General features: G+C 64.6%; 49 protein-coding genes and 5 tRNA genes (2 of these 54 cut by a window edge). 27 read left to right on the forward strand and 27 right to left on the reverse strand.

What is annotated here, in order from left to right; all coding sequences use genetic code 11:
• The 5 genes in view from KNN17_RS03085 to KNN17_RS03105 are tightly spaced (each overlapping or abutting the next) and all read right to left on the reverse strand, a layout consistent with a single transcriptional unit that may run on beyond the window.
• Nucleotides 1-315, reverse strand: partial view of a hypothetical protein gene (locus KNN17_RS03085; protein ID WP_241707441.1) — the start only. Its footprint begins 1581 nt before the window's first position; only the first 315 of its 1896 coding nucleotides appear in the window; its start codon is at nucleotides 313-315; its stop codon lies off the left edge, out of view.
• Nucleotides 315-2462 (reverse strand): glycosyltransferase, encoded by a 2148-nt coding sequence (locus KNN17_RS03090; protein WP_241707442.1) that lies wholly within the window; start codon nucleotides 2460-2462, stop codon nucleotides 315-317. The genes KNN17_RS03085 and KNN17_RS03090 overlap by 1 nt, the downstream gene beginning before the upstream one ends.
• Complete coding sequence (locus KNN17_RS03095; RefSeq protein WP_241707443.1) at nucleotides 2459-3547, reverse strand: hypothetical protein; 1089 nt, start codon at nucleotides 3545-3547, stop codon at nucleotides 2459-2461. The genes KNN17_RS03090 and KNN17_RS03095 overlap by 4 nt, the downstream gene beginning before the upstream one ends.
• On the reverse strand, nucleotides 3540-4574 hold the full coding sequence (locus tag KNN17_RS03100) for a glycosyltransferase family 2 protein (RefSeq protein WP_241707444.1): 1035 nt from the start codon (nucleotides 4572-4574) through the stop codon (nucleotides 3540-3542). The genes KNN17_RS03095 and KNN17_RS03100 overlap by 8 nt, the downstream gene beginning before the upstream one ends.
• Nucleotides 4574-5440, reverse strand: a complete 867-nt coding sequence (locus KNN17_RS03105; RefSeq protein WP_241707445.1) for a glycosyltransferase family 2 protein — start codon at nucleotides 5438-5440, stop codon at nucleotides 4574-4576. The genes KNN17_RS03100 and KNN17_RS03105 overlap by 1 nt, the downstream gene beginning before the upstream one ends.
• Nucleotides 5441-5848: 408 nt before the next feature.
• On the opposite strand from KNN17_RS03105, the gene KNN17_RS03110 reads away from it, so the two are divergent.
• A complete protein-coding gene (locus KNN17_RS03110) occupies nucleotides 5849-6655 on the forward strand; it encodes an AfsR/SARP family transcriptional regulator (RefSeq protein ID WP_241707446.1) in 807 nt (268 codons plus the stop codon).
• Between the two features lie 39 nt (nucleotides 6656-6694).
• On the opposite strand, the gene KNN17_RS03115 is transcribed toward KNN17_RS03110, so the two are convergent.
• Nucleotides 6695-7348, reverse strand: coding sequence for a phosphoribosyltransferase (locus tag KNN17_RS03115; protein ID WP_241707447.1), 654 nt, complete (start codon nucleotides 7346-7348; stop codon nucleotides 6695-6697).
• A gap of 46 nt (nucleotides 7349-7394) precedes the next feature.
• On the opposite strand from KNN17_RS03115, the gene KNN17_RS03120 reads away from it, so the two are divergent.
• Nucleotides 7395-7844 (forward strand): MarR family transcriptional regulator, encoded by a 450-nt coding sequence (locus KNN17_RS03120; protein ID WP_241707448.1) that lies wholly within the window; start codon nucleotides 7395-7397, stop codon nucleotides 7842-7844.
• Nucleotides 7845-7875: 31 nt separating this feature from the next.
• Here KNN17_RS03120 and KNN17_RS03125 read toward each other — a convergent pair whose 3' ends face one another.
• The 5 genes from KNN17_RS03125 to KNN17_RS03145 all read right to left on the reverse strand — a co-directional run bounded on the left by KNN17_RS03125 (nucleotide 7876) and on the right by KNN17_RS03145 (nucleotide 12663).
• The gene (locus KNN17_RS03125) at nucleotides 7876-8706 is read right to left on the reverse strand and encodes an alpha/beta fold hydrolase (protein WP_241707449.1); all 831 of its coding nucleotides are present in this window, start codon (nucleotides 8704-8706) and stop codon (nucleotides 7876-7878) included.
• 4 nt (nucleotides 8707-8710) lie between these two features.
• Nucleotides 8711-9040, reverse strand: coding sequence for a biotin/lipoyl-containing protein (locus KNN17_RS03130; RefSeq protein ID WP_078108520.1), 330 nt, complete (start codon nucleotides 9038-9040; stop codon nucleotides 8711-8713).
• On the reverse strand, nucleotides 9033-10067 hold the full coding sequence (locus KNN17_RS03135; RefSeq protein ID WP_241707450.1) for an alpha-ketoacid dehydrogenase subunit beta: 1035 nt from the start codon (nucleotides 10065-10067) through the stop codon (nucleotides 9033-9035). Before KNN17_RS03135 ends, KNN17_RS03130 begins: the two co-directional genes overlap by 8 nt.
• Complete coding sequence (locus KNN17_RS03140; RefSeq protein WP_241707527.1) at nucleotides 10060-11097, reverse strand: thiamine pyrophosphate-dependent enzyme; 1038 nt, start codon at nucleotides 11095-11097, stop codon at nucleotides 10060-10062. Before KNN17_RS03140 ends, KNN17_RS03135 begins: the two co-directional genes overlap by 8 nt.
• Before the next feature lie 183 nt (nucleotides 11098-11280).
• A complete protein-coding gene (locus KNN17_RS03145) occupies nucleotides 11281-12663 on the reverse strand; it encodes an amino acid permease (protein ID WP_241707451.1) in 1383 nt (460 codons plus the stop codon).
• 176 nt (nucleotides 12664-12839) lie between these two features.
• Between KNN17_RS03145 and KNN17_RS03150 the strand changes: the two genes are divergently transcribed.
• From KNN17_RS03150 to KNN17_RS03175, 6 genes are all read left to right on the forward strand, one after another.
• Nucleotides 12840-13319: an Lrp/AsnC family transcriptional regulator gene (locus tag KNN17_RS03150; protein WP_241707452.1), complete on the forward strand. Its 480-nt coding sequence runs from the start codon at nucleotides 12840-12842 to the stop codon at nucleotides 13317-13319.
• Nucleotides 13320-13420: 101 nt separating this feature from the next.
• Nucleotides 13421-14131, forward strand: a complete 711-nt coding sequence (locus KNN17_RS03155) for an NUDIX hydrolase (RefSeq protein WP_241707528.1) — start codon at nucleotides 13421-13423, stop codon at nucleotides 14129-14131.
• The gene (nadA, locus tag KNN17_RS03160) at nucleotides 14128-15435 is read left to right on the forward strand and encodes a quinolinate synthase NadA (protein ID WP_241707453.1); all 1308 of its coding nucleotides are present in this window, start codon (nucleotides 14128-14130) and stop codon (nucleotides 15433-15435) included. Before KNN17_RS03155 ends, nadA begins: the two co-directional genes overlap by 4 nt.
• Before the next feature lie 37 nt (nucleotides 15436-15472).
• The gene (nadB, locus tag KNN17_RS03165; RefSeq protein WP_241707454.1) at nucleotides 15473-17275 is read left to right on the forward strand and encodes an L-aspartate oxidase; all 1803 of its coding nucleotides are present in this window, start codon (nucleotides 15473-15475) and stop codon (nucleotides 17273-17275) included.
• Nucleotides 17268-18164: a carboxylating nicotinate-nucleotide diphosphorylase gene (gene nadC / locus KNN17_RS03170; RefSeq protein WP_241707455.1), complete on the forward strand. Its 897-nt coding sequence runs from the start codon at nucleotides 17268-17270 to the stop codon at nucleotides 18162-18164. Before nadB ends, nadC begins: the two co-directional genes overlap by 8 nt.
• A 4-nt stretch (nucleotides 18165-18168) precedes the next feature.
• Complete coding sequence (locus tag KNN17_RS03175) at nucleotides 18169-19326, forward strand: cysteine desulfurase family protein (RefSeq protein WP_241707456.1); 1158 nt, start codon at nucleotides 18169-18171, stop codon at nucleotides 19324-19326.
• Nucleotides 19327-19404: 78 nt separating this feature from the next.
• Here KNN17_RS03175 and KNN17_RS03180 read toward each other — a convergent pair whose 3' ends face one another.
• The 3 genes from KNN17_RS03180 to KNN17_RS03190 are packed head-to-tail and all read right to left on the reverse strand — an operon-like array spanning nucleotide 19405 to nucleotide 21473.
• A complete protein-coding gene (locus KNN17_RS03180) occupies nucleotides 19405-19896 on the reverse strand; it encodes a GtrA family protein (protein ID WP_241707457.1) in 492 nt (163 codons plus the stop codon).
• 18 nt (nucleotides 19897-19914) lie between these two features.
• Entirely contained in the window at nucleotides 19915-20763 is an 849-nt protein-coding gene (locus KNN17_RS03185) for a fumarylacetoacetate hydrolase family protein (protein ID WP_241707458.1), read from the reverse strand.
• 41 nt (nucleotides 20764-20804) lie between these two features.
• Complete coding sequence (locus KNN17_RS03190; RefSeq protein ID WP_241707459.1) at nucleotides 20805-21473, reverse strand: DUF1684 domain-containing protein; 669 nt, start codon at nucleotides 21471-21473, stop codon at nucleotides 20805-20807.
• Between the two features lie 123 nt (nucleotides 21474-21596).
• On the opposite strand from KNN17_RS03190, the gene KNN17_RS03195 reads away from it, so the two are divergent.
• On the forward strand, nucleotides 21597-22412 hold the full coding sequence (locus KNN17_RS03195; protein WP_241707460.1) for a hypothetical protein: 816 nt from the start codon (nucleotides 21597-21599) through the stop codon (nucleotides 22410-22412).
• Nucleotides 22413-22490: 78 nt separating this feature from the next.
• Nucleotides 22491-23297, forward strand: a complete 807-nt coding sequence (locus KNN17_RS03200) for a transglutaminase-like domain-containing protein (protein ID WP_241707461.1) — start codon at nucleotides 22491-22493, stop codon at nucleotides 23295-23297.
• Between the two features lie 11 nt (nucleotides 23298-23308).
• On the opposite strand, the gene KNN17_RS03205 is transcribed toward KNN17_RS03200, so the two are convergent.
• The 7 genes from KNN17_RS03205 to bcp all read right to left on the reverse strand — a co-directional run bounded on the left by KNN17_RS03205 (nucleotide 23309) and on the right by bcp (nucleotide 32372).
• Complete coding sequence (locus KNN17_RS03205) at nucleotides 23309-23773, reverse strand: MarR family winged helix-turn-helix transcriptional regulator (RefSeq protein ID WP_241707462.1); 465 nt, start codon at nucleotides 23771-23773, stop codon at nucleotides 23309-23311.
• A complete protein-coding gene (locus tag KNN17_RS03210; protein WP_241707463.1) occupies nucleotides 23770-24891 on the reverse strand; it encodes an LLM class flavin-dependent oxidoreductase in 1122 nt (373 codons plus the stop codon). The genes KNN17_RS03205 and KNN17_RS03210 overlap by 4 nt, the downstream gene beginning before the upstream one ends.
• A 126-nt stretch (nucleotides 24892-25017) precedes the next feature.
• Nucleotides 25018-28239 (reverse strand): efflux RND transporter permease subunit, encoded by a 3222-nt coding sequence (locus KNN17_RS03215; protein ID WP_241707464.1) that lies wholly within the window; start codon nucleotides 28237-28239, stop codon nucleotides 25018-25020.
• A 64-nt stretch (nucleotides 28240-28303) separates the two neighbouring features.
• Nucleotides 28304-29809 (reverse strand): malate:quinone oxidoreductase, encoded by a 1506-nt coding sequence (locus KNN17_RS03220; protein ID WP_078108570.1) that lies wholly within the window; start codon nucleotides 29807-29809, stop codon nucleotides 28304-28306.
• A gap of 79 nt (nucleotides 29810-29888) precedes the next feature.
• Nucleotides 29889-31556 (reverse strand): ABC transporter substrate-binding protein, encoded by a 1668-nt coding sequence (locus KNN17_RS03225; RefSeq protein WP_241707465.1) that lies wholly within the window; start codon nucleotides 31554-31556, stop codon nucleotides 29889-29891.
• A gap of 133 nt (nucleotides 31557-31689) precedes the next feature.
• Nucleotides 31690-31771 (reverse strand) — tRNA-Leu (locus KNN17_RS03230).
• A gap of 127 nt (nucleotides 31772-31898) precedes the next feature.
• Complete coding sequence (bcp, locus tag KNN17_RS03235) at nucleotides 31899-32372, reverse strand: thioredoxin-dependent thiol peroxidase (protein ID WP_241707466.1); 474 nt, start codon at nucleotides 32370-32372, stop codon at nucleotides 31899-31901.
• A gap of 112 nt (nucleotides 32373-32484) precedes the next feature.
• Here bcp and KNN17_RS03240 point away from each other — a divergent pair, with 112 nt between their 5' ends.
• On the forward strand, nucleotides 32485-32973 hold the full coding sequence (locus tag KNN17_RS03240; protein WP_241707467.1) for a MarR family winged helix-turn-helix transcriptional regulator: 489 nt from the start codon (nucleotides 32485-32487) through the stop codon (nucleotides 32971-32973).
• 89 nt (nucleotides 32974-33062) lie between these two features.
• On the opposite strand, the gene KNN17_RS03245 is transcribed toward KNN17_RS03240, so the two are convergent.
• The 3 genes from KNN17_RS03245 to KNN17_RS03255 all read right to left on the reverse strand — a co-directional run bounded on the left by KNN17_RS03245 (nucleotide 33063) and on the right by KNN17_RS03255 (nucleotide 34501).
• A tRNA-Lys gene (locus KNN17_RS03245) sits at nucleotides 33063-33138 on the reverse strand.
• A 70-nt stretch (nucleotides 33139-33208) separates the two neighbouring features.
• A tRNA-Lys gene (locus KNN17_RS03250) sits at nucleotides 33209-33284 on the reverse strand.
• Between the two features lie 152 nt (nucleotides 33285-33436).
• Nucleotides 33437-34501: a sunset domain-containing protein gene (locus KNN17_RS03255; protein ID WP_241707468.1), complete on the reverse strand. Its 1065-nt coding sequence runs from the start codon at nucleotides 34499-34501 to the stop codon at nucleotides 33437-33439.
• Nucleotides 34502-34789: 288 nt separating this feature from the next.
• On the opposite strand from KNN17_RS03255, the gene ilvD reads away from it, so the two are divergent.
• From ilvD to KNN17_RS03305, 10 genes are all read left to right on the forward strand, one after another.
• Entirely contained in the window at nucleotides 34790-36511 is a 1722-nt protein-coding gene (gene ilvD, locus KNN17_RS03260) for a dihydroxy-acid dehydratase (RefSeq protein WP_241707469.1), read from the forward strand.
• Between the two features lie 408 nt (nucleotides 36512-36919).
• Nucleotides 36920-38821: an acetolactate synthase large subunit gene (locus KNN17_RS03265; protein WP_241707470.1), complete on the forward strand. Its 1902-nt coding sequence runs from the start codon at nucleotides 36920-36922 to the stop codon at nucleotides 38819-38821.
• 2 nt (nucleotides 38822-38823) lie between these two features.
• Nucleotides 38824-39336 carry an acetolactate synthase small subunit gene (gene ilvN / locus KNN17_RS03270; protein WP_028264679.1) on the forward strand — a complete coding sequence of 171 codons (513 nt, stop codon included), beginning with the start codon at nucleotides 38824-38826 and terminating at the stop codon, nucleotides 39334-39336.
• Nucleotides 39337-39418: 82 nt separating this feature from the next.
• Nucleotides 39419-40444: a ketol-acid reductoisomerase gene (gene ilvC / locus KNN17_RS03275; protein ID WP_078108575.1), complete on the forward strand. Its 1026-nt coding sequence runs from the start codon at nucleotides 39419-39421 to the stop codon at nucleotides 40442-40444.
• Between the two features lie 184 nt (nucleotides 40445-40628).
• The gene (gene serA, locus KNN17_RS03280; protein WP_241707471.1) at nucleotides 40629-42224 is read left to right on the forward strand and encodes a phosphoglycerate dehydrogenase; all 1596 of its coding nucleotides are present in this window, start codon (nucleotides 40629-40631) and stop codon (nucleotides 42222-42224) included.
• Nucleotides 42225-42434: 210 nt separating this feature from the next.
• Nucleotides 42435-45239 (forward strand): ABC transporter permease, encoded by a 2805-nt coding sequence (locus KNN17_RS03285; protein ID WP_241707472.1) that lies wholly within the window; start codon nucleotides 42435-42437, stop codon nucleotides 45237-45239.
• Nucleotides 45236-45991 carry an ABC transporter ATP-binding protein gene (locus KNN17_RS03290; protein ID WP_078108578.1) on the forward strand — a complete coding sequence of 252 codons (756 nt, stop codon included), beginning with the start codon at nucleotides 45236-45238 and terminating at the stop codon, nucleotides 45989-45991. Before KNN17_RS03285 ends, KNN17_RS03290 begins: the two co-directional genes overlap by 4 nt.
• A gap of 76 nt (nucleotides 45992-46067) precedes the next feature.
• Nucleotides 46068-47627: a methionine--tRNA ligase gene (gene metG / locus KNN17_RS03295; protein ID WP_241707473.1), complete on the forward strand. Its 1560-nt coding sequence runs from the start codon at nucleotides 46068-46070 to the stop codon at nucleotides 47625-47627.
• 278 nt (nucleotides 47628-47905) lie between these two features.
• Nucleotides 47906-48970, forward strand: a complete 1065-nt coding sequence (locus KNN17_RS03300) for a 3-isopropylmalate dehydrogenase (protein ID WP_372489618.1) — start codon at nucleotides 47906-47908, stop codon at nucleotides 48968-48970.
• Between the two features lie 135 nt (nucleotides 48971-49105).
• Nucleotides 49106-50218 carry a branched-chain amino acid aminotransferase gene (locus KNN17_RS03305; protein ID WP_241707474.1) on the forward strand — a complete coding sequence of 371 codons (1113 nt, stop codon included), beginning with the start codon at nucleotides 49106-49108 and terminating at the stop codon, nucleotides 50216-50218.
• Nucleotides 50219-50277: 59 nt separating this feature from the next.
• Here the strand turns inward: KNN17_RS03305 and KNN17_RS03310 are convergent, their stop codons facing one another.
• A complete protein-coding gene (locus tag KNN17_RS03310) occupies nucleotides 50278-50871 on the reverse strand; it encodes an SGNH/GDSL hydrolase family protein (protein WP_241707475.1) in 594 nt (197 codons plus the stop codon).
• A gap of 279 nt (nucleotides 50872-51150) precedes the next feature.
• Here KNN17_RS03310 and KNN17_RS03315 point away from each other — a divergent pair, with 279 nt between their 5' ends.
• From KNN17_RS03315 to KNN17_RS03330, 4 genes are all read left to right on the forward strand, one after another.
• A complete protein-coding gene (locus KNN17_RS03315; protein ID WP_241707476.1) occupies nucleotides 51151-51933 on the forward strand; it encodes an MBL fold metallo-hydrolase in 783 nt (260 codons plus the stop codon).
• Nucleotides 51934-51989: 56 nt separating this feature from the next.
• Nucleotides 51990-52766, forward strand: a complete 777-nt coding sequence (locus KNN17_RS03320; RefSeq protein ID WP_241707477.1) for a fumarylacetoacetate hydrolase family protein — start codon at nucleotides 51990-51992, stop codon at nucleotides 52764-52766.
• Nucleotides 52767-52851: 85 nt separating this feature from the next.
• Nucleotides 52852-54366, forward strand: a complete 1515-nt coding sequence (gltX, locus tag KNN17_RS03325) for a glutamate--tRNA ligase (RefSeq protein WP_078108585.1) — start codon at nucleotides 52852-52854, stop codon at nucleotides 54364-54366.
• Between the two features lie 12 nt (nucleotides 54367-54378).
• The gene (locus KNN17_RS03330) at nucleotides 54379-55092 is read left to right on the forward strand and encodes an HAD family hydrolase (protein ID WP_241707478.1); all 714 of its coding nucleotides are present in this window, start codon (nucleotides 54379-54381) and stop codon (nucleotides 55090-55092) included.
• 8 nt (nucleotides 55093-55100) lie between these two features.
• On the opposite strand, the gene KNN17_RS03335 is transcribed toward KNN17_RS03330, so the two are convergent.
• Nucleotides 55101-56564, reverse strand: a complete 1464-nt coding sequence (locus tag KNN17_RS03335; RefSeq protein WP_241707479.1) for a hypothetical protein — start codon at nucleotides 56562-56564, stop codon at nucleotides 55101-55103.
• 331 nt (nucleotides 56565-56895) lie between these two features.
• Here KNN17_RS03335 and KNN17_RS03340 point away from each other — a divergent pair.
• Both KNN17_RS03340 and KNN17_RS03345 read left to right on the forward strand, forming a co-directional pair.
• Nucleotides 56896-56967 (forward strand) — tRNA-Gln (locus KNN17_RS03340).
• A 140-nt stretch (nucleotides 56968-57107) separates the two neighbouring features.
• A tRNA-Glu gene (locus tag KNN17_RS03345) sits at nucleotides 57108-57183 on the forward strand.
• Nucleotides 57184-57377: 194 nt separating this feature from the next.
• On the opposite strand, the gene KNN17_RS03350 is transcribed toward KNN17_RS03345, so the two are convergent.
• Nucleotides 57378-57538, reverse strand: partial view of a DUF1697 domain-containing protein gene (locus KNN17_RS03350; RefSeq protein WP_241707480.1) — the final stretch only. The gene runs 403 nt beyond the window's last position; only the last 161 of its 564 coding nucleotides appear in the window; its start codon lies beyond the right edge, outside the window; the stop codon is at nucleotides 57378-57380.

The following is a 57538-nucleotide window of genomic DNA, read 5'->3' on the forward strand; positions in this document are numbered from 1 at the left end:
AACCTTGAGGCCGAGGGAACCGACGAACCCGGCGAGGCTCAGGCCCAGGGCAAAAAAATAGCTGGGAGGCAGGACCTGGATCAGGCCGGCACCGCCAATGTCCTGGGCGTTTACTGTTTTGAGCGCCCACACCCCCAGGATCAAGGCAGTTGCCGCCATCACCGCGAGGGCACCCGGAATCCGCGGGTCACCGCGCTCGGCCCGATGTTGGGCGGGATGCAGGCGCTTCGGGCCGGAGGCGACGAGGGGCAACGTCCCGACGTCGGATCGGTGCAAGCGGGTGGAGGAGACACTCCAAGGGGCTTGTACGGCCATTACGGTGCCGGTACTCCGTGCGCAGGCGACCCGGAAGTGCGCCCGATATTCCGTCTGGTCCAGGCGGTTCCGTGGCCCCGTGAGAAACGGTGCAAGCGGCCGCCGGCGACCACGGCTGCTCCCAGTTGGGAGACCAACCAGAGCACGGACACTCCCGTGAGGCCAAAGTGCTGGGCGACTGCGGGAGCAGGTGCCACCGCGAGGACGCACGCGGCAATCGCGACCACCGTGGCTTCAGCCAAACGCCCGGTGGAACGGCACACCCCGTAATAGACCTGTGTGACGCAAGTGAACATCAGCGCCGGGACCAGGAACGGCAGCAGCACCCACGCCGAGGCGTAGCCGGACCCCAACAACGGCAGCAGCAGGGAGCCGGCCGCCAGCAGCAACACCCCGGCAAGCCCGGTGAGGAAGAGGCTCATCTGCAAAGCCCTCCGGACCAGGCCTGGAGGTGAAGGAACGCGAGGATCGGACGTGTCGGCAGCAATAGCGGTCTGGAGTGAATAGCCAGCCGATTGGGGCACGAAAAAGATCGCTGAAGCCAGCATCCAGACGACGTACCAGGCTGCTGCGGCCGAGGTATTCAGCGCCGCCGCAACGACGAGCGGGAGAACGTAGCCCGGCGCGCGGTCGGCAAGCATCAGCGCGTGCTGGCGAAGGCCCGGACCCCAGACTTTCACCACTTCGCGCCAGTTCGCTTGCGTCCACTCCAGGGCGGTATCTGTGCGTCCGAGCTGGCGCAGGCCGAGGAGCACGCTCGCCAAGGCACCCATGGCCACGGCAACGACGATGGCGGAAGGATCCCGGTAGCCGGCGAACAGGCAGACGGCGAGGGTGCCAAGCTGGAACAGGGCCTGCACGAGACTGCGCGTCAACGCGCGATCCGCCCGCGCCTGGGCGACGGCGATGTGGTCAAACTGGTATGCGACGGCGGCGAGGAGCGCCGCGGCGAAGAAGGCGGCGCTCATCACGGGGTTCGTCCACGCGGTGCCGACGCCGGATCTCTGGAAAGAGGTTACGACGAGCAAGCCGGTGGCCATGAGGAGCGACGAAAAGCTCACGGCGGCGACGCTTGCCGGAATCAGGGCCCGGCCCTGGTCGGCTTGGGCGGGAAGCACGGACAGCGTGGCCGGGCCGACGCCGAGCATGCCCAGTTGCACGGTCAGCATGGTGGCTGCGACCACAGCCGAGGCCAGCCCCAGGCGGTCGGCAGGAATCACGACGGCGGCGAGGGCCCAGAACAGCAGCCCGGCCGCCATTGGCGCAATGCGGGCCGCCGCGAGCCACACGGCGTTCCCGCCGAGGGACAGTCCGTGCCTGGGGAGTCGCAGCAAGGTGCTGCCAAAAGCCCCGTAGTTGTAGAGGACGAAGCCGGCCCAATAGGGGAGGTATCGGGGAGCGGTGGCCAAGGAGAGAAGGACCCCGCGGGCCGTCGCGAGCAGGGGCAGGAATACCAGCCAGGCGGCGCGGCGCGGGTGCTTGTGCATCGTGCGCGCCAAACCGGCGCCGTCCTGAAGCCATTGGTCGCGGGCGTATTCGAAGCTGTCAGCGAACCGGTGCCTGACGAAGGTGGTGGGCGAGACGCCGAGGCGGTATCCACCGGCCTCGAGCCGGATCCGGAGTTCTATGTCTTCGCCGGACCGGAAGCTTTCATCGAATCCGGCGTCCAGCAGCACGCTGCGGCGCATGAGGGTGGCGCTGACGCCGAACCAGGAGCGGACCCTGCTGTGGTTATGGTGCCAGGCGAGGGCGGCACCCCAGTAGCCCGCGCCGTCGGGCTCGCTCACCAGTCCGAATTGCAAGCCGTCGAAGCCGCCCGCCTGGAACTCCTTCATCAGGTTCTCCAGAACGCCAGGGGGCACGATGACGTCGGCGTCGATGAGAGCGACAAGGTCGGCGTGCGCGGCCCTGGCACCGAGCATCCGCGCCGCCGGGAGTCCGCGCCCCTCGTCGGAGATGACGCGTGCCCCGTACGAACGGGCTATCTGCACGGTGGCGTCATGCGAACATCCGTCGATGACGATGACCTCGCGGGGGTTCTGGTCAAAGACGGACTCCAGGCATTCGGCGAGCCAGTTGGCGGCGTTACGGGCCGGGATCACCACAGACACGTCCAGGACGCTGCCGGCGTCCTCGTTCCTGCTCACGGCCCGCCATCCACCAAGGAGGTGACCGTGCCCGCGACATAGTCCGAGGTCTGGTCCGCGGACCACGCCACCGGAAGGCGCAGCACGAAGCACGGAACGTCACCCAGCGCCCTGGTGACTACGGAGGTTTTCGCGGAGAAGTGCTCGCCCAATGGCACGAGGCCAGTGGCCCCCAGGGCCTCGATGAGTCGCCGGGAAACCAAAGGCAATTCCGAATGGAAGTTGCCGACAATGCGGGCCGCCATCCAGGCCTCTGTGCGGCGTTCCAACCTGGCTTCCGCTCCGTCGAAACGTTCGAGGAAGACGGCGATCCGCGCAGGCGCCCGGGGAGCGATCTTCCCTGCGCCGAATACCTGTTCCGGGTGGACCATCCTGTGCTCGGGCGACCACCGCCGGGTGAACGCGGCAGTGCGTGGATAACGGACGATGACAGGGTGTACAGCGGTGGCCACACCGCTGATCGTCGACGTCAACCAGCCGGGCGCGAGCGGCTTGCGGACTCCCTGGAACAAGTCCGGATAGATTGGCCGGTGGTGGGGTTTGATGAACATCGGTTTCGCGTAGGACAGGAGCGTCCCCTCCGCAGTGATGAATCCCCAGTCATCGGCCATGAAGCCGACCTCCGGCATGGCCAGGAGTTTCGCGACTGTACTTGTCTTCCCGACCCCGCCCCATGCGGGCATCAGGATGCCCGCGCCCCGATAGTTCACCATCGCCGCGTGGACCATCGCGGTATCCTGCCGGATGCACAAGTGGTCCAACAACGGCACGACTGCCGTGAGGAGCTCGCCCGCCCCTTCGATCACGAATCCGTTGTCGGTCCGGGTCACCTGGACCCGGTCCTCCGGGAGGAACAAAGAATCGTCTGTATACCGGTAGGCGTCTTCGGCATGGGATTGCGAGGGAACCGGACTGACGCCGCCGCTGATGTCCAATTGCAGGGGGGACGTCGAAGGGCCCAGGAACGGGGCCAGCATGTCACGTAGCTGCGCCTCGCCTGGGGTGCCCTGGGCGACCCTGATGGCGACGCGTCCGTGGACGTCAAAGACAACTGCCGGTGACGAGGCAATCTGCTGGTTAATCACTGGGCCTGCCTCCACTGGTGTCGCGAATAAGCCGGTACAAAACGGAGCCGGACACCCGCACTTGGGGCGATGACGTTTCCCACAGGCTCTGCAGATAGCCGATCGCGGTGACAGCCAGAACCGCCACAATCACTCCGGCCCTGGCCAGCCCTCCCATGTCGCCGTCGCGCGTGCACGAGCGTAGTCCGGCAAGGACAGCTCGCGGCAGCACCCGGCGGACGTATCGGCGTTCCGGTCCAAGGATTTCGCCACGGCCGAGGAGCCGTGTCACCTGGGCCTTCGAAACACCTTCAGACCAGGCTCTCGCCAGCATGTAGCGCAGGGTGCCACGCGCAGCCGGCACATGGTGGCGGACCACGGCCGCCGGCTCGTAAACCACCCGGGTTCCCGGGGCGCCGATGGACGCCCGCAGGCACAATTCGGTTTCCTCGCATCCAAGCGGGCGGCCGCCTTGCCGGCCAAGGGACGCATTGAACCCGCCGACGCGCTCAAAGACATCGCAGCGGAAGGACATGTTCGCCCCGATCACGTTACGAACCTGCGCCGCGACCCTGGGCAAGCCCTTATAGGTACACCCGACAATCCAATCCAGCTCTTCGGGAAAGTGCGCCGGCCTGCCTGATTCCCACACGGGTTCAACCCGGCCACCGACCGCCAACACGTCCGGATCGTCATAGAACAGGACAAGCCGGGCCAGCCAGTCCGGGGCGGCTTCGGCGTCGTCGTCGAGGAAGGCCACAATGTCACCGGTCGCCGCCTTCACCCCGGTGTTGCGGGCGCCGGAAAGACCCCGCGGCCCGGAGTTCTCCACCACTTCGACTCCAAGAAGCGCGCCCGTCAGCCGCCGGTACAGTCCCAATCGCCGGTACAGGTCCTCGTTGTGGTCGACGACGACGACAACCTGTTCCGGCCGGAACGTTTGGGACTGGACCGAGGCGATCCCGCGGAGCAACAACTCCCACCGGGCTTCGGTGAAGCAACAGATCACCACGCTGACGCTTGGCCAGCCGGCGGCGCTCCCGGGCATCAGCCGTCCGCCAGCATCGCCAGGACCGTTTTCGGGTCGGTGGGAACATGGGGGAGCCTCATGTCCGGGTACCGGTACTTGACGCGCCGGAGCGCCTCCGGCCGTACCCCCGCCGTCGGCGCGTCCCAACCGACGCACTCACGGGTCAGTGTGCGCAGGACCCGCCAGCCGTCCCGGAAGGTCTGCAGATGTGAATTGCCCGAAATGCGGGACAACTCGTGGCTTGGCACCTCAGCGATCCGAAGCCCGGCCCGCGCCGCGCGGGACACCAACTCCGTCTCGATTTCGAAACCGTCGGACTTCAGTTCCAGGACCTCAAGGCACTCCCTGCGGAAAGCGATGTATCCGTAGCAAAGATCCGAGAAGTTACAGTGCAAGGCTTTGTTCGCGAGCCCCGTGAGCGCCCGGTTGCCCAGGTTGCGCAAACGCGTCAAGTCATCGGATCCGCCGCCGGTGACGTAACGGGAGCCCTTGACGAAGTCGTGGTCGTGCTGCAGGGGCGAAACGAACCAACCGATCTCCCTCGGATCCATGCTGCCGTCTGCGTCGAGCATGACGATGATGTCCCCGGTAGCGGCGGCGAACCCTGCCCGCATGGCGGCGCCCTTGCCGGCATGCAGCTCGTTCACTACGACGACGTCGAAGCGGAGCGCGCGAGCCACATCCACAGTAAGGTCCTCGGACCGACCGTCCACGATGATGACTTCGTCCACGTACGACGGCATCCGTCTGAGCACCCACGGCAGATTGAATGCCTCGTTCAAAGTGGGAATCACCACGCTGATCGAAGCCGCCGGGAGCGAAGTCCCTTGGGCCGAAGCGATTGGTGCCCTGCCGCTGGAAGGCTCCAATTGTCCAATGGACATCGCCTTCACCCCCGTCCGTTCAGCTGCACGAATGTAGAACACCTGCTGGGAAGCACCCGGGGGCCGCTTGTGCACGGTCGCCGGAAAAGGGGGCCTGGATTGTTCATGGCCGCACCTCGATTTCGCTCGCCGTTTACATGCGCCAGGTCAGGAGCATGTTCGGATGAGCATGGGACCGAACCCGTTACAGCACCGTTACACGCAGGCGTGGCTTTGCCGCGGTCGCTTCGGTCAGGTGCCTTCCGACGTCAGCGGGGACAAAATTCCATTACGAGTAAGTAGGGCATTCGTTAGGGATCCTTGATTCAAGTAGCGGCCACTCGTGACCGGGCCCGTGAACGCTGACTAGTGTCTGACGACGTACCGTTTTGCCCACCAGGAATCCGACGTTCGATTGGGGTACGAGACGTGGTTTCATCACCAGACCCTCAGTGGTCCTTGACCTTGCTCAATGGTTGGACCCTGAGCAGGGATGGCCGGCGCCAGAAAGTAGCGCACCGGCAGCAACGCCTTATCACCGCGCTGGCCCTCCTCGGCGAGCGGCCGCGCACGTTCCTCTCCGGGCTTCTCTGGCCCGATTCATCCGATGCCCAGGCTGCGGTCGGCCTCAGGGTGAGTATCTGGCACATCAACCACGAGCTCCCCGGCTTGCTTGATGCCGACGGAACCACGGAAGTCTCGGTGGCTCTCAGCGAGCAGGTTCTCGTTGATATCACCGAACTCGAGCGCGAGCTTCACGCCCCGGCGTCTGAGCTGACCGATTCGTATCACAGGTGGGAACGGCTGCGGACGGCGGAGCTGCTTCCGGGATGGTACGAGGACTGGATCCTGGCCGAACAGGAACGCTTCCGCGCAGTGCGGACCGCAGCCCTCGACTCCATCGCCGCGTTCCATCTCAGCCAGGGAAACGCCGAGGAAAGCAAGGCCGCCACCACTGTGGCAATCTCCCTTGAACCATTCCGGGAGTCCTCGTACCAGTTGTTGATCCAGGCACACCTCGCCACCGGCGACCTTGTCTCGGCCCTTCGCACCTACAAGAGCTATTCTGCGGAGCTGAGGCAGGAATTCGGGGTGGGCCCGTCCCCGTCCCTCGCCAAGCTCATCCGCCATGCCGTCGGGGCGAGCGGCCGTCAAAACGCCGTCGGAGGCTTCCCGTTTACCCAGGCATTGCCCTCGAGCCACAACGTGATGACGAACCGGCGGCCGACGGCGTAGTCAGGTCGGTCGTCGAACGCCTGTGTCCATCGGTTGGAACTACCCCGCCCGCTCCAAAAGCCGCACGGCGTCGTCGTCGGTCAATTGCTCGAAGTGCTCGTAGAACGCGCCGACGGCGTGGAACTTGCCCGGCGTGTGCACGCACATCATGAAATCGCACACCCTGCTGATGGACGCCTGGGCTTCGAGGGATGACACCGGAACGGCGGCAACCACAGTCGCCGCCCCTCCCGCGCGCACGGCCTCGACGGCGGCGCGCATCGTGGCGCCCGTCGCGAGTCCGTCATCGACAAGGACCACAGTCTTGCCCGAGAGATCGAAGTTGATGCCGGGGTAGGTCTTCACACGCCGGAGGAGTTCTCCGCGCTCGCGTGCCTCCACCGCGTCCAGCGACGCCTGGGTGATTCCGTGACGCAACATGCGTTCCGCAAGGGGCCGGTTGAGGATGCGCACGATCCTGCCGTTGGACCACGCGAGCGCGCCGAACGCTGTTTCTTCACGCCCCGGGATGCCGAGCTTGCGCACCAGGACGGCGCCGTACGGCTGGTGGAGCTCGACGGCGGCAGCGGCCGCCACCGGGATCCCGCCGCGGGCGAGGCCCAACAGGACGGTGTCCGGCCGTTGCCGGAGCTGCGGAAGCCCCGCTGCCACGCGGCGTCCGGCGTCCGCGCGGTCCTTGAAGCGCATGCCCATTCGTCCCACTTCCACGTCATCCAGCGCTGAATCAAGCCTACCTTTCTTGCCGGGACCGCTCGGCGCTGCCACGATGGGCCATGTGAACAAGCCGATCGGTTACTGGACCAAACGCCTGGATGCCGCATTGGAGGCGCATTTGGACAGCACCTTGGCGAGGTTGAAACTCAGCCGGAGGCAGTGGCAGACCCTCAATGTCCTGGCAGAGGCGCCACTCAGCCCCCAGGACCTTGACGGAACACTCAACCCCTTCTGGGGCGGCGACACGCGGCGTCGCGAAAATGAACTCGCCGCGATGGTGGGCCGCGGCATGATCATCATGGTGGACAGCCGCATCAGCCTCAGCGAACTGGGCCACGCGAAGCACGCGGAAGCGCAAAGATTCGTAGAAGAGGCGCGCCAGGACCTCTCGATGGGGATCGGTATCGACGAATACGCCATGGCCGTCAGCGTGCTGGAGCGCATGACGCTCAATGCGGAGCGGCTGGCGGGCTAGTCAGCCGCTCCGCATCTACGTAGACGCCTACCTAGACACCGAGGAACGCGACCGCGGCGTCCTTGAACACGCGGCTCGTCACGGCGTTGCTGTGGTTCCGCCCCGGGACAAGCAGTTGTTCAACCATGCCGCCGGCGCGGGCAGCGATGGACGCGAGTTCCGGCATCGTGACGGCGCGTTCGTCCTTATCGCCGGCCACCAGGAGCATCGGCATGTGGGGGACGGCTTCGGCCGGATCGAACGGTTCACCCTTGATCGCTTCGATGAGCGACAAGAGCGCAAAAAGATCGTTGCTCGGCAAGAGTTGCGCCATCTTCAGCAACCCTGCCGTGGACTCGTCTTCAATGGGTGTGCCGTCCGCGAGATAGCGCTGGGCCGCCGCGAGATCGAAGGACGCCAGCGGGTCTTCCTTGTTCGGGCCGCCCAACACCAGCCGGTGCACGAGTTCGGGCTGGGTCGCCCCGAATTCCCAGGCGAGCCGGGAGCCCAAGGAATAGCCGATCACGTCGAGCCCGCTGGCAGGGTCACCGGCGCGCACGGGGCGCGCACCGGCGTCGGCAACTATCTGGAGCAGGTCCGCGCGGATCCGGCTCGGGGAGTAGGAGTCCAGGTCCTCGGGCGAACTGCTCTGGCCGTGCCCGGGAAGGTCCACCGTGATGACCCGCCGGCCGGCGGACTTGAGGGTGGAGATCCAGCCCGTGTCGCCCCAATTGAGCTTGGTCGAAGAGGAGAAACCGTGCAACAGCAGGACAGGGCGCAACCCGGTGTCGGTGCCTTCGGCAGGCTCATGGACTTCCACGAACAGGTGCGGGTCTGTCCCTTCCACCGTGTGGATGTGCTCTTCCGTGTGCCTGCCGCTCATGGTGTCAGTCCTCATCAAGTACGGCGCTCAGGCGGACCCGGCGCTTCGGTGCGTCATCCTGGGGAACGGTGCCCACGATGCCGGCAGTATTGTCCGGCACCTCGAACACCACCAGCGGCTCGCCGACGTTGATGGTCTCGCCCGGCGCGCCGTGGATACGGATCACTTTACCCGCCTGCGGGCTCGGCAACTCGAGGGCGGATTTGCTCGTTTCCAGTTCCACGAGCGGCTGGTTCCGTTCCACCTGGTCGCCGGGGGAGACGAGCCAGTCCAGCACGGTGGCTTCGATGAGCCCTTCGCCAAGATCGGGCAGGGGGAAGCTGATTTCAGCCACGTCGATACTCCAGTACTCGTTGGATCCCCAGGAGGATACGGTCAATGTTCGGAATGTATTCGTCCTCCAGGTCGCCGGAGGGATACGGCACGTCAAAGCCGGTGACGCGTTCGACGGGCGCCTTGAGCGTGTCGAAGCAGCTTTGCGTGATCAGCTGGGCCACTTCGGCTCCCAGTCCGGACGTCAGCGGAGCTTCGTGCACGACGACGGCGCGCCGCGTCTTTCCGACGGACGTCGCCAGGGCTTCGGCGTCGATCGGCTTGAGCCAGCGCAAATCGAGGACCTCGACGTCGATTCCGTCCTCCGCGGCGAGTTCGGCAACCTGCAGGCACCGGGCAACCATGGCACCCCAGGCCACGAGCGTCAGGTGGCGGCCGGGCCGGACTACGCGGGCGCCGGTGAGGGTACCGCCGTCGGAGGTGCCGACGTCGCCCTTTTGCCAGTACCGGGACTTCGGTTCCATGAAGATCACCGGGTCAGGCCGCGAGGCCGCGTACTTGAGCAGGTGATAGGCATCGTGCGGGTCCGACGGTGAGACCACCTTGAGGCCCGGAACGTGCGCGAAGAGTGCCTCAAGGCTTTCCCCGTGGTGTTCGGGGGCGCGGATGCCGCCGAAACTGGGCACACGGAGCGTGATGGGCATCGGCAAGGTGCCGCGGCTGCGGTAGTTCATCCGGGCGATCTGGCACACGATCTGGTTGATGGCGGGATACGCGAAGCCGTCGAACTGAACCTCCGGGATCGGGTGGAAGCCGGCCATGGCCAGGCCCACGGACATGCCCAGGATGCCCGATTCCGCAAGCGGCGTGTCAAAGACCCGGGATCCGCCGTGCTTGGCCTGCAGCCCGTCGGTGATGCGGAAGACTCCGCCCAATTGGCCGCAGTCCTCGCCGAAGACCACCGTTTTGGGATCGTTCGAGAGGATCTCGTCCAACGCGCGATTGAGCGCCTGTTGCATGGAAAGCTTGACGGATTGGGTCTCGGTAGCCGCCGCGGCTTCAAGGATGGCGGTGGTGCTCTCAGACATGTTCGGACTCCTCGCGCCAACGGGTGGCCTGGTTTTCAAGGGCGGGGGTGGTTTCCTGGAAGACGAAATCGAACATCTCGTTGCCAGGCCGGGGGCCAAGCGCTTCGATTCCGGCACGGATCGCTTCTTCCTCTGCCCGGGCGGCCTGGTGGGCGGCGGTGAGGAATGCCTCGTCGGCTACGCCCTCTGCGAGCAAGCGCTCGCGGAGGCGTTCCAGAGGGTCCGTGCCGGCGTCGATGCGCTCGTCGTCGAGGCTGCGGTACCGGCCGGGGTCGTCGGCGGTTGAATGCGGCCCGCGGCGGTAGGTCATGGCCTCGACTACCACCGGACCGTTTCCTGCGCGGCAGTGGGCGAAGGCGTTGCGGGTGGCCTCATGGACGGCGACCACATCGTTGCCGTCCACTTGGATGCCCGGGATCCCGTAGCCCGCGGCGCGTGCAGCCACCGAGCCGCCGGCAACTTGCCGTTCGGTGGGCACGGATATCGCCCAGCCGTTGTTCTGGATGAAGAAGACAACCGGTGCCTTCATCACGGCGGCAAAGTTCATGGCCTCATGGACGTCGCCTTGGGAGGACGCGCCGTCGCCGAAGTAGCTGAGGGCCACTCCGTCTTCCCCGCTGAGGGTCTGGCCGTGGGCCCAGCCGACGGCGTGGAGCACTGATCCTGCCACCACGGCCTGGATGGGCGCGAGGCGGCTGGCAACGGGATCGTACATGCCGCCGTGCCACGTTGCCTTGTGGGTGGACATGTACGCCACCATGTCCACGCCCATGGTCCGGGCGACGCCCATCTCGCGGTACGTCGGAAAGGCGAAGTCACGCGCAGTGTCGAGGGCATAGGCGCTGCCGACCTGGGCGGCTTCCTGGCCGAGTTCCGGAGCGTAGCCGGGGATGATTCCCTGCCGCTGCCAGGCGACGGCGGAAGTATCGAGGTATCGAACGGCAGCCATCAGGGAATAGAGCTCCCTGAGCTGTCCGGGGGACAGGGGCGCGGCGTCGGCTGCGGCCACGACGGGAAGAAGTGAGTCCATGGACGTGACCGTAGTCACTGTTTTGATCGTAGGCAATCCGCCTAATCAGCCCTAGTCAAACTGCCATGAACTGCCAGCGGTTCTGCAGGAACGCTTTACAGTTTGTGCACCTCCCAAGTAACTCGCAGTTGTTGTCGTTATGAGGGCTCAGAACGACAACAACTGCGAGTCAGTTGGGTTTGCTTAGGCGTTTCGGGCGGACTTCACCTTTGCGCCGATCCTGCAAGCCACGGCGATGCATGCGATCAACAGGAACGTGCCGATCAGCTGGCCCGCGCTCTCGGCATTCGAGAAGCCCACCGCGAAGATCAGGGCAAGCAGTGCCAGTCCGAAGACCGTGAGGAAAGGGAAGCCCTTCATGCGAAGCGGCAGTTCGGTTCCTTCGCGGTCGGCGCGTCGGCGCAGGATGAATTGGGACACGAGTGCCGTACCCCACACCACGAGGCAGGTGGAGCCTACGAGGTTGAGCAAGGCAGGAAGCACGTGCTCGGGGAAGAGCAGTTCCAGGATGGTGGCGATGAAGCCGAAAGCAACGGAAACCCCGACGGCGGCCATGGGCACCTGGGCGCCGCGCAGCCGCGACAGGAAAGCCGGCGCTTCGCCGCGTTCAGACAGGGAGAAGACCATGCGCGAGGCACCGTAAAGGTTGGCGTTCAGCGCTGAAAGCAGGGCCACGACGGCAACGAGGGTGATGGCCGCGCCGGCTCCCGGGATGCCGGCAAGGTTCAGGACACCGGCGAACGGTGATTTCAAGCCCTCGGAATCGGAGGGCAGCACTGCTGCAATGACGAAGACCGAACCGATGTAGAAAACCAGGATGCGCCACACCACCGTGCGGATGGCTTTGCCCACGCTGTGTGCGGGGTCCTGCGTCTCCGCAGCAGCCACGCTCACGATTTCGGTGCCGCCGAAGGCGAAAATCACGACAAAGAGGGCCGCCGCAATTCCGGACCAGCCGGACGGTGCGAAGTTGCCGGTCAGGTTTCCGAGGCCGGGGGAAGCTACGCCGGGCAGCCAGCCGAACAGCAATGCCGCGCCGATGACGAGGAAGGCAACAATGGCTGCGACCTTCAGGATGGCGAACCAGAATTCGAACTCACCGAAGTTCCGGACCCCGGCGAGGTTGATCGCGGTAAAGGCCACCATGAACACCAAGGCCAGCGCCCATACAGGAATGACCGGCCAGACGGAGAACAACAGCCCTGCTGCGCCGAGCGCCTCTGCGGCGATGACCACCACCAGCTGCAGCCACCACAGCCAGCCGACCGTGGATCCGGCCGTCTTGCCCATGGCCTTTTCCGCGTAGACCGAGAAGGCGCCGCTGTTGGGGTTGGCGGCCGCCATCTCGCCCAGCGCCCACATCACCACGATGATCAGGGTCCCCGCCACAAGGTAGGAGATGAGTACAGCCGGGCCGGCCGCGTGGATTCCGGCACCCGAGCCGAGGAAGAGTCCCGCGCCGATGGCGCTGCCCAGGCCCATCATGGTGAGCTGGCGCGGCTTCATCGAGTGGCCAAGGCCTTGCGAAGGAATGGAGGGTCGAACAGCGGTGGACTTCGTTGTCATTCGTGTTTGCCTTCTTGTGGATGGTTTGTCAGCTGGTCCTCGTAGGACTTATCGAATTTACCGCTTCCGAAGGAAAGTGGCGAAAAACACTCATGAGAGGATGGTTACAAGCTGGTGCAACATCTGGGCATGGAGTGCCGATTTGTATAGCTCATGGGCGGAAGTGGGAAAAACTGATGGTTGTCGACGAGCTGGATGCCAAGATTGTCCGATTTTTCACCGACTCCCCGCGGGCGTCCGTCCTCGAGGCATCCAGGGTCTTGAAGGTCGCGCGCGCCACGGTCCAGTCCCGGCTGGACCGGATGGCCGAGCGCGGGGTGGTGGCGCCCTGGGTTCCGCAGCCAGATCCCGCCGGCTTCGGCTATCCCGTGGTCGCCTTCTGCTCGCTGACCATCAACCAGGACCGCGGGCACGATGCCGTCGTCGAAGCTCTGGCCGCTATTCCCGAGCTCATTGAGGTGCACACAGTCTCCGGTAGTTCGGATCTCATGGTGCGGGTGGTGGGTAAGTCGAACTCGGACCTGCAGCGCGTCCTGGACAAACTCATCGCCACGAAGACCGTGCTCCGTTCGTCCTCGGTGATTGTGCTGAATACCCATTTCCAAGGCCGCACTTTGCCCCTCCTGGAAGCTGCGGCCAAAGAGAATGCGGGCTGAAACATTTGGACACTGTGCGCCGGCAGTCGTACCATTAGTTCTAGTCATTTTGACTATAACTAGTTTTCTCGTCCCTACAGCAAAGAAGCGGGGTGAATACCGTGTACGCCACCTCCGCCAATGTCGCAGAGCGCAGGCTCGCGCCGCCGTCGTTGGCCATATCGACGGTGATCTTCGCCCTCCGCCCGAGTGAAAGCTCCGGCCGGCCCACGCTGTGGCTGCCGCTGGTGCGCCGCATCCGCGAACCGTTCAAAGACATGTGGGCACTGCCCGGCGGCCCCCTGCAGCACGACGAATCCCTCCAGGATGCCGCGTCCCGGAACCTGCGCGAGACCACCGGGCTGGCTCCCCAATACCTCGAGCAGCTCTACGCCTTCGGCGGCCTGCACCGCTCACCGGCGCAAAGGGTCGTCTCAATCGTCTACTGGGCCCTCGTGCAGCCCACGGAAGCCGCCCTGGCCGACGAATCCGAGAACGTCCGTTGGTTCCGGGCAGACCGGCTCGCGGAATTGGCCTTCGATCACAACGCGATCGTGGACTACGCCCTGTGGCGGCTGCGCAACAAGATGGCCTACGGGTCCATCGCCTATCACTTGCTGGGAGAATTCTTCACCCTGGCACAGGTCCGCGAAGTCTACGAGGCTGTCCTGGACCGTCAGCTGGATCCGGCAAACTTCCGCCGGCAAATCAAGGGAGCACCGGAAATCGAGGAAACCGGTGAATACCTCCAAGGCGGAAAACACCGCCCGCCCCGCCTCTACCGCTTCACCGGCACGCCCGGACTCGGGCCAGACAACAGGAGTACACCATGAGCAGCGTCAACACGGCTATCCAGCTGATCACGCGGGAAGAAGCCGAAAGCGGCCGTTCCGCGGCCGGCTCGACGTGCAGCCCCGCTCTGGCCAAGGGCCCGTGGGAGTACGACCTCGCTGAAGCCCTCGCCGGCATCCCGGCTTACGGTCCCGGCGCGTCCAGCTCCGATGACGCCCCGGAGGCCACGCCCCGCCAAGGCCAGTTGCCCGAAGAGTACAAGTTGGCCAGCGACGCCGAGCTCGACGCCCGGATCCGCGCCGCCAAGGAGACGCTGGGGGACCGGGCGGTCATCCTGGGCCACTTCTACCAGCGCGACGAAGTTGTGCAGTACGCGGATTTCGTGGGCGACTCCTTCCAGCTCGCCAACGCTGCCCTGACCAGGCCCGACGCCGAGGCCATCATCTTCTGCGGCGTGCACTTCATGGCCGAGACTGCGGACATCCTGTCCAGCGAGGACCAGGCCGTGATCCTGCCGAACCTGGCCGCCGGCTGCTCCATGGCGGACATGGCCGACGAGGACTCGGTGGAGGAATGCTGGGAACAGCTTGAGGAGCTCTTCGGGACCGCCCCCGATTCCGAAGGCCGTGCCCCGGTCATCCCGGTTACCTACATGAACTCCTCGGCCGCATTGAAGGCCTTCTGCGGCCGCAACGGCGGCATCGTCTGCACGTCCTCCAATGCCAAGACGGTCCTCGAATGGGCCTTCGAACGAGGCCAGCGGGTCCTCTTCTTCCCTGACCAGCACCTGGGCCGCAACACCGCCAAGGCCCTCGGAGTGCCCCTGGAGCAGATGCCCATGTGGAACCCGCGCAAGGAGTTCGGCGGAAACGACGAGCAAACCCTGCTGGATTCCCGCGTCATCCTCTGGCACGGCTTCTGCTCCGTCCACAAGCGCTTCAACGTGGGCCAGATCGAGAAGGCGCGCGCCGAATTCCCGGGCGTGAACGTCATTGTGCACCCCGAGTGCCCCATGGAGGTTGTCGACGCGGCCGACGGTGCAGGCTCCACCGACTTCATCAAGAAGGCCATCGCCGCCGCAACCGAGCCCACCACCTTCGCGATCGGTACCGAGATCAACATGGTGAACCGCCTGGCCGCGGAGAACCCGCAGCACACCATCTTCTGCCTCGACCCGGTGATCTGCCCTTGCTCCACGATGTACCGCATCCACCCCGGCTACCTCGCCTGGGTACTCGAGGAACTGGTGGAAGGCCGCGTGGTCAACCGCATCACGGTAGACGACTCCGTCAAGGACAACGCCAAGATCGCCCTCGAACGCATGCTCGCAGCACGGCCGCTCTAGGCCACACCCCGTACCAACCAGTCGAATCGAGCCTCACATGACTGCAGAACGCATTTCCGGCGCTCCGGCGCGGCGGCTCGTCGTCGTCGGAAGCGGCATCGCCGGCCTTTACTCCGCGCTGCTGGCCGCCGAGGCCGGTGCGGACGTCGTCCTGCTCAGCAAGGGGGCGCTTGCGGACAGCAACACCTTCTTTGCCCAAGGCGGGATTTCGGCTGTGCTGGACGAGCCTGCCCCCGGCGATACCGTCGCCGCGCACATCGCGGACACCCTCAAAGCCGGCGCGGGCCACTGCAACCAGGAGGCCGTGCGGGTGCTGTGCACCGAAGCGCGCCTCGACATCATGGGGCTCGAGCGTTTCGGTGTCCGTTTCGACGCGGACGACGACGGCGATCCCGCCTTGGGACTCGAAGCCGCCCACTCCGCGCCAAGGATCCTGCACACCGGCGGAGACGCCACCGGTGCCGGGGTCGCGAACGCGCTCATCCTGGCGGTCCTTGACGCGCAGGACGCCGGGAAAATCCAGGTGCTCGGACATGCCCAAGCTACTTCCCTGATCCAGTCCGAGGGGCGTGTGACAGGCGTCGAATTTTTGCGCAACGGCCGCCTTGGTATCGTATCCGGTGATGCCGTGCTGCTCGCCACCGGCGGGGCGGGGCAGCTGTTCGCCCAGACCACCAATCCCTCGGTCGCAACGGCCGACGGACTCGCGCTCGCATGGCGGGCAGGCGCCGAACTCGCAGACCTCGAGTTCTTCCAGTTCCACCCCACGAGCATGGTCCTCTCCGCTGCCGGAGGACTAGCTCCCCTCGGCGCAGATCCGCTCCTCATTTCCGAAGCGGTCCGCGGCGAAGGCGCCATCCTGGTGGACGCGAACGGCGAGCGATTCATGCCTGTCTACCACCCTGACGCCGAACTGGCGCCGCGCGACGTCGTCTCCCGCAGCATCGCCCTTCACCTCGCTTCCCTTGGTGATCCCAATGGCCACGTCTTCCTTGACGCCCGGGTCGTGGAAGCGAACAAGGGGGAGGGCTTCCTTGGGAAGCGCTTCCCCACGCTCAGCGCACGGACCCGTGAGGCCGGCCTCGACTGGACCCTCGAGCCCGTTCCGGTTGCCCCTGCCGCCCACTACTGGATGGGAGGAGTAGTCACCGATCTTTTCGGCCGTACTTCCGTTCCTGGGCTGCTTGCGGCCGGTGAAGTAGCGTGTACCGGGGTCCAAGGCGCGAACCGTTTGGCCAGCAACTCCTTGCTCGAAGGGCTGGTGTTCGGGCGGCGGGCTGTTGAGGGGTTTCTCGGCGAGGTGTCGCCCAAAGGCGCCCGATCGCAAAACGGCATTCCTCGGCGTGCTAATCCCCACGATCTCCCTAGCCTCGCAAGCTCGGCCAGGGAACCCGGATCGTGTGGGCCCACGGCCGCGGGCGGCCTCGCTTTTACGCACGCTGCCGGAACACCGTTCCGCGAGTTGGAGGCTGGCAGTCCTGCGCCCCGGCGGGATTTTGAGACGGAGTCCAGCACGAGTCCCTTCTCACGAACCGCGCTTCGTCGGCTTATGACTGCCAAGGCGGGGGTTCTCCGGACCGGGGGGTTGCTCCGGGAGGCTGCCGAGGCACTCGACGCTTGGGGCGACGTCGTACGCCCTGAAGCGGTTCCTGATTCCGCGGATCCGCGCGTGCACGAGGATGCTAATTTGCTCCTGGCTGCGCAGTTGTTGGTGCGGGCTGCGGGGGCGCGCCGGGGGTCGCTCGGGGCGCATTACCGGAGTGACGCGGCTGAAACCCAACGCGAAGAAATTGTTCAGAGATACACGATCCGTCGGAAAGCGAGCCTCGTCAATGACTAGCCTGACCCTCCCCGCAGCACCCGTCCGGGACATTCTGGAGCGGGCCTTCGCGGAGGACGCGCCGAGCGGCGACATCACCTCGCAGCTGCTCATTCCCGCCGAGGCCCGCGCCATCGCCGTCCTCAACGCCCGGGTTCCTGGGGTCTTCAGCGGAGGAACGGTGTTCCGTGATGCCATGCTGCTCGTCGACCCGGACACCGAAGTGGAGCTGTTGCTCGCGGACGGTGAAAAGTTCGACGCCGGCACCCATCTGGCGCGGGTCAGCGGCCGCGCCCGCTCGGTGCTGCTCGCCGAACGCGTCGGGCTCAACCTGGCCCAGCGCATGAGCGCCATCGCGACGAAGACCGCGGAATTCGTCGCATTGGTCGACGGCACCAAGGCACGCATCACGGACACGCGGAAGACAACCCCCGGACTGCGGGTGTTGGAACGCTACGCCGTGCGGTGCGGCGGGGGTGCCAACCACCGCTACAGCCTGTCCGACGCCGTCCTGGCCAAGGACAACCACCTGGCCGTGATGACCGGTGGCGATTCCGCCAAGCTCACCGCACTGCTCAAGGCCGCGAAAGCCCAGCTGGGCCACACTACGCACTTCGAAGTGGAAGTGGACAGCGCCGAGCAGATCGAACCCGTGCTGGCGGCCGGCGTCGACACAATCATGCTGGACAACTTCTCCCTGGAGGAGCTCCGCGCCGGCGTGAAGCAGGTGGCTGGCCGAGCCGTCGTCGAGGCGAGCGGCAACGTCAACGTCAACACCGTGGCGGACATCGCCGCAGCCGGAGTCGATGTCATTTCCATCGGCGGACTCACGCACAGCGTCAACGCGCTGGACCTCGGCCTGGACGTGACGCTCGACGTGACACCGGACCTGTCCCCGGCGCTCGGCTGACGCCATGATCTTCCTCGACGCCGCGGCGACCACACCCGTCCGCAGGGAAGTCCTCGAAGCGATGTGGCCGTATCTGACGGGGGAGTTCGGCAATCCCTCGAGTCATCACAGCCTCGGCGAAGCAGCCGCGAATGCGTTGTCCGGGGCCCGCGCGACGGTCGCGAAGGTCCTGGGTTGCCGGCCGGGGGAGATCACCTTCACCTCCGGTGGCACCGAGGCGGACAACCTGGCGGTGAAAGGAATCGCGCTCGCGAGGCGTGCGGCGGATCCTGCCCTGAATCGCATCGTCATCAGCGCCATCGAGCACCCCGCCGTCGAGGAATCCGCGCTCTACTTGCAACGCGTCCACGGCTTCGAAGTGGACGTGGTCCCCGTGGACCGGCACGGCGTGGTGACGGCCGAGGCGCTCCGGGCCGCCCTGACTCCGGAGACGGCACTCGTCAGCATCATGTATGCGAACAACGAGATCGGGACGGTGCAGCCCGTGGCCCAACTCGCCGAGGTGGCCGCCGAACATGGCGTGCCGTTCCACACGGACGCTGTCCAGGCCGCCGGCTGGCTACCCCTGGCCGTCAAGGAACTCGGAGTAGACGCCCTCAGTATCTCGGGCCACAAGCTCGGCGCGCCGAAGGGCAGCGGCGTGCTTTATGCCAAGGGAAGGCTGCGCCTGGAACCGCTGGTCCATGGCGGCGGCCAGGAACGGGGCAGGCGCTCCGGGACCGAAAACGTCGCGGGCGCCGTTGCCCTGGCCACGGCACTGACGCTCTCCCATGCCGGGCAGTCCGCGCTGGCAGGGCGTGTCTCGGAGTTGCGTGATGCCTTCATCCACGCTGTCCTTGAAGCTGTGCCGGATGCCGTGCTGACCGGCCACCCCTCGCAACGCTTGCCGTCCGTCGCGTCCTTCTGTTTCCCAGGCACGAGCGGGGAGTCGGTCCTGCTGGAACTTGAGCGGCTTGGCGTGGTCTGTTCGAGCGGCTCGGCCTGCGCTGCCGGATCCGATGCTCCGTCGCCGGTCCTGCTGGCTTTGGGAATCGAGTCGGAGGTGGCCCACACTGCTGTGCGCTTCAGCTTCGACTCCACGGTGACGTCAGCGGAACTGGAACAAGCCGCGGAAGCCGTGGCTGCCGCCGTCGGGAGCGTCCAGGGGCTCGGTCGCCGCTGACCGACCCCACCCCAACTAGCTCGCATTTGTTGTCGTTTAGACGGCTCAAAACGACAACAAATGCGAGCTAGTTGGGAATCAAACGTGGCGGGCCCGGCGGAAAATCCAATGCCGCAGCATGGTGAACCGCACGGCCGTCGCGACGAATCCGGACAGCGTGGTGGTCCAGAGGTCTTCGGCAAGGGTGGCTTCGGGCCGCAACGCATGCAGCACGCCCAAGCTCCCGCCCGTGATGACCAGCGCGACGGCGATCACGATCAGTCCGTTCAGGTGGTCCCGGGTCATCTTCCGGTTGCCGGTGATCTTGAAGGTGAGCCGCCGGTTCAGGGCCGTATTCATGAGCGAAGTGATGATCAGTGCTCCGGCGTTGGCAGGTTGGGGTCCCATCCACGGCCGGAACAGCGCATACAGCGCCAGCGAGGTGACGGTGCAGATGATCCCGACGCCGGTGAAACGGATGAGCTGCCTGACCACCGGATAGCGCAGCACGCCTTTGCGGCGATTGCTTGTCTTTGGCCTGGAAAGGGACGTCTGCCGCGTCTCAAGTGCCGGCACGGCAGGAGGCTCCATGGCTCAAGCCTTTCATATCTAGCTGGGAAATTTCTCCCAAGATGCTGCAATTACGGGGTTGCTGAGCTCTCCGATGCCCTCGATGCGGCAAGTCACGAGGTCTCCGGGTTCGATCCTGGCGCACTCGGCCGGGAAGCCGGTGAGGACCAGGTCGCCGGGGTGCAAGGTCATGAACGACGTGAGGTAGACAAGGATTTCGTCTACCTTCCAGCCGAGGTCCGCGGTGCTGGCAGTGCGCAATTCCCGGCCGTTGTGCACGATGCCGATTGAAAGAGCGCCGTCGTTGAGGTCCGTGACGATCCACGGGCCAGCGGGGGTGAAGGTGTCCTGGCTTTTCGCGCTGGTCCACAGTTCGTCGGTCTTCTGCAGGTCCCTCGCCGAGACGTCGTTGCCGATCGTGAAACCGAGGATGGCGTCGCGCGCGCTGTCGAGCGTGAGCCCGCGGACCTTGCGTCCGACGACGACGGTCAGTTCCGCTTCGGGGTCCACGTAGCCGACGTCCGAGGCGAGTTCGATGGCGTCACCCGGTCCGACGACGCTTGTGGCGGCCTTGTGGAACGCCTGGGCGGGCAAATCCCGGCCGGGCTGGCCGGTGTTGTGCGCCATGCCGAAGACATTGGCCGGAACAGATGGCGCCAGGAACGTGAACGCGTCCTCGGAAACTTCGGAGCCTCCAACCCAGCCGGGCCGCCCGGCGCTGCTGCGGTTTGCAGGGGAGCCTGGGAAAGGGCTGTCCACCACGGTCCAGCTCCGGCCTTCCGCGGAGGCGAAGTCGACGGCGTCGTTCGCGACGAAGAAGTGTTCGTCCGGTGAGGCGGGGGAGAGCGGGCGGACGCGGGCGATCCGGCGGGCACGGGAGGAAGTCATGAAGACATCCTACGTCCTTCGGCCTCATGAGGCCGTCCCATTTAGACCGGCAGGTAGAGCTCCCCCACCGGGATGTCCGCGGCCAGGCGATTCGCCGGCCCGGCCAAGGGGCAGGCCCAGGCCTCGTTGTAGGCGCAGGACGGGTTGTAGGCGAAATTGAAGTCTAGGACGAACTCCTGCTGCCCGGATCCGCGAAGGCCGTGGAAAGCGCCCTTGATCGTGTCCAGCAAATACCGGCCCGCGCCGTAGCTTCCTCCGGGTTTGCCGGCTGTCGCATCGCGGAAGGGCACGAAGATGCCGCCGCCATAGCTCCGCAGGCGCCACACGGCCAGCGAGCCAAGCTCGTCGAGGTCGAAGGTGCCGAGGCGGACAAACGGCACCACCCCGTCGGTACCGGTCCGGACGTTCATCTCCTGGCCCGCGCCCTCCGGCGAAAGGGCGGCATAGCGGCGGAACCGGGAATCGTAGTCCGCAGTGCGCAAGCCCGAGAAAGCCTGCTTGCTGGCGGGAGTCAGCGCCGAGGCCGGGTGGGTTCCGAACATGCGGTCCCGCTCCTGGCGCCAGTACACATGGGCCTGGAAGGGATCGTCCAATGCGATCTTGCGCACGTCGTCGTACATGGCGAACGTCCGCAAACGCCAGTCCGCGATGTCCACGGCGGAGATGTCCGCCACATCGTTTTCGTCCTCATCAAGCAGATCGGGAGCCATGCGTCCAGCCTAGTCCTACGATGCGGGCCCAAGCGGCGCCGGAGTCCATCTGCCGGCTTCGCACATGCGAAACGCCGCTCCGGACGGTCAGCCGGGCGGCTCAGCGCCGCTAGGCTGGTGCGCATGAGAGCAAAGCGGATCCCGTTGAAGTTTTCAGTCTCCGTCCTGGGTGCGCTCATCGTGGTCGCCGCGGCTGGCTGCAGTTCCCAGGGCGCGGGCGGGCCGGTCTGGACGGCCGGGTCCAACAGTGCGGCACCCGGGAGCGGGTCGCCGTCGGGCTCCGGTACAGCCCCGCCGTCGGCCGGTTCCACTGCTTCGGGAAGCCCCTCCGCGGGAAGCACGGCGACGGCGGGGGCCACGGCCGCGGCGTGGAAGACGTACTCAGACTCAGCCAAGAAGGTCAGCTTCGATCTTCCGACAGACTGGATTGCGCAATCGGTCACGCCCGACGCTGGCTCCATGCCAGGCGCGCTGAAGATCGAGGTCAAAGACGCCAAGGGCGGGTATCTGGCGACGCTTCATACCGGGCTGCCCTCGGCCAGTCCGGCCGACTGCAATCCGGCCGCCAAGCGGCCCTACACAGTGGTCAGCAGCGTGCCCATTGACCTGCCCCACGCGGACGGCGATTCCATGATCCCGCCGCACGTGGTGTTCCGGGTCATCCAGGGCTACAAATTCTTCGGTTCGTACGGCATCACCAACCTGGTGGCCGGAACTGACGGCCAGGCCTGCCAGCTGCGGAACCTTGTGGTGGGGCCCGCCGGAAAGGGCAACTACTACTTCGGGGACATGCCCGCCGTGCATGCCTTCGCCACCGACGAAGTGGTTGCTCCGGCGAAGTCCTTCGATACCTTGGACCAAGCGGCCAAGTATGTTGACCAGAGTTCGGAATTCGCCAATGTCCAGCGGATGCTATTGTCTCTGAAGGTCAATCTGTAGAACCACGGTTGACAGACATTCGTCGGCGCCAACTCAGCCTCATTAGTGGGTTGTCCAGCCGCAACACTCCGGAGATCCATGGAACGCAACGTTGCTGCCCAGCTCGTTTTCAAGACCGTAGCCAATACCAAGGTGGCGATGGCAATAGCCGTGGCCAGCAATCCTGGCTACGAATCGTTGACCGAAGAGCTGTCAGTCACGGTGGAAGGCGAAGCTGTACCGCTGACTGAGCTGGCGGACCATCACGGCGGACGCTTCCACTACATGGAGTTCGCCGAACCCAGCGAGGTCACGGTTGATTACCGTGCCTCGGTGGAAGGCCTCGGTCTCCCCGATGAGTCCTCCCGGATGGAGCTCATCCGCTATGTCCGGCCCAGCCGTTATGCCGAGTCCGATCGGCTCCTTCCGACGTCGTATGCCGAGTTCGGCGGGCTGCATGGCGAGGAGCTGTTGCAGGCCGTCCGGAACTGGGTCCACGACGAACTCCGGTACGTCAGTGGTTCCTCGCGCGGGACGGACGGTGCGGTGGAAACGCTCCTGCACCGCAAGGGCGTGTGCCGCGACTTCGCGCACCTTGCCGTTGCCCTCCTGCGCTCCAAGGACATTCCTGCGCGACTCGCCGCTGTGTATGCGCCCGGCCTGAGCCCCATGGACTTCCATGCCGTGGCCGAGGCACACCTCGACGGCACGTGGTACGTCATCGATCCCACCGGCCTGGCTCCGCGCGAATCCATGCTTCGCATCACAGCCGGACGCGATTCCTCGGACACGGCGTTCCTCTCCACGGTGGGCGGCAGCCTGTCGTTGAAGAGCTTGAAAGTCACCGCGGTGGTGGCCGACGAGTTGCCGGATGAGGATCCGGCAAAGCTCGTCGTCCTCCGCTAGCCGTCGCGCGCCTACTTGTGCGCGACGAACGCCTGCAGCTTTTCGGTCAGGCGTAGAAGCTCGCGCTGTTCGTCCGCTGTCAGGGCCGGTGCCACGAGTTCGGCGATGTCGCGGATGTGCTCGCGGCCGATCTCCTTCTGCAGTTCCTGCCCGGCCGCGGTCAGCCCGAGCAGGATCCCGCGTCCGTCGTCGGGGGCGATGCTGCGTTCCACGAGTCCGCGCTTCTCCAACCTGTCAACCAGCCGGCTCAGGCTGGATTGGCTGAGCAGGACGTGATCGTTGATCTCGTTCAGGCGCAACTTGCCGGTGGGGCAACGGGACAGAGTGAACAGGACGTCGTACTCCTTGATGGGCAGCTTCTTGAAGGCCGCCCCGGCCTGGAGCCGGCGCATCACCGCCACCTGGGAGCGGAACAAGGACTCCCAGGTCTCAGCGGCGAGGCGCACGGCGGACGAGGTGGGCGCGGTGGTGGTCACGGGTTCCGCCCGGCGGAATCGGCAACCGCCTCACTGGCGGACGCGAGCACGGATGCCGCCACCCGGGATGCATGGGTGGGTGCGTCAGGTACATGGGCCGGCTTGCGGTCCTCGAATTCCTTGCGCAGGACCGGCAGGACTTCCTCGCCGAAGAGGTCCAGTTGTTCCAGGACGGTCTTGAGCGGCAGTCCGGCGTGGTCCACCAGGAACAGCTGGCGCTGGTAATCGCCGAAGTATTCGCGGAACGTCAAGGTCTTTTCGATCACTTCCTGCGGGCTGCCGACGGTCAGCGGCGTCTGGGACGTGAAGTCCTCGAGCGAGGGTCCGTGGCCGTACACCGGGGCGTTGTCGAAGTAGGGGCGGAACTCCTTCACGGCGTCCTGGGAGTTCTTGCGCATGAAGAACTGTCCGCCGAGGCCCACGATGGCCTGGTCGGCGTTGCCGTGGCCATAGTGCTCGTAGCGTTCGCGGTACAGGCCGATCAGCTGCTGGTAGTGCTCCTTGGGCCAGAAGATGTTGTTGGCGAAGAAGCCGTCGCCGTAGTATGCGGCAAGTTCCGCGATCTGCGGGCTGCGGATGGAGCCGTGCCAGACGAAGGGCGCGACGCCGTCGAGCGGGCGGGGCGTGGAGGTGAAGTTCTGCAGCGGGGTGCGGTACTTGCCGCTCCAATTGACGGTGTCCTCGTCCCAGAGGCGGCGCAGCAGGGAGTAGTTCTCCACGGCGAGTTCGATCCCGTCCTGGATGTTCTTGCCAAACCAGGGGTAGACGGGAGCGGTGTTGCCGCGTCCCATGATGAGGTCCACGCGGCCATCCGCCAGGTGCTGGAGCATCGCGAAGTCCTCGGCGATCTTGACCGGATCGTTCGTGGTGATCAGCGTGGTGGACGTCGACAGCGTGATGCGTTCAGTCTGCGCTGCGATGTAGGCAAGCGTGGTGGTGGGGGACGATGAGAAGAAGGGGCGGTTGTGGTGCTCGCCGATCGCATAGACGTCCATGCCGATCTCTTCAACCTTCTTGGCGATCGCCACGGCGGCCTTGATGCGCTCGTTCTCCGTGGGGGTGTGGCCCGTGGTGGGGTCAGTGGTGATGTCGCTGACGCTGAATACGCCGATCTCCATGATGTGCCTTTCTGCCTGCCCGATTGGTGTCCGGGCTCTGCCAACAGTCTATCCCAAAATAGATGCATTTGCATGTATCACTGCCTGCAACAGGGCACAACGCCATTTTGTTCCCGGTGAGCCGCCCTACTCGGCGGGGCTGGAAGCGGACCGGCGGCCTGTGACTTTGGGAGTCATTCCGGTGGTCCAGTCCAGGTGCTCGCCCTCGCCATGGCCGGCGATGCCGTCCTTCACGACGTCGGGGCGTTGCGTGAGCGCCTTGAGCAGCGCCTTCTTCTCCCGCCGGCCTTCGACCAGCTTGTAGAGGACGGGAACAAGGACGAGCGTCAAAGCCGTGGACGACACAAGGCCGCCGATCACGACGATCGCGAGCGGCCGGGAAATGAACCCGCCGCCTCCCGTGAGGCCCAAAGCCATGGGCGTCAGGGCGAATACGGTCGCAAGCGCCGTCATGAGGATCGGGCGTAGCCGCTGCCTGGCGCCGTGGGTGATGGCATCCGCCACGCTCATCCCGGGACTGCCATCGTGTGGTTTGCGGTACTGGTTGATGAGGTCGATCAGGACGATCGCATTGGTCACCACGATTCCCACCAGCATCAGCATGCCGATCAGGGAAGGCAGCCCGAGCGGAACACCCGTGACGAGGAGCAACGCGATGGCGCCGGTCGCCGCGAACGGCACGGACACCAACAGGATGAGGGGCTGGATGAGGGACTTGAACGCCGCCACCATGATGACATAGACGATGGCGACGGCGGCCAGGAGCGCGAGGCCGAGCTGGCTGAACGAGTCCGCCTGCTGTGTCGTGGCGCCACCGATCGTGGCTGTGACGCCTGCCGGCAGCCGCACGGCGGCCAGCCGGTCACTGACTGCCGTGCTGACGGAGCCAAGGTTGGAGCCCGACGGCGTGACGGTCACCTTCGCGGTGCGCTGGCCGTTGCTGCTGGTGATGGATACGGGAGTGTCCACCTGCTCCACCGACGCGATACTGGACAGCGGAACGGGCCCGGCCGGCGTCGGGAGACTGATGGCGCTGACATCGGCAATGCTGCTGAAGTGCGTGCCCTCGCCGATCTGTACCGGGAAGTCCGTGGTGTCGATACGGACAGTTCCTGCGGGGATGGGACTGACCGTGGACGCCAGGACGCCGGCAACTTGTTCTTCGTTGAGCCCGGCTGCGACGGCCTTGGCGCGATCGACCTTAACCTGGACCACAGACTGGCTCGCGTCCAGGTTGGTGGCTACCTCGGCGCTTCCGGGCACACCGTCCATGGCCTTCGCGACGGCGTCGCTTGCCGTTTTGAGATCCGCTGCGTTGGCGGCGTTGATGGTGATGTCCACGCTGGAAGACGTGCCCAGCCCGCCTTGCTGTGCGCCGACAGTGACCTTCCCGGCAGCCGAGGCGCTGGCGAGCCGGGACCGGACCGTGTCCTGCAGTTTCTGCTGGTCGGCCTTGTCGTCGGTCACCACCGTGAATGTCGAATTGGAAGCCCCGCTTGAGGTGAGCGCGGCGAAACCCGTTTGGGCGTTGCCCGACGTGACCTGGACATCCTTGATGCCATCGATGCCCCGCAGGACCGATTCCACCTGCGCAGCGGCGGCGCCGGTCTGCTCCAGGCTGGTGCCCGCAGGAAGGACCTGGCGCACGGTCATGCTGTTCTGGCCGGAGTCGCCGAGCAGGTCCGTGGCGAGCAACGGGGACATGGCCGCAGTACCACCCAATACCAGGACAGCGGCCACGATTGTGATGACCGGGTGCTTCTGGGTTGTGGACAGGATGGGCAAATAGCCGCGCTGCAGCCGGCTGCGTTGCTCTGCCTCGTGCGCCCTTGTCCGGGCGTTCTCCGCGGCATGGGCGTCCACGGCCGCGGCAGCGGATGGCGACTTGAGGAACCAGTAAGCCAACACCGGAACGATGGTGAGGGACACGAGCAACGAGGACAACAGGGCGATGGTCACCGTCAGGGCGAAGGGCCGGAACAGTTCGCCTGCCAGGTTGCCCACGAAGGCGATCGGCAGGAAGACGGCAACCGTGGTGAGGGTGGACGCCGTGATGGCACCGGCGACTTCCCGGATGGAATTGAGGATCGCCGCGAGCTTGTGTTCGCCGTAGCTCAGGTGCCGCTTGATGTTCTCGATCACCACGATCGAATCGTCCACCACCCGGCCGATCGCGATGGTCAACGCTCCGAGGGTGAGGATGTTGAGCGAGTAATGGGTCGCCGATATTCCGATGAACGTGATCAGGAGCGACAACGGAATGGACACCGCCGTCACGAGCGTAGAGCGCACGGACATCAGGAAAACGAGGATGACTGCGACTGCGAAGCCAAGTCCAAGGAGGCCTTCAGTGGTGAGGTCCTTGATGGATTTCTCGATGTACGGGGCCTGGTCGAACACCGGCGTGAAGTGCGCATTGGAGCCGAGCTCGGCTTCCATCTGGGGAATGGAATCCTTGACGGCGTGTGAAATGGCGACGGTGTCGCCGTCGGGCTTCTTCGTGATGGACAGGGCCAGCGTCGGTTTACCGTTGGTCCGGGTAATGGATGTTGCGGCGTCGTCCTGGATGCTGACGTCGGCAACGCCGCCGATGGTGGTGCCGGCCTTCGCCCCGGTGAGGGGCAAGCCCTTGATGACGTCGAGGGAGTCCACCGGGCTCCCGATCTGCAGCGAGAGGGTCTTGCCCTGATCCTCGATGGTCCCGGCCGGGACCAGGGTTCCGTTGTTCTTGAGGGCATTCGTGAGCGATTGGACCGTGGCGCCGCTGGCGGCCATCGCCGGGGCTTTGGGCTGGATCAGGATGTGCTGGGTGGCCCCGCCTGTCACGTCAGCGCTGCGGACCCCGTCCAGCTTCTGGAGCCGGGGAACGCTCAAGCGCTGCAGGTCCGTGTTCAACTCGCTGAGAGGCTTGTCCGAAGACACGGCCAAGTACACGATCGGGAAGTCGCTGATGCTGCCGGCGAAAGACTGCGGCTCGACGTCGGCCGGCAGCACACGTTTCGCATTGGAGATGGCCCGATCGATCTGGTTGCGTGCCCGGTCCAGGTTCGAACCGTACGTGAACACCATGGTGATCTGCGAAACACCGTTCCGTGACGTCGACGTTGTCGACTCGAGGCCCTCGACGCTGTTCAGCGCTGTTTCGAGCGGGCGGCTGAGTTGCTTGTCGACAACCTCCGGGGACGCGCCCGGCATGGACGTGATCACCGAGATCTGCGGGAACTCGATCGAGGGAATGAGCTCCTGCTTCAGGGACGACATGGTGATCACGCCGAACACCGCCGCGAAGACGGTGATCAGCGCGATCAATGCCCTGTTCGCCAGTGAAAGCCTTGCCAGACGGAACATTGCACTGTCTCCTGGGATCTACGGTCTGTCTCTTGTCTCGAACCGGCCGCAGCCCGGACGGCTGCTAGTGCTGGACGGCGTCGGCAGGCTCAAGCTGGAGCGAACGGGCAGTGCTCGCTTCCAACTCGGCCGCAAGTTCCGGATTGTCGTTCAGTTTGACGCCGTAGCCCGGCATCATTTCCTTGAGCTTGGACTGCCAGCCCTTGAAGTTCTTCGGGAAGGACCGCTGGAGCATCTCGATCATGATGGGGACGGCAGTGGAGGCTCCGGGGGAGGCCCCGAGCAGTGCTCCGATGGAGCCGTCACGGGCCGTGATCACTTCGGTGCCGAACTGCAGCACGCCGCCCTTCTTGGAGTCTTTCTTGATGATCTGCACCCGCTGGCCCGCGGTGATGAGCTCCCAGTTGGCGCCGTCGGCCTGGGGGTAGTACTCGCGGAGGGACTCCACCTTGGCGTCGTGGCGCTTGGCCACTTCCTTGATCAGGTACGCAGTCAGGTCCATGTTGTCCTTGGCCACGGCCAGCATCGGGATGATGTTGCCGGGGCGGATGGACAGCGGCAGGTCGAGGTAGCTGCTCGTCTTGAGGAAGTTGGTGGAGAATCCGGCGTAGGGGCCGAAAAGCAGGGAACGCTTGCCGTCAACGTAGCGGGTGTCAAGGTGCGGCACGGACATGGGCGGGGCGCCCACGGAGGCCTGGCCGTAGACCTTGGCGCCGTGCTGGCCGGCGATGGCCTCGTCAGTGCAGCGGAAGAACTGTCCGGACACCGGGAAACCGCCGTAGCCCTTGCTTTCCGGGATGCCCGATGCCTGGAGCAGGTGGAGTGCTCCACCGCCGGCGCCGACGAAGACGAACTTGGCGTGGATCCGGCTGTGTTCGCCGGAAGCCGGGTACTTGAGCGAAAGGTCCCAGCCGCCGTCGGAGGCTTTGCTCACATTGGTGACGTCGTGGCCATAGTTGACTTCAACGCCGTTGGCGGCGAGGTAGCCGGTCAGCTCCCGGGTCAAGGCGCCGAAGTCGACGTCGGTGCCTTCCGCGGCGCGGGTGGCGGCAACGCGCTGCTTGGCGTCGCGGCCCTTGACGATCAGCGGAGCCCACTTGGCGATCTGTGCCTGGTCTTCCGTGTATTCCATGCTGCGGAAGAGTGTGTTCGGCTTGAGTGCTTCATAGCGCGTCTTGAGGAAGTCTGCGTGCTTGTCGCCGATGACGAAGCTCATGTGCGGAACCGTGTTGATGAAGCCCTTGGGCGAGCCGATCAATTTGTTGTCCACGAGGTGGGACCAGAACTGCCGGGAGAGCTGGAATTGCTCGTTGATGTGGAGGGCCTTGGACGGGTCAACGGACCCGTCTTTCGCTGCTGGTGAGTAATTAAGCTCACAGAGCGCTGCGTGCCCGGTTCCCGCGTTGTTCCACGGTCCGGAGCTTTCCAGGCCGGCTTCGTCGAGTCGCTCAAAGAGGGAGATGGTCCAGCTGGGTTCGAGTTGCTTGATGAACGCACCCAGGGTTGCGCTCATGATCCCGCCCCCAATAAGGACGACGTCAGCGTGGTGTGTCTTGGAAATGAAGGTCACGATCTATCTCCGATAGCGGCGGCACTGGCTGTCACAGAATATCCCCGCGTGGGCACATAACTGAAATTGCGGCGGGACGTCAAGACTTCAGGCGAACGTTTGTAAAAACTTCGTTTAAGACAGGCGATGCCGGGTACTTCTCCACGCGGTCGGAGAGGGCCAAGGCCGAGATGGGGAATGCGATGGGCACTGCCGGGACGGTCGCCGCGATCTGGGCATTGATGGTCTGGTACTGCGAGTTGCGGTCAGCGCCTTCGGGGAGTCCCCGGGCCCGGTCGATCTTCGAGAACACCTGTGGATCGCTGTAGCCGAACTCGCCGTTGCTCTCTCCGAAGAGGGTGCCCACGAAATTGTCCGGGTCCGAGTAGGCGCCGTTCCAACCGAGCAAGTGGAGCGCGTGGTCGCCGGGGGATTGAACCTTCTGGAGGTAGCCGTCATCCCAGTTCACGGGTACCGGCTTGATGTTCAGTCCGATGGCGGTGAGCTCGGCGCTGATCTCCGCATAGATCTTCTCCGGAGTGGGAAGGTAGGCGCGCGTGACATTGAGCGGGTAGTAGAACTTGAGTTCCTCGCCTTTGTAGCCGGACTTGGCGAGCAACTGCTTGGCCTTGTCCGGGTCGTATCCCAGGGACGGTGCGTTGTTGTTGAAGCCGCTCAGCTTGGGGGGAACGAACTGGGACGCCGGTGAGGTGTTGTCGATGAAGAACTTGTGGATGAGGGTGTCTTTGTCGATGGCCATCTCGATTGCCTGGCGCACCCCGAGGTTCTGGAGGGGCGCCACGGACTCGTTCATCCCCAGGTACATGACGGAGAACGGGTCCCGTTGGACAATTTGCATGCCCTTCTTGACGAGTTGGTCGAAGGTGCCGGCGGTGACGAGGTCGTATCCATCGATGGTTCCCGCGAGCAGGGCCTGGAGCCGGGCCTGCGGGTAGTCGAACGGAATGAAGTTGACCGTGGCAATCTCTCCGCGGTCGCCCCAGTAGCCCTTGTAGCTCTTGAGCGTGATCCGGTCTTGGCTCCACGAGGAGAAAACGTAAGGGCCGGTGCCCACAGGGTGCGAGGCGTAGGCCGACGCCGGCTGTCCTGACAGTTTCTTGTCCAGGACGTTGGCGGTCTCGTCGGCCAAGGCCTTCGGGGAGGACATGGCGAACGCCGGCAGCGTCAAGGCCTGCAGGAAGCCCGTGAAGGGCTTGGTCAGGTTGATTTGGACGTGGCCGGGGGAGACGACCTTGCAGTTCTTGAAGAGGGAAAGCGAAGCGTCGTCCGAGAAGGACTTGAAGACGCTCTTGAATGCGATGCCCGGTGCCTGCTGACGCAGCGTTGCCGGAAAGTTGAACCAACGGTTGAAGTTGCTGCAGACGGCGGCGGCGTCAAAGGCGGTTCCATCCTGGAAGGTGACCTTCGACCGCAACGTGAAGTCGTAGCTGAGTCCGTCATTCCCTTGTGACCAGGAGGTGGCAAGCAGGGGTGTTGGTTGGCCGGTGGAAGCATCGACCCCCACCAGGCCTTCCATGACTTGCCGCGTGATGCGATACGACTCGGAGTCGTTCGTCAGTGCGGGGTCGAGTCCAAGGGGCATCGACGGGGTACCGAAGTTGAAGGTCTTGCTTGGCTCTGCCGAAGCGCCGCCCGCGGCCGAGGTTGACGGTGCTGGTCCAGGACTTACCGTGCACGAGGACAAGGCAACGGCCAGAAGGCCTGCGCCGATTTGTAGCGTGATTCGGCGAAGCTTGCTGCTTACCACTCTTGTCCCCTCAAGGCAGTTGGACGGGCTGGGGCCCGCGGCAGCCGGACCGCAGTCCAGTCTAGTTCAGGGCCCTGAGTCCCGGCTGGAAAGCGGAAGTGCCCCGGCCGAGGACCGGGGCACTTCCTGAAAGTGCGCAAGGGGGGACTTGAACCCCCACGCCCGAAGGCACAGGAACCTAAATCCTGCGTGTCTGCCAATTTCACCACTCGCGCTGGTGTTGGTACCCGGACCGGGAGTCGGGGCTTCCGCTCCGGTCATATACCGGCCTCCATTGTACCCGCGGTTTCGCGTCGGCCGATTCAATCGTGGCGGCCGCGATTCTGTGCCGCAGGGTGGCGGCTACTTGTCGATTTTGAGGTCCCTCCGGAGCTTGGCCACGTGGCCCGTGGCCCGCACGTTGTACTGGGCCGCCGCCACCTTGCCGTCGGGATTCACCACGATGGTGGAGCGGATCAGCCCTTGGTACGTGCGCCCATAGTTCTTCTTTTCGCCCCAAGCGGCATAGGCGTCAGCGACCCTGTGCCCTTCATCGGAAAGCAGGGGAAAGGTCAGCGCTTCTTCGGCCACAAACTTTTCCAGGTCCTTCACGGTGTCCGGGGAGATTCCAAGGACGTCGTAACCGGCGGCCTGAAGGCTGGCGAGGGAATCGCGGAAGTCGCAGGCCTGCTTGGCGCATGCAGGAGTTGACGCCGCGGGGTAGAAATAGATCACCGTACTGCGGCCGCGGTGCGAGGCCAGGCTGACCTCGCGCCCCGTGTGGTCCTTGAGGGTGAAATCCGGGGCGGTGTCCCCTGGAATGAGTCTTTCAGCCATGTGTGCTCCTTGCTCGCGTCCGCGACCACCAAGCTTAGTGACGGGCCGGGCGCTTCACGAATTGAACTACCCCCGGCCGGATCTTCGCCGGGCGGTCTATATACTGGCCTTTATGCCTGATATGGAAAGGTGGCCCACTGGGCGCCTGCTCTCAACGGCCGCGCGCCTCGTGGAGCATGCCTGGAACGAGAAACTGCGCGGTATGGATCTGACCCATGCCGGGGTCATTGTCATGGAAGTACTTGCCGTCAACGGACCGACCACCCAGTCGATGCTCGCCCAGATCGTCCGGGTTCAGGCGCAGACGATGGGGAAGACGCTCACGAGGCTGGAGGCCCACGGGCACGTCAGCCGCGCACGCAGCGTGTCCGACCGCCGTAGCCAGGTGGTCAGCCTGACCGAGGCGGGGGAGCGCACCCTCGGCCTCGCCACGCAGTTGGAACGCGAAGTTCTTGCACCGGTTCCCGTGGACACGGCCAAGCTGCGGCGGGAACTGCAGGCGCTGGTACGCGAATTGGCGAGCAATCATTCTTCGGCAATTGTCAACGACATTGTTGCCGCAGTGGATTCAGGCGCGGCGGCGAGCGAGGCTTCCAACTAGGCCTGCGAAGCCCTGGTCCGCGAAGCGAACCTGGCCGAAAAACAAAAAGATCCCTGGACGGCCATTCAGCCATCCAGGGATCTTCCCTTTGGTGCACCCCCCGGGACTTGAACCCGGAACCCATTGATTAAGAGTCAATTGCTCTGCCAATTGAGCTAGAGGTGCAATTGTTTGTTGCTCACAACGCAAAGAAATAACCCTTGAGCGGCTGTTGCCGCTCAAGGGCCCTTCCCTTTGGTGCACCCCCCGGGACTTGAACCCGGAACCCATTGATTAAGAGTCAATTGCTCTGCCAATTGAGCTAGAGGTGCATTTGTCGATTTCGATCCGCGGAGGGCTTTTCTTCCCTCGTTGATCTCCGCAACGACATGTAACTCTACACGACACTTGCCGAAGTGTGAAATCGACCAGCGCCTCCCTCGCGGCTCTGCCTGGGAGGCGTCTCTTTAGCTCCTTGAGGCTCTCAGCGACGGTTCCTGCGGGGCGGCCGGAAGCCTGCTGCCTCCGCGTGGGCGCTCGAAACGAACCAGACCTCGGCTTTGACCTCGTCATAGGACGGGCTGTCTTCATCGTGATAGGTCATGGTGTCCGCATTGCCTTTGACGGTGTAGCCATCGGGGCCGCTCCCGTCAGCGCCCGCCGCAGCCGACCCTTCACCGTATGGCTGATCGGCGGCGAGATGCCCGCCCAAAGGCGACGCGCCCGTCGAGTCCGGGGCCTGGGCCCTCGGCTCAGCAGTGGCCGAGGCGGCCTCGGGGGTTCCGGCCCGGTCGTCCCGTGTGCCTTCTGCGGCAGCGTCGACTGCCTCCGCCGCAGCGGATTCGGCCCCGGGAAGCGTCGGTGCGTGGGCGTCGGTGTACTCGCGGTGGTGGATCGGCGCGGGGGTGGCCGGGGCGCCGCCTTCGCTCCAGGTGGCTTCCCACTCTGCGCTGTCGGCCGACTGTTCGGGAGTGGTTGGCTCCGTGGCCGCCGACGCCGGAGCGCCGGCGTCGGCCGGAACGGAAGGTCCGGCGTCGGCTACTGCGACGTCGTCGGCCGTCACGCCCCCTTCAAGTTCCGGCTCGGCGCCGGGAGGCTCGGCGGCTTCGGACACCGCGGCCTCGGACAGTACGGGTTCCGAGAGCGTGGGCTCCTCGATTGCGGGTTCCTCCACCGGGGTTTCGGCCGCGGGGGACTCTTCCGGGGCCGCCGCTCCGGTTTCGGGAAGCGGGGCCAGTCGCTCCCAGTCGTCGACGTCGCCCGCTTCGGTAGTCGGTTCCTGCTCCGGTTCGTGTTCGGGTGCGGCCGTTCGTGATGCGGCCGTTCGTGATGCGGCCGGGTCTGGATCGGCAGCCGCGGTGGTGGCCACCAACGGGGCGGAGCCTGTCAACGCGGCGGAAGCGACGTCCATTTGTGGCGATGCGGCGGTAGCGGATGGAGAGGACGAGGCCGCGGCGCCGGCGGATGACTTCGAGCTATTTCGGCTCAAGAGCCACCAAACAATTGCGACGATCAACACAATGACAATGACCCAGATCAACCAATCCATGGGAGGAGCCCTTCTGTTCGAGTGGCGCAGGTGTGTCGTGATTTGACGTTACGTCCGTGTCGCGGGGCTGTCTAGATTAGTGAATCCACATAGGTCAATCGAATCCCTGCCTTCCGGGCTCCTGCGATCCAGATGGACGGAATTGCAGATGACCATAAAATGTTCGTCTCACATATTGAGACGAGCGTCCATTATTTGAATGAAATATTGCACGAAATAGGGACAAATTCGCCTTAACCCGCCAAGCGTGTTCGTTCGCCGCAGCTCAGGAGTCATAGACTCATGCCCATGAGTGACCACACCCCCATTGCGACAGACAACCAGCCGGACATCAAGCCACGCAGCCGGGTCGTAACGGACGGCATCCATGCCGCCCCCGCGCGAGGCATGTTCCGGGCCGTAGGGATGGGCGACGACGACTTCGCCAAGCCCCAGATCGGCGTCGCGAGCTCGTGGAACGAAATTACGCCGTGCAACCTCTCGCTCAACCGACTCGCCCAGGGCGCCAAGGAAGGCGTCCACGCCGGCGGCGGATTCCCCATGCAGTTCGGCACCATTTCCGTTTCGGACGGCATTTCGATGGGCCACGAGGGCATGCACTTCTCCCTTGTTTCCCGTGAAGTCATTGCCGACTCCGTTGAAACGGTCATGCAGGCCGAGCGCATCGACGGCTCCGTATTGCTGGCCGGCTGTGACAAATCCCTCCCGGGCATGCTCATGGCAGCCGCGCGCCTGGATCTCGCCAGCGTCTTCCTTTACGCCGGTTCCATCATGCCGGGTTGGGTCAAGCTCGAGGACGGTTCGGAGAAGGAAGTCACCCTCATTGACGCCTTCGAAGCCGTGGGTGCGTGCGCTGCGGGCAAGATGAGCCGCGGAGACCTCGACCGCATCGAACGCGCGATCTGTCCTGGTGAAGGCGCCTGTGGCGGTATGTACACGGCCAACACCATGGCGTGCATCGGCGAGGCCCTCGGCATGTCCCTGCCGGGCTCGGCCGCCCCGCCCTCGGCAGACCGCCGTCGTGATGACTTTGCCCGCAAGTCCGGCGAGGCAGTGGTCAACCTGCTCCGCCTCGGCATCACCGCCCGGGACATCATGACCAAGAAGGCGTTCGAGAACGCCATCGCGGTCACCATGGCCTTCGGTGGTTCCACCAACGCCGTCCTGCACTTGCTCGCAATCGCCCGCGAGGCCGAGGTCGAGCTGACCCTGGACGACTTCAACCGCATCGGCGACAAGATCCCGCACCTGGGCGACCTCAAGCCGTTCGGCCGCTACGTCATGACCGACGTCGACAAGATCGGCGGAGTGCCTGTCATCATGAAGGCGCTGCTCGACGCCGGCCTGCTGCACGGCGACTGCCTGACGGTCACCGGCAAGACCCTCGCCGAGAACCTGGAGTCCATCAACCCGCCTGACCTCGACGGCAAGATCCTGCGCGCCCTGGACAACCCGATCCACAAGACCGGCGGCATCACCATCCTGCACGGCTCCATGGCTCCGGAAGGTGCCGTCGTGAAGAGTGCCGGCTTCGACGCCGATGTCTTCGAAGGATCCGCCCGCGTGTTCGAACGCGAGCAGGGTGCGCTCGACGCTTTGGACAAGGGCGAGATCAAGGCCGGAGACGTCGTCGTGATCCGTTACGAAGGACCCAAGGGCGGCCCGGGCATGCGTGAGATGCTCGCCATCACCGGCGCCATCAAGGGCGCGGGCCTCGGCAAGGACGTGCTCCTGCTGACCGACGGCCGCTTCTCGGGCGGTACCACCGGCCTCTGCATCGGCCACGTCGCGCCCGAAGCCGTCGACGGCGGACCCATCGCCTTCGTCAAGGACGGCGACAAGATCCGCGTGGACATCGCCGCCCGCTCGTTCGACCTCCTGGTGGACGAAGCCGAACTCGAGTCCCGCAAGATCGGTTGGGAGCCCCTCCCGGCCAAGTTCACCAAGGGCGTCCTCGCCAAGTACGCCAAGCTGGTGCACAGCGCCTCCACGGGTGCTTATTGCGGCTAGTTCCGGGTTCCGGCCCAACTGACTCGCAGTTGTTGTCGTTTTGACGCCTCATAACGACAACAACTGCGAGTTAGTTGGGCAGCCGGGGTAGGACCAATCCGTGGACAACGGCGTCCATATAGTGAGATGGCGTCATTATCGTTTGACACCTATCTCACTAAGAGGGAACACTGAACGCATGATCGCATTCGTTACTGTCGGCGCCACCGTGGGCACTGTCGTACTTACCAAGCGCGTGGCCTCCTAGCCCGACTGGTAACGAACCGTCACGCGCAACCCCTCGAAGAGCCGCAAGGCTGAGGGGTTTTTTTATTTCCCGCAGGGGACGGCGCATTTGAGCAAGAACCCGCATGAACGCAGTACCCGCAGTAACTTTCACTAATTGAAGATCCCCAAAGGAAGAGTCCGATGAGCAAAGGATCGCCGATCAGCCCCTCGCTGATGGCTGCAAAGTCCGCTGGAGCCCCCAAGGCTCCGGAAAAGGTCGACCGTCCGGCTGACGCCGTCGTCGACACTGCTGCAACTCCCTCTCCTGTACTCGGGCCGAACAACGTTGTACCCCCAACGGTGATGACCGGCTCGGAAGCTATTGTCCGCTCGCTCGAAGAACTCGGCGTCGACGATATTTTTGGTTTGCCCGGTGGCGCGATCCTCCCCACCTATGACCCCTTGATGGCCTCCAAGATGAATCACGTCCTGGTCCGTCACGAACAGGGAGCCGGCCACGCAGCGCAAGGCTACGCCATGGTTACCGGACGGGTTGGCGTCTGCATCGCCACCTCTGGCCCCGGCGCCACCAACCTCGTTACCGCCATCATGGATGCCCACATGGACTCCGTGCCCCTCGTTGCCATTACCGGCCAGGTATCGGCTTCCGTCATCGGCACCGATGCCTTCCAGGAAGCGGACATCGTCGGCATCACCATGCCGATCACCAAGCATTCCTTCCTGGTGACGGATCCCAACGACATTCCGCATGTCATGGCCGAGGCTTTCTACCTTGCGAGCACCGGGCGTCCCGGTCCCGTATTGGTGGACATCGCCAAGAACGCCCAGCAGGGCACCATGACCTTCTCCTGGCCGCCCAAGATCGATTTGCCGGGCTATCGTCCGGTGGTCCGCGGCCACAACAAGCAGGTGCGCGAGGCTGCCCGGCTGATCGCTGCGGCAAACAAGCCCGTCCTGTATGTCGGCGGCGGTGTGGTCAAGGCCCACGCATCGGCCGAACTTCGTGAGCTCGCGGAACTCACCGGCGCTCCAGTGGTGACTACCCTCATGGCCCGCGGCGCGTTCCCGGATTCCCACCCCCAGCACGTCGGGATGCCCGGCATGCACGGCACGGTTTCTGCGGTAACCGCGCTGCAGCAGTCTGATTTGTTGATCACCCTTGGTGCGCGCTTCGATGACCGCGTGACGGGTGTCCTCAGCACGTTCGCTCCGCACGCAAAGATCATCCACGCTGACATCGACCCCGCGGAGATCTCCAAGAACCGTACGGCCGACGTTCCGATCGTGGGCTCCGTCAAGGAGATCATTCCGGAACTGAGCGAGGCTGTCCGTACCGCTTTCGAACTGTCCGGCACCCCGGACCTCGGCGGCTGGTGGGCCTTCCTCAACAATCTCCGCGATACCTACCCCCTGGGTTGGACCGAACCGGATGACGGACTCAGCGCCCCCCAGCGGGTCATCGAACGCATCGGTGCGCTCACTGGTCCGGAAGGAATCTATGTCGCGGGCGTTGGCCAGCACCAGATGTGGGCTGCCCAATTCATCAAGTACGAGCGTCCCCATGCCTGGCTGAACTCCGGCGGTGCCGGCACCATGGGTTATGCCGTGCCGGCAGCCATGGGCGCCAAGGTCGGCGAACCCGACCGCGTGGTGTGGGCGATCGACGGCGACGGCTGCTTCCAAATGACGAACCAGGAACTGGCCACCTGCGCCATCAACAAAATCCCCATCAAGGTTGCCATCATCAACAACTCCTCGCTGGGCATGGTGCGCCAGTGGCAGACCCTCTTCTACGAAGGCCGCTACTCCAACACCGACCTGAACACCGGCCACGACACCGTCCGCATCCCGGACTTCGTCAAGCTGGCAGACGCCTACGGCTGTGCCGCGTTCCGCTGCGAACGGGACGAGGACATCGACGCCACCATCCAGAAGGCCTTGGAAATCAATGACCGTCCCGTGGTCATCGACTTCGTGGTCAGCCCGAACTCCATGGTGTGGCCGATGGTCCCCTCCGGAGTCTCGAACGACCAGATCCAGGTTGCCCGCAACATGACCCCGGAATGGGAAGAGGAGGACTAGCCATGAGCCGCCACACACTGTCCGTTCTGGTCGAAGACAAGCCCGGCGTGCTGACCCGCGTGGCCAGCCTGTTCGCCCGGCGCGCCTTCAACATCAACTCCCTGGCCGTCGGTCCCACCGAGGTCTCCGGGATTTCCCGGATGACCGTCGTCGTCGACGCCGATGGCGACCTCATCGAGCAGGTCACCAAACAGCTCAACAAACTGATCAACGTGATCAAGATCGTCGAGCTGACTTCAGAATCTTCCGTGCAACGTGACCACATCCTGGTCAAGGTACGTGCGGATGCCGCGACACGCCTGCAGGTCACCCAAGCTGCAGACTTGTTCCGTGCCTCAGTGGTTGACGTTTCCACAGACTCGGTGGTCATTGAGGCAACCGGTACCCCGGAAAAGCTCGCAGCGCTGCTCTCAGTGCTCGAGCCGTTCGGCATCCGCGAAATAGTGCAGTCCGGCACCTTGGCCGTTGGGCGGGGATCCCGCTCCATGAGTGACAGGGCTTTGCGCTCCGCTTAGGACACTGTCCCAGGCACAACGCAGCAGCCCGATACCGAACCACAGACAATATCTACAAAACCACTCAAGAGGAGTTACGCAAGTGACTGAAATGTTCTACGACGACGACGCAGACCTGTCGATCATCCAGGGTCGCAAGGTTGCCATTGTCGGCTACGGTTCCCAGGGCCACGCCCACGCGCTGAACCTGCGCGACTCCGGCGTCGAGGTTGTCATCGCGCTCAAGGAAGGCTCGAAGTCGATCGCCAAGGCCGAGGACGCAGGCTTCACGGTGAAGAATGTTGCCGACGCCGCCGAATGGGCCGACGTCATCATGATCCTGGCGCCGGACCAGCACCAGCGCGCGATCTACAACGACTCCATCAAGGACAAGCTGACGGCCGGCAAGGCCCTTGCGTTCGCCCACGGCTTCAACATCCGCTTCGGCTACATCGAGGCGCCCGAGGGTGTTGACGTCATCCTGATCGCCCCGAAGGCTCCCGGCCACACCGTGCGTCGCGAGTTCGAAGCCGGCCGCGGTATCCCGGACATCATCGCCGTCGAGCAGGATGCTTCCGGTTCCGCCTGGGAGCTGGCCAAGTCCTACGCGAAGGCAATCGGCGGCACCCGCGCCGGTGTCATCAAGACCACCTTCACCGAAGAGACCGAAACCGACCTCTTCGGCGAGCAGGCTGTCCTGTGCGGCGGCGTCTCCCAGCTGATCCAGTACGGCTTCGAGACCCTGACCGAAGCCGGCTACCAGCCGCAGATCGCCTACTTCGAGGTTCTTCACGAGCTCAAGCTCATCGTCGACCTCATGTGGGAGGGCGGCATCGCCAAGCAGCGCTGGAGCGTTTCCGACACCGCAGAATACGGCGACTACGTCTCCGGCCCGCGCGTCATCGACCCCCGCGTCAAGGAAAACATGGCCGGCGTCCTCGCCGACATCCAGTCCGGTGCCTTCGCCAAGCGTTTCATCGACGACCAGGACAACGGTGCAGTCGAGTTCAAGGAACTGCGTGCCAAGGCAGAGCAACACCCGATCGAGGGCGTCGGCCGCGAGCTGCGGTCCCTGTTCTCCTGGCAGCAGCAGGACGAGGACTACGTCGAAGGCTCTGCAGCCCGCTAGTCAAGGGAACCGTTGAAGCAGCGGCAAGAGCCGTAGCAATTCAACACAGAACGCCGTTCGGGATAGGCTCGAAATGAAGCCGCCCGGCATGGAGGCCGGACCCGGTATACCGGGTCCGGCCTTCGTCGTCAAAGAATCGTTTCACCAAAACCCCACCTGAAAAAGAGAGCTAAAGAGGTCACCGGTGACTAGCACCAAGCCAGTAGTACTCCTCGCTGAGGAACTTTCGCCCGCCACGATCGAAGCCCTTGGTCCGGACTTCGAAATCCGTCAAACCGACGGTGCGGACCGCTCCCAGCTGCTCTCCGCAATCGTCGACGTCGACGCCATCCTCGTGCGTTCAGCCACCCAGGTGGATGCCGAGGCAATTGCCGCAGCCAAGAACCTCAAGATCATCGCTCGTGCCGGAGTGGGCCTGGACAACGTGGACATCAAGGCCGCCACCCAGGCCGGCGTCATGGTGGTCAACGCCCCGACGTCGAACATTGTGTCCGCCGCTGAACTCACGGTCGGCCACATCCTCAGCCTTGCCCGCCACATCCCGCAGGCCAGCTCCGCACTGAAGGGCGGCGAGTGGAAGCGCTCCAAGTACACGGGCATCGAACTTTTCGAGAAGAAGATCGGCATCATCGGCCTCGGACGCATCGGCGCGCTCGTGGCCGCCCGCCTGCAGGGCTTCGAGACTGAGATTCTCGCCTACGACCCGTACATCACCTCCGCCCGCGCCGCCCAGCTCGGCGTCAAGCTCGTCACCCTGGATGAGCTTCTGGAGAAGTCGGACTTCATCACCATCCACATGCCCAAGACCCCGGAAACAGTGGGCATGCTGGGCGCAGATGCCTTCAAGAAGATGAAGGAAACGGCGTATGTGGTCAACGTAGCCCGTGGCGGCCTGATCGACGAAGAAGCCCTTCATGAGGCTTTGGAAGACGGCCAGATCGCCGGCGCAGGCGTCGACGTCTTCGTCAAGGAGCCGAGCACCGACCTGCCGTTCTTCGGCATGGACAACGTCATCGTGACGCCCCACCTGGGCGCCTCGACGGACGAAGCCCAGGAAAAGGCCGGCGTTTCCGTGGCAAAGTCAGTGCGCCTCGCCCTCGCCGGCGAACTCGTTCCGGATGCCGTCAACGTCGCCGGGGGCGTGATTGCCTCCGACGTCCGCCCCGGAATCCCCCTGATCGAGAAGCTCGGCCGGATCTTCACGGCCCTGACCCACGCATCCCTGACGCAGATCGATGTCGAGGTCGCGGGCGAAATCTCCAGCCTCGACGTGAAGGTCCTCGAGCTGGCAGCGCTCAAGGGCGTTTTCGCCGACGTCGTGACCGAGCAGGTCTCCTACGTCAACGCACCCGTCATCGCCGAGCAGCGCGGCATCAACACCCGCCTGATCACGACGCCGGAAGCCGAGGACTACCGCAACGTCCTGACCATCCGCGGGGCACTGAGCGACGGCTCCCAGATCTCCGTGGCCGGGACGCTCACCGGGCCCAAGCAGGTCCAGAAGCTCGTGGGCGTCAACGGCTACGATGTCGAAATCCCGATCAGCGAGCACTTGGTGGTTGTTTCCTACGCGGACCGTCCGGGTGTCATCGGCACCATCGGCCACATCCTGGGCATGAACAACATCAACATCGGCGGCATGCAGGTGGCCCGCCAGAGCGAAGGCGGCCAGGTTCTGGCGCTGCTCACTATTGACACTTCCGTGCCGCAGCAGGTCCTTGAAGCCATCAAGGCCGGCATCGGCGCGGACATGGTCCGCGAAGTGGATCTGGAAGACTAGCATCCCAACCGCTTGAGCTAGAAATGTGTGCCGCACTTCACATCGGCGACATATTATTGGCCGGTCTGCCTACAATGGCTTGGTCCGAAATTCGGAACCGGCGGCAGGCCGGCCAATAACTTTTGCACGCACCCGGTGGATTCCTCTTGCCTCGGCATGGTTCCTGGGACAGCAGTGTGCACACCCGCAATCCAGGACTCAGGGAGCCCTATGAACGCCGTCCAGAGGTTCATCAGAAGCCGTGTGCTTCTGCTGACCGCGGCCATTTTGATCGTCGCCATGTGTTTGTCCGTATTCATCCAGAGCCAGTCGCAGGCCGCACTGAACCGGACAGTGGATGAGAACTCACGCGGCCTGTACGACATTCTGGTCCAGGCCAAGTCCGCGAACACCAAGGACGGCGGGGCCCTCCTCCAGCCGGACATCGCGAATGGCCAGGGTGGCATCAGCTTCCCGCAACTCGAGAAGATCCGCGGGCTGAGCGGTGCGGCCGTCGCGGCGCCCATCAGCCTCGTCTCCCGGGTGACGCAGAACCTGGAAACTCCGCGGCTTGATGCCATGGATTACCTTGGCTACAACGCGGGCCTGGCTGGTGGAGCCACTGCGGGGGATCCGACTGGAACGGACGCCAAGAAATGGCCCGCACCGGAGTCCGTGCTCCCCGCGCAGCCCAAGAAGTACCGCCTGACCGCCACCGCCGTGAGCTCCGACGGAGTGTCCCAGCAGACCCTCTTCCAGACCAGTGCTGAAGGCACGCTCGGCAAGGGGCAGGTCATAGAACAGCAGACTGCCGGCGGCAAGAGCATCCGCATCGCCGGCCCGGCGGGGGAGACCGGCATCAAGTTCCCTGCGCCTGCCGGTGGCTCGGAACACAACCTTTTCAATCTTTCCGTGGCGCTGCCCATGGCTCCCCAGGTCACCGAGTCGGTTGTCGCCGTCGACCCGACAGCTGAACGCGCGCTCCTGGGCTCGGCCGGAGACTTCCTCGCGCCGCTGCAGAAGGCTCCGCCGCCCGACACCCGCAACGCCGGAGCCATCGGCCGCTACTTCGAACAACTCTTCGCGAAGAGCCCTACGCAGCAGGAACTCGAACAAGGCCCGGATTTCATGGGCGTCAACCTCAAATACTGGGCACCCCTCATGACCCAGTACCAGCAGGCAAAGCTGTCCGGCCAGATCACGGATGCCTCGCAGGCCATCCCCTTGATCGTCCGGCAGGGAACTTCGCTGGATCTGAAGTATTCGGTCAAGATCCAGGAAATCGACGATTCGGGCAATGTCGTCAACGACGTCGGCACTGTCTCGCGTTCGTTGGACAAGGATTACCTGCCCTTCGTGTCAAAGTCGCCCTTCGCCCTGGAATGGCCTGGATCAACGGACCACAGCCAGTTGCTCGGCAACACGGGCAACTTCAGCCAAGGCCTGTACCAGCCCGCCGAGTGGAGCACGGACTTCGCAGGGGCACCCAAGTACACGGACGGCGCAACCTCCGCGAATGGCGCCGTCGGCAAGTCCGCGACACCGGGCGACTGGGTAACCGTCAACAAACTGCCCGAGAAATCGGCCTTCGGGGCGATCGTGGACCAGAGCCAGCGCAAGCCCGTCGACGAACGTTCGTACCGGGAGAACCTCTCCACCGGCTCGAAGCCGGCCACTCCGCTGCCCATGGTCTATGGAACGTTCGATCCGGCCCAGATCCAGAAGGCGGCCGGCGACGTCAACAAGCTGCCCTTGGGCGGCTATGACCCGGCACCGATGACGCTCCAGAAGGATGCTTCGGGCAATGACACCGCAGCCAAGGGCCTCAAGCCTTCGTTGAGCGCCACCGGCCTGGTCAGCCAGTCCGCCGGCGCCATCACCGACTACTACGGCCTTGCCGCAGCGCGCGGTTACGACTCCAACGCCAACGTCATCGACGCCGTCCGGGTCCGCGCCAGCGCGCCGGGCAACTGGAAACAAGCCCAACCGGAGGTCGACAAGCTCGCGGCCCAGATCCGCGACATGGGTCTCGAAGCCACGGTGGTGGCCGGCTCCGCGCGTGAAGACGCCAACATCTTCGTTCCGGGATACTCCAAGGACGACGCCGGCAAGGAATCCGCGCTGGGCACCGTGCAACAGTCGTGGGTCCGGCAGGATGCCGCCGACGCCGTTTCCGGTTCCCTGACGGGCACCAATATCACCCTCCTCTTCCTGACGCTGTGCGGGGCCACCCTCCTGACCGGCGCTTCGACAGTCAGCTATATCCGCCAGCGTCGCAGCGAAGCGGGGATACTCCGTGCCATGGGCTGGACCCAAAGAAAGATCCGCAGCTGGGTCCTTGAGGAGTTCGGCATCGGTGCGGCGATTGTTGCCGTGGCCGGCATTGCGCTGAGCCTTCTGAGTTGGAACCTGGCTACCGTCATTGTTTCCGCATCAGTGCTGCTCATCTACTGCGGAGCTGCGTACATCGCGGCCCAGCAATTGCGGCACCGCGACGTCGTCGACCAGGAACCCCAACACGACGAGCGGCTGATCGCAGTTGATTCGCCCCTGACGTTTGCGTACCGCCAACTGGTCACCCACCGGTTCAGCTCGGTGGCGCTGGCCGTGGCCGTGGGCGTGTTCGGAGCGGCCGTTGGTGCCCTGATCGCCTTGCTCATCGACATCCCGCGCGCGGCCGGGGCCAGTGCCCTCAGCGGCCTTGCCTCCGCCACCGTCGCGCTGCCGAGCGTCATCCTGGCAGTCTGCGGAGTGCTCGTGGGCCTCGTGCTGACCTTGGTCACCGGTCGCTTCGAGCTCCAGGCCAGGCGCGAGCAGCTCGGCACGCTCAGGGCCATGGGCTGGAACCCGGACATGCTGGGACAGGTCCGATTCTTCGAAAATGCCTTGGTCGGAGCCGCGGCACTGATCCTGGGCGTCCTGGGGGCGCTGGGCCTGGGCCTGCTGCTCGCTCCCTATGCCGCACTTTGGGCCGCTTTGGCCGGAGTGGTGGCAGTACTTTGCTGGATTCCCATTGCAACGAAAGTGGTCAAATGACTGACAATCTCGAACCCGATCTGACCGCGACCACGGAATCCACCGACGAGTCGTTCCAGACCCGCGCCAACACCATCGTGAGGGCTGCGGACCACGGCATGCCCTTGCAGTTGAGCAACATCACCATCCGCTACGGCGGCGACAAGGGCGGGGCGGAGCCGGTCACCGTCGTCGAGGACTTCAACCTGACCTTGCACGCCGGTGAGATGCACTGTGTCGCCGGGCGAAGCGGCTCAGGCAAGACCAGCATCCTGACGGTGGGAGCGGGACTCACGCTTCCGACGTCGGGCCGTGTCCTCTGGGAGGGCGACTCCCTCGAGAAGATGGGCGACGACGAAATCGCCGACCGCCGCCGCGCCCTGATCGGGTACGTGGACCAAGGCGGCGCCTTGATCGACGGCATGAGCGCTTTGGAGAATGTGCTGTTGCCGGCCGTTCCCGACGGCGAAGTGGAGCAGCGCACCGAAATGGCCAAGGACCTGCTGGACCTGGTGGGCCTCGGCCGGCGCATGCGCCACCGTCCGGCACAGCTTTCCGGTGGTGAGCGCCAGCGTGTCGCGATCGCCCGCGCCTTGATCCTGGGCACCCGCGTCCTGGTGGTCGACGAGCCAACGGCCAGCCTGGACCGCACCTCTGCCAACCGCATCATCAGCATCCTGAAGGACACCACCAGTGACGGGATCGCCGTGCTGGTGGCGTCGCACGACCATGAGCTTGTCAGGCTCAGCGATACGCTGACTGAATTGAACTAGCAACCGATGCCTCCTGACCGGTCGCCATAGGCGGCCGGTCCGGTCTTCCATCTCCAAGAGAAGGTAACTTCGTAGAGTGACGTCTCCAGATAAACCCCCGTTCTACATCACCACTGCCATTACGTATCCGAACGGCGAGCCGCACATCGGGCATGCCTACGAGTACATCGCCACCGACGCGATGGCCCGTTTCAAGCGCCTCGATGGCTATGACGTGATGTTCTTGACGGGCACGGACGAGCACGGCATGAAGATTGCCCAGGCGGCGGAGAAGGAAGGCATCGCGCCGAAGCAGCTCGTGGACCGGAATGCCGAAATCTACAAGGCTGCCCACGCTGCCTTGGGTATTTCCTACGACCGCTTCATCCGCACGACGGACGCCGATCACTACGCCGCTTCCCAGACCATCTGGAAGAAGATGGAAGCCAAGGGCGACATCTACTTGTCCAAGTACGAGGGCTGGTACTCAGTCCGCGACGAGGCTTATTACACCGAGGACGAGACCGTCCTGAAGGACGACGGCGGCCGCTACTCACGCGATACCGACACGGAAGTGACCTGGACCGCGGAGGAGAGCTACTTCTTCCGGCTGTCCGCCTACCAGGACAGGTTGCTGGCCTTGTACGAGGAGCAACCGGAATTCGGCGCTCCCCAGTACCGCTTCAACGAGGTCATCAGCTTTGTCAAGCAGGGCCTGCAGGACTTGTCCATCAGCCGGACGACTTTCGACTGGGGCGTCCCGGTTCCGGGGAACGACAAGCACGTCATGTACGTGTGGGTAGATGCCCTGACCAATTACCTGACCGGGGTCGGCTACCCGGATGCCGATTCGGAGGCGTTCCGTAAGTTCTGGCCGGCAGACGTCCACATCATCGGCAAGGACATCTCACGGTTCCATGCGATTTTCTGGCCCGCCTTCCTCATGAGCGCCGGCCTGGAACTGCCCAAGCGGGTCATGATCCATGGCTTCCTGACCAACAATGGCGTCAAGATGTCCAAGTCCCTCGGCAACGTGGTGGCGCCCAAGGACTTCGTGGATCAGTACGGCCTGGACCAGGTGCGCTTCTTCTTCCTCCGCGAAGTGCCCTTCGGCGCCGACGGCAGCTACAACCACGAGGCCATTGTGGGCCGCATGAACGCGGACCTTGCCAACAACTTCGGCAACCTGGCGCAACGTTCGCTGTCCATGGTGGCCAAGAACTGCGAGGGCAAGGTGCCGGTTCCCGGTGAGTTCTCGGCCGAGGACTCGGCGCTGCTGGCACAAACGGGCGCACTGCTGGACGTGGCCCGCGCAGCCTTCGAGAAGCAGGAATTCAGCCGTGCCCTCGAGGCGATCTGGGCCGTCCTGGGTGACACGAACGCGTACTTCGCCGAGCAGGCCCCGTGGGTGCTGCGCAAGACCGACGTCGAGCGCATGAACACGGTCCTGTACGTCACGCTGGAAGTAGTCCGGATCGTGGCGATACTCGTCCAGCCGGTCATGCCGACGTCGGCGGCCAAGCTGCTTGAGGTGCTGGGACAGCCCGACGGCGAGGCGCGCCAGTTCGCGGCCATCGCCACGCCGATCGTCCCCGGCACGGAGCTCCCGGCTCCAGCCCCGGTCTTCCCGCGTTACGAAGAGCCCGCCGAATCCTAAACGCCCGCTCACTTATACCGCCTTTTGGGCAAACGCCCGCTCAGCTATACGGTGCCTGACGCAAACGCCCGCTCAGCTATACGGTGCCTGACGCAAACGCCCGCTCGGATCCGGTCCGTCGGCCGTGCAGATCGGAGCGGGCGTTTGTCTTTTCTCCCTCTTATGTGAGCGGGGATCGACGGAAGGTGCCATATATGTGAGCGGGCGTCGGGAGCCCGGGGCGTTCAAATGGTGAGACGATTTTGACCAGAATGTGGATGCGTTGGCAGTCTGAAAACATGAGCGCAACGCAATCCGCCGCAACGATCAACCTGGCTGTCATTCCCGGCGACGGCATTGGCCCCGAAGTCATTGCCGAAGCCCTCAAGGTCCTGGAAAAGGTCGTCGCCGAAGAGGGCGTCACCCTGGAGCAGACCGAATACAAGCTCGGAGCCCAGCACTGGCTCGAAACCGGCGAAACCCTCCCGGACGAGGTCCTGGCCGATCTGCGTACCCGCGACGCCATCCTCTTCGGCGCTGTCGGCGCGGCCCCGGGGGACACCCGCATTCCTTCCGGCATCATCGAACGCGAGATGCTGCTCAAGCTTCGCTTCAGCCTCGACCACTTCGTGAACCTGCGCCCGTCGCGGCTCTACGGCACGGTGGGCAGCCCGCTCGCCAATCCCGGCACCATCGATTTCATCGTGGTCCGCGAAGGTACCGAGGGGCCTTACGTCGGCAACGGCGGTACGCTGCGCGGCGGGACCCCCCATGAGGTTGCCACCGAGGTATCGCTCAACACTGCCCACGGCGTCGAGCGCGTGGTCCGTGACGCCTTCCGCCGCGCCAGCGAGCGTCCCCGCAAGCATGTCACCCTGGTCCACAAGCACAATGTCCTGGTCTTCGCGGGCCATTTGTGGAAGCGCACTGTCGAGGCCGTGGCCAAGGAATTCCCCGAGGTCACCCACGATTACCTCCACATCGACGCCGCCACCATCTTCATGGTCACCGATCCCTCCCGCTTCGACGTGATCGTCACCGACAACCTCTTCGGCGACATCATCACGGACCTCGCCGCTGCCATCACCGGGGGCATCGGGTTGGCAGCCTCGGGCAACATCAATATGGACCGGACTGCGCCCTCCATGTTCGAACCCGTCCACGGTTCCGCCCCGGACATCGCCGGGCAGCAGAAAGCGGATCCGACCGCCGCCATCCTGTCCGCGGCCCTGCTGCTGGACCACCTCGGCTACACGGCGGCCGCCCGGAGGATCGAAACCGCCGTCGTCGCCGATATCGAAAGCCGCGACGGCGATAGCCGCAGCACCGCGGCCATCGGCGACGCCATCGCTGCCGCACTCTAGGGCCTGTACTGGCATTTTGGGGTCGGTGCCCGGGCGTAAGCTTTACTTGAATTATTTACCTGCTGCCGTGGTCCGTCGCTGAACCATATCCTCCAAGAGATGGTTCGCTCTGCCTGGTAGCCGACTGGAGGAAACATGACTCAGACTGCCCACGGCGTCGAATTCAGCCAGCAGCTCTCGGAGACCCCGAAGTCTGCTGAGGAGCGTGCAGCTATCCTGGCAAACCCGGGATTTGGCGACTACTTCACCGACAACACCGTCATTGTCGACTACAGCGTTGACACAGAGGGCAACGGCGGTTGGCACAGTGCCCGCGTCGAGGCCTACGGACCGATTTCCCTGGATCCGTCGGCGGCAGTGCTGCACTACGGCCAGGAGATCTTCGAAGGACTCAAGGCTTACCGCCACGCTGACGGCTCCGTGTGGACGTTCCGTCCCGAGGCCAACGCTGCCCGCCTGAACAAGTCGGCGCGCCGCCTCGCCCTCCCGGAACTCCCCGAGGAATACTTCCTCGGTGCCATCCGCGAACTCGTGCAGGCGGACAAGGAATGGGTTCCGTCCGGCGACGGCGAAGCCCTGTACCTGCGCCCGTTCATGATCGCGACGGAGGCGTTCCTGGGTGTCCGCGCGGCCCGCGAGGTCTCGTTCCGGGTCATCGCTTCTCCGGCCGGCAACTACTTCGGCGGCGAGCTCAAGCCGGTATCCATCTGGATCTCCCGTGAATACGCGCGCGCCGGCCGCGGCGGCACCGGTGCAGCCAAGTGCGGTGGAAACTACGCCGCATCACTGATTGCCCAAATGGAAGCCGAGGAGAACGGCTGCAAGCAGGTCCTCTTCCTGGACCACTTCAACGACGACGCCGTCGAGGAACTCGGGGGCATGAACGTCTTCTTCGTCATGAAGGACGGCTCACTCGTCACTCCTGCACTCACCGGAACCATCCTCGAAGGCGTGACCCGTTCGTCCGTCATCCAGGTGGCGAAGGACACGGGCCGCGAGGTTTCCGAGCGCAAGATCACCCTTGCCGAGTGGCGCGACGGCGTTGCCTCCGGTGAAATCGCCGAGGTTTTCGCTTGCGGCACCGCGGCTGTCATTACGCCCATCGGAGTTCTCAAGGACAAGACCGAGTTCATCGGCTCCGAGGACGCCAAGGCCGGCGAAACCACCATGGCCATCCGCCAGCAGTTGCTCGGCATCCAGACCGGAACGGTCGAGGACAAGCACGGCTGGCTCACCCGCCTGGCTTAAGGTTCAGCAGAGCGCCCGACGGCGGCCTCCCACTGCGGTGGGCGGGTCGCCGTCGTCGGTTAACCCGCAAGCGGGCTGTTGCCGGGGCTGCCTTGCCGGATCCGCGGTTCGATGAGTGCTTCCATCTTGGACTGCAGATACTGCTGGCCCGCTGCGGACGGATGATCGCCGTCGGGACCAATGAGGTCCGCCGCGTCGTTCATGATCCAGCCGAGGTCGATGGGATCAACGAAGTCGGCGCCGGCTTTCGCGGCAGCGGCCCTGTCCTGGTCGCGGATGTTGAGCCTTTCCACCTCGGGCTTGCCCGTGTACGACGGCGGCCCGACCACCACGATGTCGGCGTCGGGAGCGCGGGACTTGACTGAGGCAAACGCGCGCGCTGCCGCGGCCTCGGTTTCCCCAGGGGTGGTTCCCATGTCATTTTCGGAACCGAAGAACAACACCAAGCGCGTCGCTTCCGTTACCGCCGTGTCCACCTGGGAACCGAAGGTCGATCCGTTGTCGCCGGCGCTGACATAACCGCTGCCATCATGCGCGGCATTGACGATGGTCGCATGGAACTGTTGAAAGCCGGGGTCCTTCTCCACAAGATTGGGCCACGCACCGGCTGGGGAAGTGCCGTGTCCCGTGCTGAGGGAGTCTCCGATAATCACCACAGTGGGCTGGCCCGGGGCCGCGGCGGACCGTGGTCCGGTGTCGGAGGAACAAGCGCTGAGGAAGGCGAGGGCTGAAAGACAGACCGTTGCGATCGCCGTCGTCCGGAGTCCGTGTCTCCGGGGTTGACTCCGCAGCAATTCGACCACTCCTCCGCAACTGTCGCCGAGCGTCCTTCCCGGTGCCTTGGCACCATGCTACGTCGTATGCCGTGCCGGCCCCGAGGCACCCGGCTTTCCGTTCCCGGGTCCGTCCACGCCGTGTGCCAAGATGGAGAAGTGAATCCGGCCAGTGACTCCTCTTTCCAGAACAGCAGTCCCTTCACCCGCTCGCTGCTCGCACCCAATCCGGGCCCGATGAGCCTCGACGGCACCAATTCGTACATCATTGCGGGTCCGGACGCCCGGGGAGTTGTCATCGTCGATCCCGGACCGCTCGACGAATCCCACCTGGCGGCACTCGCCGCTGCAGGAACGGTGGAGCTCGTTCTCATCACCCATCGCCACAAGGACCACACGGAGGCCTCCTTGCGCTTCCATGAACTCACCGGCGCGCCCGTCCGCGCGGCGGATCCGGTGCAGTGCCATGGCGGCGAACCGTTGCGGGCTGGCGAGGTCATCTATGCCGCGGGAGTGGAGATCCGCGTGCTGGCCACGCCGGGCCATACCTCCGACTCAGTCTGCTTTCACCTTCCGGGCGACGGGCCGGACGGCTCGGTGCTGACGGGCGATACCATCCTGGGGCGGGGTACCACCGTCCTGGACTATCCGGACGGAAGGCTGGGGGACTACCTCTCCAGCCTCGACACACTCGAAAGCCTTGGCCCGGCGACGCTGTTGCCCGCGCACGGCCCCGTTCTGCCGGCTGTCGACGCGGTGTGCCGCGAGTACCAGGCCCACAGGGAGATGCGCTTGGAGCAGATCCGTGAAGCCCTGGCGCGGCTCGGGGCCCAAGCCGGGGTCCAGGCAGTCACCGATGCGGTGTATCCCGACGTCGATCCTTCCGTTCGGTGGGCCGCTGAAACCTCGGTGGCGGCGCAATTGGACTATCTGCGCGGCTAGCAGACCCCTCCGCAGTGCGCGCGTAGCGTCCGCCTGCGGACGGTACGCTAGAACCCATGCGTATCGCCCGGTTTGTTGTTGATTCTGATCCCGTCTACGGCGTCGTTGAAGGTGAGCCCGGCAGTGAAGTCATCACTGTCATCCACGGCGACCCCTTCTTCAACGGCGTCGAGCGGACCTCGGTCCGCCACAAGCTGGAGGACGTGCGCCTGCTGGCACCGATCATTCCGCGCAGCAAGGTCATCGGCGTCGGGCGGAACTTCGCCGAACATGCCCGGGAACTCGGTAATGAAGTTCCGCAGCACCCCTTGCTGTTCCTGAAGCCGAACACCGCCGTCGTTGGCCCGAACGATCCGATCGTGTTGCCGGAGTTCTCGGAGGAGGTCTCCTTCGAAGCGGAACTCTGCGTCGTCATTGGCCGCATTTGCAAGGACGTGCCCGAAGACCGCGTGGACGACGTCATTTTCGGTTACACCTGCGGGAACGACCTCACGGCCCGCGACGTCCAGAAGACGGACCTGCAGTGGGCGCGCGCCAAGGGCTTCGACACCTCCGCGCCGCTCGGCCCGTGGATCGAGACGGAACTCGATCCCGAGGACCTGGCCATCAAGGGCTGGCTCAACGGCGAACTCCGCCAGGACGGCAGCACCAACCAGATGATCCGCAGCGTGCGGGAGCTGGTGTCGATCGTTTCGCAGGCTTTCACCCTGCTTCCCGGTGATGTCATCATGACCGGGACTCCGGCCGGCGTCGGGCTGGTCCAGGAGGGCGACCGCTACGAGATCGAGATCGAAGGCATCGGCCGCTTGTCCAACCCGGTAGTGCGCCGGTAAGGCTTTGGCGGGCCGCCGCAGGTCCTCCCGCCCCTAGCGGCACTGGGAATTCCGCCCACTGCCACGGGGTAAAGTTGGAACCATTATGACTACTGTTGCTGCGTCGAACTCTGCCGCCATTCCTGCCGTGACCGCCGAAACCCCGGTCCGCGTCCGGTTCTGCCCGTCGCCCACCGGAACTCCGCACGTTGGATTGATCCGTACGGCCCTGTTCAACTGGGCCTACGCCCGGCACACCGGCGGCAAGCTGATTTTCCGGATCGAGGACACCGACTCCGCCCGCGACAGCGAGGAGAGCTACCACCAACTGCTTGACGCGCTGAAGTGGCTCGGCATCGACTGGGACGAGGGCGTCGAAGTTGGCGGCCCGCACGAGCCGTACCGCCAGTCGCAGCGCGGCGACATGTACCAGGACGTCATCGCCAAGCTCAAGGCCGGCGGCCACATCTATGAGTCATTCTCCACTCCCGAGGAGATCGAGGCACGACACCGGGCTGCCGGGCGCGATCCCAAGCTCGGCTACGACGGCTTTGACCGCCATGTCACCGAGGAACAGCTCGCACAGTACAAGGCCGAGGGCCGCAACGCCGTGTTGCGCCTGCGCATGCCGGACGAAGACCTGACCTTCAACGACCTCGTGCGGGGGGAGATCACGTTCAAGGCCGGATCGGTGCCCGACTTCGCCGTGGTTCGTGCCAACGGAGCCCCGTTGTACACGCTGGTGAACCCCGTGGACGATGCACTCATGGGGATCACGCACGTCCTCCGCGGCGAGGATCTGCTCAGCTCCACTCCGCGGCAGATCGCCCTCTACCGTGCGCTCTACGCCATCGGCGTGGCCGAATACATGCCCGAGTTCGGCCACCTTCCCTACGTCATGGGCCAGGGCAACAAGAAGCTTTCCAAGCGCGATCCGGAATCCAGCTTGTTCCTGCACCGGGAACGCGGCTTCATCCGCGAAGGATTGCTCAACTACCTGTCCCTCCTGGGTTGGTCCCTGAGCGCTGACGAGGACATCTTCACCGTGGAGCAGCTCGTGGCCAGCTTCGACATCCACGATGTCCTGGGCAACCCTGCGCGCTTCGACATCAAGAAGGCCGAAGCCATCAATGGAACGCACGTCCGCATGCTCAGCCCGGAGGATTTCCGCCAGCGGCTTGTGCCGTACCTGCGTGCCGCAGGCTTCGTGGGGGAGATCCTGACTCCGCGCCAGGAAGAGATCCTCGCCGAGTCCGCGCCGCTGGTCCAGGAAAGGATCACCCTGCTGGGCGAGGCTCCGGAGATGCTCGCCTTCCTGTTCAAGAACGACGACGCGATCGACGTCGCCGACGACGCCCGAAAGGGCCTCCCCGAGAACCTGGGCGAGGTGCTGGACGCCGCATTGGCAGCATTGGAACCGCTCGCGGACTGGACAGCGGAAAGCATTCAGACAGCGCTCAAGCAGGCTTTGGTGGAGGATCTTGGCATCAAGCCGCGCCTTGCATTCGGCCCCGTGCGCACGGCAATTTCCGGCCGCCGCATATCGCCGCCGCTGTTCGAATCGATGGTCATCCTGGGCAAGGAATCCTCGCTCACCCGCTTGCGCGCGTTCCGCGGCTAGTTCAGGCACGCCGTGATCCACGCACTTCATGAGTCGTTCCGCACGGTCCGGGGCGTCCTGTTCGACATCGACGACACCCTGGTGGACCTTGAATACGCCATGACCACGGCCCTGCGTGACGTCAGCGAACACCTCCTGCCCGGCCTGGACCAGGCCGGGTGGGAGAAGTTCGGACGGATCTTCACGCACGAAACCACGCATTTCTATGACCGGTACCTCGCCGGTGAATTGACGTTCAACGAGCAGCGGCTGCTGCGCGGCCGTGCGGCGCTGGGGCACTTCGGCGTCGAGCTTGGCGGTGAGGACTCCCACACGTGGCTCAACGACTACTCGCGCCTGCAGCCCAGTTATGTCAGGGCCTTCAGCGACGTCCTGCCGGTCCTCGATGCCCTGGACGGCCTTGGCATCCCTTATGGCGCCGTGAGCAACAACGTCCATGACTACCAGCGGGTCAAGCTCGACAGCGCAGGACTCGCGCGGGTGTCGGTTCTCGTCGGCACGGACACCGTGGGCGTGCCCAAGCCGGACCCCGCCATTTACCTGGAAGGGGTCCGCCGCTTGGGCACCACCCCGGCTGAGACCCTTTTCGTGGGCGACAACCGACTTCTCGACGCCGACGGCGCCACTGCCGCCGGATTGCGCGGCATCTGGCTGAACCGCAACGGCGAGCCCGACTCCGATTTCTCCGACCGGGAAATAGATTCCTTGACGCGGTTGCTCGCCTGAGGCTTCCGCTACCCGGCCAGCCGGAACTTGCGCAGGAAAACGAACGCCCCGACGGAACCCGCCCCCAGGACGCCCACAAGCCCGAGCGCCGTACCGGTATCCGATTTCTCGGTCATGCTCGACGGCGATACCGCCGCAGCTCCCTGATGGAGTTCCGTGGTGCCCGCCGCGATTCGCGCATTTCCATCCGCGAGTTTGTTGGCACCGGTGGACAACTGGGCCGAGCCCGCCGCCAGTTTGGCATTTCCATCCGACAACTTGGAGGCACCCGCTGCCAACGCAGTGGACCCGTCCAGGAGACCGGGGGAGGAGGGATCCGCGGGGCTGCCCTTGATTCCCGTCATCAACGAGTCAGTGCCCGCAGCCAAGCGCGACGTTCCGTCTGTCATGCTGGCGGTGGCCTTGAGGAGACCCGGATGCTCGGGGTCGCCCGGTACGCCGTCCATGCCCACCCGGATCTTTGCAGTCCCGTCGGCGAGCATTTGGGTTCCCAGGACAACGCCCGGGGACGCTGGATCCTGGCTGTTGAGCTTCTGGGCGAGAGTGGCGAAACCGGCCGTCAGCTTGCCGGTCCCTGCCGCCAGCTTCCCCGTGCCGTCGGCAAGCCGGCCGGTGCCGTCATGCAGTTGGGTCGCTCCGGCCGAAAGCTGGCCCGCGCCGGCCTGCAATTGCGAAGCTCCCGCGTCAAGGCGGTGTGCGCCATCGTTGAGTGCATTGATCTGGGCCTTCAGCGCTGCCAGCGGCACCACGCCCTGGATGCCGTTGGCGGCGTCGGCGAGCTGCTGTAGCCCTTGGGCCAACGCGGCGGAGCCCGTTCCCTTGGTGGGGTCGTCGCCGGCTCCGGGGTAACCTTTGAGCTGATCGGTGCCCGCAGCGAGCCTGGAGGCGCCCGCGTCGAGTTGCGCAGCACCGGCGTCGAGCTGGGCGGCTCCGTTGTTGAGCTGGTTCGCGCCGTTGTTCAGTTGAGTGGCGCCGTCGCCGAGATTGTTCTCAGCGTTGCCGCCGGGCGTCGGAGTCAGCGCCGCGGAAAGTTGCACGGCACCGGCTGCGAGCTTCTGCGCGCCGTCGTCCACTTTGTAGACCCCCGGCGCAAGCTTGGCGTTGACGTCATTCTGGATTTTCACGGCACCTGTAGCGAGTTTGTCTGCTCCGTCCTTTAGCTGCTGGGCTCCAGGGGCCAGCTTGCCTTGGATTCCGTTCTGGACTTTTGAGGCGCCATCCGCCAGCTTCGCCGCACCTGTCCCGGCCTCCGCAGCTCCGCCTGCAAGCCTCGCTGCGCCGTCTTTTAGCTGGCCGGCGCCGGCAGAGGCCTGTGCGGCACCGTCATCGAGCTGCGCCGACCCTGCCGCGATCTTCCCGATGACCAAGGTGTAGAAGCCGAGGAGGGCTATGAGCAGAAGTGCGAGTACGGCGATGGCGATGATCTGGGCACGGCTTCGTGTTCTGGTGGCATTGGCAGGGTTCGGTGTCATGGGCAATTCCTCTCGATGACTTCCCGGCAGCGGCACTGCTGCCGGGGATCCCCCCATGTGACGCAGCCAACAGGCGTTCCGGCCTGGAGCTGTGCCACGAAACAAGTGCGTGGCGTTGGTTACCGATTGGTAACTTACCGAGAGTAAACCTAGGATCCGGTCGATTGCAAGGGTTTTTCCCAGTTCGTCCGTTCGCTCGGGACGGGGCCGGGCCGGCCTCGAACCTGCGTGCTCGATTTGTGTGCATCGAAAGTCTCGGGTAAAGTAATTACTCGTGCTGAGGGGCACGGAGCGAAGGTTTACGCCATCGAATCCGGCCTAAAAGTGCCAATGGGATATGGTGTAATTGGCAACACTACGGTTTCTGGTACCGTCATTCTAGGTTCGAGTCCTGGTATCCCAGCTCTGAATAATCCGCATATTTGTGCGGGAATTCGGAGTTTCTCATCGGTTTGCCGATTTGAAACAAGGCTGAATGTGTGAAATACTCATTCAGCTTGAATACCGGAAGCGGAATTCACAAAGTGGTAAAACACAGTGCAAGGCCCCATCGTATAGCGGCCTAGTACGCTGCCCTCTCACGGCGGTAACGCGGGTTCGAATCCCGCTGGGGTCACCAATGAATCCCCCGGAACCAACAGGTTCCGGGGGATTTTTCTTTGTCTCGGTTGGATGGAACGTCGGACGCCGTACCTTTCTCCCCTTGCTTGCTGCTCTCCCCTTGCTTGCTGCGCGAAAGTCCAGGGGTGCCGCGATTCGCCGTGTCGCAAACGCTTTTCCGGCTCAAAAGAGGGAACGCCGTACGGGTGGCGCTCAGGTGGTCTTTTGGAGGGCTTCCGCGGCGTCCCTGACTTTGATGAGCGTGCGCAGGTTCCGGGTGGTGGTGCTCGCTTTATAACGCGCCTTGGCGGCGAGCTTGCTGAAGGGGCTATCCAGGGTGCCTCCCGCCGGGGCGAGCCATGCCGAGGCCTCGG

The organism is Arthrobacter bambusae (assembly GCF_022606295.1).
In the GTDB taxonomy this organism is placed as follows: Bacteria; Actinomycetota; Actinomycetes; order Actinomycetales; family Micrococcaceae; genus Arthrobacter; species Arthrobacter bambusae_A.

Excerpts from the sequence above, each read along its gene's own strand:
- KNN17_RS03190 (WP_241707459.1), bottom strand. The coding sequence starts at position 21,473 with ATGGCTCCCGATCTGCTTGATGAGGACGAAAACGATGTGGCGGACATC.
- KNN17_RS03240 (WP_241707467.1), top strand. The coding sequence starts at position 32,485 with ATGCCTGATATGGAAAGGTGGCCCACTGGGCGCCTGCTCTCAACGGCC.
- KNN17_RS03215 (WP_241707464.1), bottom strand. The coding sequence starts at position 28,239 with ATGTTCCGTCTGGCAAGGCTTTCACTGGCGAACAGGGCATTGATCGCG.
- KNN17_RS03135 (WP_241707450.1), bottom strand. The coding sequence starts at position 10,067 with ATGTCTGAGAGCACCACCGCCATCCTTGAAGCCGCGGCGGCTACCGAG.
- nadC (WP_241707455.1), top strand. The coding sequence starts at position 17,268 with ATGACTAGCCTGACCCTCCCCGCAGCACCCGTCCGGGACATTCTGGAG.
- KNN17_RS03255 (WP_241707468.1), bottom strand. The coding sequence starts at position 34,501 with ATGGATTGGTTGATCTGGGTCATTGTCATTGTGTTGATCGTCGCAATT.
- nadA (WP_241707453.1), top strand. The coding sequence starts at position 14,128 with ATGAGCAGCGTCAACACGGCTATCCAGCTGATCACGCGGGAAGAAGCC.
- nadB (WP_241707454.1), top strand. The coding sequence starts at position 15,473 with ATGACTGCAGAACGCATTTCCGGCGCTCCGGCGCGGCGGCTCGTCGTC.
- KNN17_RS03125 (WP_241707449.1), bottom strand. The coding sequence starts at position 8,706 with ATGAGCGGCAGGCACACGGAAGAGCACATCCACACGGTGGAAGGGACA.
- ilvD (WP_241707469.1), top strand. The coding sequence starts at position 34,790 with ATGAGTGACCACACCCCCATTGCGACAGACAACCAGCCGGACATCAAG.
- KNN17_RS03200 (WP_241707461.1), top strand. The coding sequence starts at position 22,491 with ATGGAACGCAACGTTGCTGCCCAGCTCGTTTTCAAGACCGTAGCCAAT.
- KNN17_RS03290 (WP_078108578.1), top strand. The coding sequence starts at position 45,236 with ATGACTGACAATCTCGAACCCGATCTGACCGCGACCACGGAATCCACC.
- KNN17_RS03115 (WP_241707447.1), bottom strand. The coding sequence starts at position 7,348 with ATGGGCATGCGCTTCAAGGACCGCGCGGACGCCGGACGCCGCGTGGCA.
- KNN17_RS03285 (WP_241707472.1), top strand. The coding sequence starts at position 42,435 with ATGAACGCCGTCCAGAGGTTCATCAGAAGCCGTGTGCTTCTGCTGACC.
- gltX (WP_078108585.1), top strand. The coding sequence starts at position 52,852 with ATGACTACTGTTGCTGCGTCGAACTCTGCCGCCATTCCTGCCGTGACC.
- KNN17_RS03305 (WP_241707474.1), top strand. The coding sequence starts at position 49,106 with ATGACTCAGACTGCCCACGGCGTCGAATTCAGCCAGCAGCTCTCGGAG.
- KNN17_RS03100 (WP_241707444.1), bottom strand. The coding sequence starts at position 4,574 with ATGCCCGGGAGCGCCGCCGGCTGGCCAAGCGTCAGCGTGGTGATCTGT.
- KNN17_RS03180 (WP_241707457.1), bottom strand. The coding sequence starts at position 19,896 with ATGGAGCCTCCTGCCGTGCCGGCACTTGAGACGCGGCAGACGTCCCTT.
- KNN17_RS03140 (WP_241707527.1), bottom strand. The coding sequence starts at position 11,097 with ATGGACTCACTTCTTCCCGTCGTGGCCGCAGCCGACGCCGCGCCCCTG.
- KNN17_RS03265 (WP_241707470.1), top strand. The coding sequence starts at position 36,920 with ATGAGCAAAGGATCGCCGATCAGCCCCTCGCTGATGGCTGCAAAGTCC.
- KNN17_RS03145 (WP_241707451.1), bottom strand. The coding sequence starts at position 12,663 with ATGACAACGAAGTCCACCGCTGTTCGACCCTCCATTCCTTCGCAAGGC.
- KNN17_RS03185 (WP_241707458.1), bottom strand. The coding sequence starts at position 20,763 with ATGACTTCCTCCCGTGCCCGCCGGATCGCCCGCGTCCGCCCGCTCTCC.
- KNN17_RS03105 (WP_241707445.1), bottom strand. The coding sequence starts at position 5,440 with ATGTCCATTGGACAATTGGAGCCTTCCAGCGGCAGGGCACCAATCGCT.
- KNN17_RS03335 (WP_241707479.1), bottom strand. The coding sequence starts at position 56,564 with ATGACACCGAACCCTGCCAATGCCACCAGAACACGAAGCCGTGCCCAG.
- ilvN (WP_028264679.1), top strand. The coding sequence starts at position 38,824 with ATGAGCCGCCACACACTGTCCGTTCTGGTCGAAGACAAGCCCGGCGTG.
- KNN17_RS03320 (WP_241707477.1), top strand. The coding sequence starts at position 51,990 with ATGCGTATCGCCCGGTTTGTTGTTGATTCTGATCCCGTCTACGGCGTC.
- KNN17_RS03210 (WP_241707463.1), bottom strand. The coding sequence starts at position 24,891 with ATGGAGATCGGCGTATTCAGCGTCAGCGACATCACCACTGACCCCACC.
- KNN17_RS03175 (WP_241707456.1), top strand. The coding sequence starts at position 18,169 with ATGATCTTCCTCGACGCCGCGGCGACCACACCCGTCCGCAGGGAAGTC.
- bcp (WP_241707466.1), bottom strand. The coding sequence starts at position 32,372 with ATGGCTGAAAGACTCATTCCAGGGGACACCGCCCCGGATTTCACCCTC.
- KNN17_RS03195 (WP_241707460.1), top strand. The coding sequence starts at position 21,597 with ATGAGAGCAAAGCGGATCCCGTTGAAGTTTTCAGTCTCCGTCCTGGGT.
- KNN17_RS03300 (WP_372489618.1), top strand. The coding sequence starts at position 47,906 with ATGAGCGCAACGCAATCCGCCGCAACGATCAACCTGGCTGTCATTCCC.
- KNN17_RS03150 (WP_241707452.1), top strand. The coding sequence starts at position 12,840 with ATGGTTGTCGACGAGCTGGATGCCAAGATTGTCCGATTTTTCACCGAC.